Raw genomic sequence first — 57,671 nt, 5'->3', positions numbered from 1 at the left:
ATTGGTTAGGCAAGGACATATTGGCAGTTGCGCATCGCGGTGTTGAAAGTGCAGTTGTGCTATATGAAACTGATGGTGATATAAAACGCACATATAAAACGCCAGACGATATTGTCGTTCGCTCAGCGGATATTGGCGATGACGAGATCCGTTTTATTGCCGATAGTCCGAAGCACCCGCGCGAAGTCTTTAGTCTAACGCGCAGTAAAGTTAAGAAGTTAAGTGATCACAATGCTTGGCTCAAAGATATCAACTTAGCAAAGCAATCAACGTTTAGCTTCAAAGCTCGTGATGGTCGCAATGTCGAAGGTTTATTGATGCAGCCAAGTGGCGATGCACCTGCTGGTGGCTGGCCACTTATCATGGCAGTACATGGCGGCCCAGAAGCACACTATAGCGATGGTTGGTTAACGGGTTATTCGACGGCTGGTCAACATGCGGTGGCCGATGGCTATGCTGTTTTCTATCCAAACTATCGCGGTTCAACCGGACGTGGCGTTGCTTTTGCGAAAGAACATCAGAACGACTACGCAGGCGCAGAGTTTAACGATTTAGTCGATGGCGTTGAAGCATTAGCGCAATCTGGCCTGATCAACAAAGACCGTGTTGGTATTACTGGCGCATCCTACGGTGGTTACGCTTCAATGTGGGGAGCGACAGCCTTAACTGATCACTTTGCTGCAGCTGTTGCCTTTGTAGGTATTTCAAATCAGGTATCTAAATTTGGTACCAGCGATATTCCAAATGAAATGCACCTTGTTCACTCGCTGAAATGGCCATGGGAAGATAACTGGATGAACCTAATAGAACGTTCACCAATTTTCCATGCTGGTAAAGCAAAAACACCTATTTTGATCCTGCATGGTGAAGAAGACACGCGTGTTCACCCAAGCCAGTCTATGGAGCTGTATCGTTCAATCAAAGTTCGCACAGAAACCCCCGTGCGATTGGTTTTCTATCCAGGTGAAGGTCATGGCAATCGCAAAGCAGCTGCTCAATACGACTATGCATTGCGTTTAATGCGCTGGATGGATACATACTTAAGTGTTGATGCTACACGCACCACTGCAATGCCTGAATTTGATTTAGGCATGGCTGAGCGTTTAAAGAAAGATGATGAAAAAAGTGAGGACAAAGCGGAAGATTAATTTTCGCTTTAGCTTTGCTAAATCAAGGCGGTTCAGTTGGTAAAGAGCCGCCGTTTTCCCTCCTTAATATGTATGCATGTCAATGTTCGAAACTTCTTTTATCATCGACAATAACGATGACTTTGCTTGCAACAAAGAAACGTCATTCCCAACTTGATTGGGAACCTCGCAAACCAACTAGAAAGCTTAAAACCAGTACTTTTCAGAATGATATCACTACGAAGCAACGTCATTCCCAACTTGATTGGGAACCTCACAAACCAGCTAGAAAGCTTAAAAAAACAGTACTTTCAGAATAATACCACTACGAAGCAACGTCATTCCCAACTTGATTGGGAACCTCGCAAACCAACTGGAAAGCTTAAAAACAGGACGTTTCTTTGTTGCAAGCTCATAGTCAATTTTTTCGCATATTACACAGTAGTAAACGTTCAAACATTAATCCCCAGTTTCAATCTTTCATATGCCGGTACATTTAATTCCAAGAACATTTTTAAATCTACCTAAATTTCCTGTTGACTAAAATTACTGTGTATCGCATAGTATTAATACTGTGCGATAAACAGTATGTGATGCACAGTATAAAACGAAAGGAAGAAACATGAGTGAGACTCGCACGAACAAATTAAGACTAGAGCTACGCAGAGGTGTGTTGATCCTCAGCGTACTTGCCTCTAGCAAAGAGCCACAATATGGATATTCGCTGCGCAAGCATTTAAGCGAAGCGGGTATTGAGATTGATGAGGGGACTTTATATCCGCTTATTCGTCGTTTGGCCGAACAAGAGCTGCTAGATAGCGAGTGGAAAAATACTGACGGAAGAGAACGCCGTTATTATTTATTAAGTGAAAAAGGCCATCAAGTCCTTGAACAACTCACTGAAGATTGGCAGCAACTAAACCAAAGCATTTCAGCATTACTGGAGAAAGTATAATGGAAATGGTTGATAGATATATTGTAGCGGTAAAACAAGCGCTACCAGAAGATAAACAAGATGAAATAGGGCGCGAACTTAAAGCCAATATCTTGGATGAGATTGATGCGCTTAGTGAGCAGGACAACAACAGCGAAGATGCAGTCAAACAAGTATTGAATAAATATGGCCACCCGGAAACCACCGCGAATCGTTTTTACGATAGACCCGCTTTGGTTGCCGGTGTTGATATGCCTTTGTACAAAAAGGTATTAATGCATGTTGCAGCGTTCTTGTTCACTTATGCGGTCGTTATAACACTTCTCTCTATGCTGGATGATGACTCAATTAATCCTTTTCGCTTGATGTTCCAGCCCTTGTTTATATTCATCGATAATGCGAGTTTGCTATTCCTAGTTGTGACACTTGTTTTCTACTTCGCGGGTAAAACCGGTTCAATATCGGCTTGGCTCTTTGGTAATTGGTCATTAGATAAATTGCCGTCTAACCCTAATTTTAAAATAAGTAACTCAGACACCATTACCGATATCATTACCAATAGCTTTTTGTTGCTAGTATTGTGGACGCATTTATGGATGAGCGAAGAAGCATATCAGCAGCTTGTGGTAGCTTTGGCGCCGTCAGCTGAGCATTGGCGTATAATACTAACAGTGCTTTGTGTGCAGTCTTTAATACAAGCATTGTATCGCTTAACGCAAAGCCATTGGCAGCGTAGCAGCTATATTGCATATATCATTGACCACGCTGTATTTGCTATAGTGGCAATATGGATGGCAGCGACAACGCCACTGCTTGTTGTGACGGATGCAGTTGAAGCTGAGTTGCCAAAAATGGCTTTATCATTCATTGAGTCTTCACAGAGCCATTTCTTATTGTCAGTCGCCGCTATTTTGATTGTGCTTATGTATTTTCAATTTAGAAAATTGCCTAAGTTAAAATAACTGAGGTAATTTGAAATAGGTCTATTTAAATCAATCAAGTGTTGAGATATTGTTGAGTGGCGTTGTCCTATTGTTGCTAAGAAGTCTTTACAATAGGATGCTCTCACAACAAGAAATTATGTAACTTAGAAAGGATTCGTAAATGAAGAAAGAAAATGCAGGGAAGTATCTCGCTATTTTGGGTTTACTGTTTTTGTTAGCTTTGCCTTGGGCAGTGGCAAATACGGTTTTGTCCATGTACTCAACCTTTGATCAAATAACGCTTTTTGGACCGAGTGACCCCAGTTCTGAAGTAACAACTTCATGGGTGCCAACAGTGATTGGGATGATTCTTTTTATACCAGGTTTCTTACTTTTGTTGGTCTCCGTTGTCGGCCTAAACTATCGAAAAAATTGGGTGTTTTGGGCAATCTTAGTATCTTCAATTTTACTGCTGATCATATTTCCAATTGGCACTGTTCTTGGCTTAGTTGGATTCATGGTTCTATTCTCAGAAAGGAAAAATTTTGGATCGGATGTTCAGCCTACTCAAGCAAAAAATTGACGTCGGACGCATTCTGTTCACCAGCATTTTCTAATTGGAATAAGATGCTCACTAAGCTGCTCACTAAAATTCGAGCACTCAAAAGGAAGAAAAGTGGAAGATATAGTAGGTGAAATAGGTAAAGGCTTTTTCAGGGCGATTGGCTATCTTCTAGCTGAGGTTTTCTTCTGGTTTATTTGCTATTGGACTGGTTGGCCTGTTTGCAAAATTATCACTTTGGGCAAATACCCCAAACCAAAAAGAGCTGACCAATGGGGACAGGAGCAAAATTCAGGCCTTTGGTGTTGCTTGCTTGGTCTTGCCGTTTGGATCGTGATAGGGCTTTATTTGCTTGGTGCATTTAGCTAACCCATGCGCAGAAATTATTCAAAAATGTTATTTAGAATATGTTTTCTTAGCTTTGCAGTTTTGCTCTTTTCGGCCTGCTCTGATAACGATGGCCTGCCTCAGCAAGCCGATCCTGATTTCGTTCCCAGAAACACAGTAAAAAGCTTTTCTGAACTTAACAGCCCAATTGTGTTTATCGACGAAGCTCACAATAACTTTCATACTGCCAATGGCCGATATAAGCCTTTCTTCCAAGTTCTCATGAGTGATGGCTATACAGTTATGGCGAACAAGAAAGCGTTAACTTATGCGCACTTAAAACAGGCTGATATATTGGTCATTGCCAATGCGCTGGATGAAGGAAGGAGCGATTGGACTCCTCCGTTTCTAGATGCATTTGGCACACAAGAAATTCAAGCGATTAAAAAGTGGGTAAATGAAGGTGGCTCTCTTCTTTTGGTAGTCGATCACACGCCGTTTCCTAAAGCGTCTGAATCATTGTGGCGAGCTTTTGGCTTTGAATTTAGTCACGGTCATGTGGCTAATGCTAGTTTTAAAGTCGTTGATGGAAGTCTTGCACAGCATGCTATTACAACCTTGGCTCCCAACGTGCTCAATCAAACTTCATATAATACCTCTGATAGCAGTGAAGAGAGCGAGGCTAATTCCTCAGCATATTTTTCACAAATTCGTACTTTTGGTGGATCTGCTTTTCGCACCCCTCAAAATGCCGTGTCTCTATTAAAATTAGGCGCAGGCACTCAGTCACTCGTTCCTGAAATACCTTTTCAAATTAGCTCAAAAACACCTCGAGTATCAATGCAAGGTTGGTCTCAAGGAGCGGTACTTGAGATAGGTGAAGGACGGGTCGCTGTATTTTCGGAAGCTATGATGTTTACTTCGCAAGTTTATGTGCCAACGGGTGAGAAAATGGGTTTAGTGTCTAAAGGTGCTGAACACAACGAGGCGTTTTTACTAAATGTTATGCATTGGCTGAGTAAGGCCATTTAGCTTTGTGCGAAGGCAAGAATCTGCTTCATACATCTCAATTTGCTATTAATTCTTGATGATGTTTTGGGAGATATTTGCCTTCGCAAATATGACTTTAGGGAGCGTGTCGTTTCAACGAACACATTTATGCTTTCCTAATAATGATGCTAGGGTGGCCAGGAGCTTAATTAGTCTAAGTACGTGCCATCCTCTTTTGCAGTGAAAAACGGAATTGAGTACCAATAAAAACGGTCGCTTTGTTTGTTGCTTGGTGCAGTACAGTTTATTCGCGTGCGCCCAGGCTTAAAAGGGGTTTTTATATCGACGCTAAAACCACTATCGGTTTCTTCGATTGGCAATGACTCTCCACGAAAGTAACAGGCGATGCGAGAAAGTTGAATGTCGTCTTGGCGGATATCAATTTGTAATTCGCCTAATACCTCATCAATTTCCATTACATAACGATGCGGTCTTTTTGCTAGCACTGGCATTGCTAGGCTGTTCAGTTTCGTTTTTAGAGTTTCTAGATTAGCGTAATTTCCAGCTGCGGGAAATCGAGGTAAGGATTGTTGATCGCTGAGTTGGCCAACAGCACCGGAATGTTGGCCGAAGCCAAGGTAGCCCTTCCTTTTAAGTAAGTCTTTTACCTTAGTATCAAATTCACCAAATGGATAAACCAGCCACTTTTTGGAATAACCAAGCTGCTCTTGTATTTCATTTTCGGCCATATCAATATTTTTCTCGATACGTTTTAGCCAAGAACTTTTGCTTTCGTTTGCTTGTTTGTCGAGCAGATGTAAGTGGTCGAGTGTGTGATTCGCGAAGGTAACGCCTTCTTTACTCATCTGTTTTACGTCATCCCAATCCAATTGAGAGTCTAGAACGCCTATTTGAGCTGGGTTAATGAATATTGTGTAATCAAAGCCATGTTTTCTAATTAATGAGTGACCATTTTCAAGAATATTTTTATAGCCATCATCAAAGGTGATCACGACTGCCTTCTGTGGAAGCGCTGCTCCACTTTTTATCGCATCCAATGCTGTTTGCAAGGAAACAACATTATGAAACTCAGATAGATAGGCTAGATGTTGCTCAAGTTCTGAAGGCGTCACTGAGGTTGAACGCGGCGTTTCGGTGCTAACATGATGGTATTGTAAGATAACGAAGCTGTTATTGTTATTCGCTGGGGTAGTTAGGGAGAGACCGTTTTCATTAGCTTGAAACGCACTTGCACTAGTAACGCTCATAGAAAGTAAGGCGATGAAATAGATCCGCTTTACTATTATCTTGCGAGTCAATGCAGCGACAAATAGGTACTGACGAAATAAAGCACTTTTAAAAACAATTTTAAGCATTGCTCACTCCGATTAATGAGGTTAGTCTTTTTGGGATATCTTGTTATCTTAACTTTTCCAGGTATCTTTTTAAGTTCTTTTTTGGCTTATTGAGCGTTCAGCTTAGCCTAGTTGCTGTTCGAGTGATATTGTAATCTGAGCTTCTATTAATTTAAACCAAGTAGTCGAATTAATCGGCTTAATTTCCGTAAAGATCGAGATTCATCAAGTGATTAATATTGTGAAGAGTAAAAACTAGCATGCAGCAACGAACGCATTCGGATGCACAAAAACACCATGTTTGGCATTTACTGTTCTTAGCATTCCCTCTTATTTTAGCTAATATCACAACACCCCTTCTAGGCTTAGTTGATACAGCGATTTTGGGCCATATGGACGCGACTCACTATTTGGCTGGGGCATCCATTGGTACTCTAATTTTAACCCAACTATATTGGATATGCGGCTTCCTTAAAATGTCCATCACCGGTCTTAGCGCGCAAGCAGGACGTGGCAATTTGGATGTGAAAGAGCAACAACGGCGAACTAAGGTATTAGTTCAAGGCGTCACTTTTGGTTTGTTTTTAGGCCTCCTGTTTATTTTACTGCAAACACCTATTCTTAACGCGGGTTTATATTTTGCTCAGTCTTCGGAACTCCTAAAAGAAAGCACCGAAGCCTACTTTAGTGTGCGTATTTGGGGGGCACCTGCAGCTTTGGCTAATATGGCCTTAGTTGGTTGGCTAATTGGCCAGCAAAAAACTAAATCTGTGTTGATGCTGCAAGTGGCAGTGAATTTTATCAATATTATCTTTAGCCTGCTTTTTGTTTTCGTTTTTGATTGGGGAGTGAAAGGCGTTGCTGGCGCGACGGTTGTTGCTGAGTTTTCATTGCTCGTTTTTTCATTGGCGCTTTCTAAAAGGCTAATAAACATGAGCTTGTTTGAAAGCGCTTGGTTAAAGTGGATTGCACTGAAACCATTACTCAGCCTCAACTCAGACATCTTACTGCGAAATCTAGCCCTGCAACTGACATTAGCCTTTATCACCTTTAAAGGGGCTAGCATGGGAGCTCAAATCGCTGCTACTAATGCAATATTAATGCAATTCTTCGCACTTATTGCCTTGGGATTGGATGGTGTTGCAAACGCTGTAGAAGCGCTCGTGGGCGAAGAGAAGGGTAGGAAAAATATAAAGGCTTTAAACCATCATGTAAAAGTGGGCTTGCTTTGGTCGAGTTTGTTCTCAGTGTTATATGCTTTCATCTTTTGGCAATTCGGCGTGCAAATTATACAAACGCTAACTGATCAACCTGTACTGCAAAAAGAAGCATCAAACTATCTCGGCCTCATGATTTTACTGCCAATGGTCGCACATTGGTGTTTTCTGTTTGATGGAGTCTTCGTTGGTTTAAGTAAGGGTAAGGCAATGCGTGACTCTATGATCCTAAGCACAGTCTTTGGCTTTTTCATGATCTGGTGGTTTGTGATGGACTTGGGAAATACAGGATTGTGGATAGCATTGCTTAGTTTTCTTGCCTTCAGAGGCGCTATTTTAGGCTCATGGTTTGTGTTTCTAGCAAAGAAACCAAATCTAAGAATTTTTTGAATCTAAGCTCTTTTCCTAGTACTGAAAAAATAAAAATATCAGTTTGTCTTGATAAATATGAACTAAAACTTATTCCGCCAAGTCTTATTTGCAATTATTCTGAAGATCGCGAGCTTAGATTGCGAACTTAAAAAAACAGCTACACGATTAAATTAAATCGCATGCATAAATTACGGCATGAGATTACTGTTACATACATCACTCAATTTATTGATTAGGGTAAGGAAACAAAATGAAATTCAAGTTAATGATGGTTGTACTCTCAGTCTTTGCGATAAGCGCATGTTCGTCCTTACTGATGTCGAATGGTAATAAAGGAGCAATCTCAAGTAGTTTGATGGAGTTTTTATACCCAGATGAGACGAGCAGGGCAGAACATGTTGCAGAAATACCCACTTTAACATTACCCGTTAAAGTAGGTTTAGCTTTTGTTCCATCAACAAATTGGGCAAGAGATGGTATTAACAGTAGTCAACAAATCGCCCTGTTAGAAAATGTCAAAAAGTCCTTTATGCAATATGACTTCATTAACAATATTGAAATAATTCCCAGTGATTATTTGAAAGGTGGTCAAGGCTTCGAAACGCTTGAGCAGGTGTCACGATTGTATGATGTCGATGTGATGGCTTTAGTTTCCTACGATCAAGTCACTCAATCTACTGAGAAAAAAGCGGCCTTATTGTATTGGACTATCGTGGGCATGTACGTTATTCCCGCAAATGAAAACTCCGTTCAAACATTCGTAGACACCGCTGTTTTTGACGTGAAAAGTAGAAAAATGCTGTTTAGAGCACCTGGTATTAGCAAGTTAGAGGAAAGCTCAACAGCTATTAAGATAGATGCTGTGCTTGCAGAAAAGTCTATCGAAGGATTTACTTTAGCTGTCGATGATATGAATAAAAACTTAGATGCTGAGCTGAGTCGTTTTAGAACCAGAGTGAAAGAAGAAAATGTTGCTAAAATTGAGCGCCGTGCAGGTTATAGTGGCGGCTCACTTGCATACTTTGGTTTGCTGGTATTAGGGGCGACAATGGTACTTCGTCGTAAATACTCAGCAGCTTGATTTATTGATGCTGAGCACTTTGAATTAATAAGCTAACAGCTCAGGGCTGCAATTGCGCCAACAACTCTGGCAGTTTGCTACTTGGAACTGCCGGAGACCAATAATAGCCCTGCCCCTTACTGCAACCTAACTCGCTTAAGCAAGTTTCGACATGCTCATTTTCGATACCCTCAGCAACCGTTTGTAAACCAAGGCTTTTCGCCATTTGAATGATGGCTTTAACTAAAGGCTTATTGGTTTTCCACTGTTCTTGAGTAGAAATAAAAGAACGGTCAATCTTTAACGTTGAAGCGTTGAATTTGCGCAGGTAACTTAGGTTGGAATAACCCGTTCCAAAGTCATCGATAGCGATCATAGCACCAAGCTCATTTAAAGCATCTAGCTGCTTCTGAATATGTTCAGATTCTACTATTAGCAAAGACTCAGTAAGCTCTAACTCTAGGGCGTTTCCGCTCAAACCGAATTCATTTAGATTATCTTCAATAGTTTTTGGTAAATGCCCGTCTTTGAACTGAACAACCGATAAGTTAATTGCTACAGACATTGTGGGAAAACCTTGTTGTCGCCACAATGCACAATCTTTGCAGGCTTGATGAATTACCCATCGCCCCAGCTCATTTATCAGTCCACTGCTTTCCGCCAAGGGAATAAATTGATCTGGACCTATCATGCTGCCATCTTCTTGGGGCCAGCGTATTAATGCCTCTACTGCTGAAACACGTTTGCTGCTTAATTCAATGATAGGTTGATAATAGAGTTCAAATTGCTGTTCATTGAGAGCTTGCCTTAAGCGCTGAAGCAACTCAAATTGATCGCTTCTAACTTGATCAAGGCTGTCATCATAGTAATGATAATTGTTGCGACCGTCTTCCTTTGCTCTGTACATAGCAATATCGGCTTTTCTGCAGAGCTGTTTAAAGTCGGTGCCATCGGTAGGTGCACAAGCTATCCCTATTGAGGCTGACACTGACACTTGGTTTGCTAAAATGACAAATTCCGCTGTCACATTTTCTATTATATTGTTAGCTAATGCGCTCAATTGTTGTGAACCATGCTCGCAAGGTGCAAGCACTAAAAACTCATCACCACCAAAACGGATGATTTTGTGACTGTATGGTAATACATTGACTAGTCTATTTGACAATTGCTTCAATAATTCATCGCCAGCCGCATGACCTAATGCATCATTAACGGGTTTGAAATTGTCTAGATCAATAAACATAAGCGCGAGTTTTTGTTCATTTTTCTGACACTTGTCTAGTAAGTCATGAAACAATTCTTCCCCATATAAACGGTTAGGCAAGTTTGTTAACACGTCGTGGTGCGCTAAGTGCTGAATTTCTGCTTTGCTGCTTTTCACTTTCTCATTTTCGGAATGAAAGGACTGAAGTAAGTGTTTAATGTCGCATACCATAATGTAGATGCAGTAGGCGGTAACTAAAAAGATTATCAAAATGAAAACAAGATGAGCCCAAGTGACCCTGGGGGTGTGCGGGATCATGTGTCCATGAAGCGTAAGCCATCCGATTAATATACACTGTAAAACGATAAAAGTTAGCAAGGAGACAAATAGTCGTAGGCTTCCGAGCAGCGCAGCCATAATTAAGATGCAGGGATAGCCAAGAATGGCAAGATCAAATAAACCTGCGCCGGTTATCGAAAGCATGGATAGCATCGCGGTCATCGACCACATTAGAATGTAAGCAGAGGTGACGCGTTTGCCTTTATATGCAAAGGCAAAAGCGACCAGCAAGGATACAATTCCCGCTAAAAGAAGCACTAGAGTAATATTCTTGGCTACTGCGACTGAAAGCAATAGGCCAATTAAAATAACACCACTTATTTGCATAAGTCGTCGACTGCGAATCTGACGAAACTCATCTGTTTCTGAAATAACGTTTAGCTCGTTATTTAATACTTTTAACATCTTAGCGTCTTGGTTCCTTAAAACCGAAAAAACCGAGTTTTATGATTTCTTCAGCCACGTCTTTGGGCACAAGTTCCTCCCAGTCGCCACGGCCTGATTTGAGTTTTTTCAAAACATCTCGTGAATAGATTTCAAACAGTGCCTTATCGCTGGTATCGATACCATATAAAAAGCCGTTCTCAACTAAATGCTGATATAAGAAACGCAAATTCTCTTGTACTCTTATGTCGGTGAATGCACGCAGTTCGCCATCTGAATCCAACTCAGGGTATACGTATAATCGAGTATGGTCGGGGAATAATTTTCCAAAGCCTTCTAAAATGCCACCTTCTACGCCACGATATAAATTCTCATCAAAAATCTGTCTAATGTTGATCATACCGACAACAATACCGATTTCCTTGTGCGTGTATTGCCTAAAGTAAGCACGCAGTGAAAAGTAGCGAGTGTAGTCTGAAACCATCACGTCATAGCCGAGCAAATTAAGCAATTGGATTCGTTGTACTAAGTCCTCTTCAGGTACTTTATTGTCATGACCGGTAGTGTCTTTCAATGATATTTCAGCGATGGTGAGAGTATTCTCATCATTTACATCTTCATTATTGAAGAAAGCTTTTTTGCCTTGTTCAATCATGTCGACGTTTAAATTAGTAACAGGTTTGAAAGAGCCTCGGATGGTCAATACATTTTTTTTGTAGAGCATCTCGGCCGGCACACCTATAGAGCCATCTGCTTTGAACATAATCGCCCGGGTTTTCCAGCTGCGAATTAAATGTAGGTTAATAGCTCGGTTATCTAAGTCATCGAAATAAGGCCCAATAAATTCTATGGAATCTATTTCGATTCGGCCTTTTTTAATATTATCGGTAAGCGAGTCAATTATCATTTTGGGATTTTCAAAATAATAGTAAGCGGCATAAATTAAATTAACACCCAATACGCCTAGTGCGTGCTGTTGAGCTTCGGCATTATCGTCACGCATTCTAACGTGAACTTTGATATTTGAAGGTTCTGCGCCAGGATACATTTGAATCCGGATGCCACACCAAGCATGACATTCATTGTCCCGGTTGAAGCTTTTCGCGGCGACCGTCGCTGCATATGCAAAATACCGAGAGGTTTTTGATCTCGCTTCACTCACGCGTTCAAGTACTAGATCAAACTCCTGCATCATCATCGATTTCAGTCTTGATTTACTCACATAACGACCGTCATCCTGAACGCCATAAATCGCATCAGAAAACTTCATATCATAAGCAGACATTGTTTTCGCGATAGTGCCCGCTGCTGCGCCCGCCATAAAAAACTGCCTTGCCACCTCTTGTCCGGCGCCAATTTCAACGATAGTGCCGTATTTTTTATCATCAAGGTTTAAACGTAATGCTTTATCAGATGTAGATCGTGAACTAACGTTCTTGTGTTCCATGGTATTAACTCCAAACAGGGTGTGTTGATTCGAGAATCATCTGTTTCTGCAAGAATATCTTTAGCAGATAGACCATTTTAGGGATTATGTTGTAATTTAGTTCGACTGGGTAAAAGCCGACATATGAGAATTTGCACATAGCCTACGACAGAAATTATCGTGCCGCAGAATAGAAATACCAGAGCAATTATTTTTGAAGGGTCGCTGTAGGAATACACAACGCTATCGGAAATGCCTAAATATACTAGGCCTAAATCGGAGTACCAAATCGCCACGCCGACCATAAATACAGCAAACCCTTTGAGAAACCGATGCCAGTGACGCAATGGTTCATGGGTGATATGGTCTATCAAACTTTTCATCTTTAACTTGCCTCATCAGCCGCTAAAAGCTTCATTTGTCACCTTAGACTAATGAAGCTTAAGAATTAAGGCAACTTAAATCTACATAACTTAGTAGTAAGAGTGCTCACCAGCCTGATGTTCGGTCTCATCTTTTACGGCATTGATTTCGCCAGCAAACTGCGACAACATTTGCTTTTCAATACCGTCTTTTAAAGTCACGTCAACCATCGAGCAACCATTACAGCCGCCGCCGAATTGCAGTACAGCCGTTTTATCTTCGGTGACTTCAACTAACATGACCTTCCCACCGTGACTTGCTAAGCCGGGGTTAATATCTGTTTCAATCATATAATTGATTCGTTCAACTAAGCTTGCATCATCGCTTAATTTTTTGGCTTTTGCGTTAGGTGCTTTAAGCGTTAGCTGAGAACCCATTTGATCAGTCACAAAATCAATTTCAGCTTCTTCAAGATACGGTGCGCTTTCTTGGTCTACAACAGCGTTAAAACCATTGAAGGGTAAAGTGATATCTGTTGCTTCGACCGCTTCAGGTGGGCAATAAGAAACACCGCACTCGGCTGTTGAGGTACCTGGGTTGACCACAAATACTCGAATATTAGTGCCTTCGCCTTGTTGTGATAAAAGCTTCCCGAAGTGAGTTTGTGCGCTTTCCGAAATATTTATCATGATGACCTCTGATAATGAAAATTCTATAATGTGTGTATAATAGCAAAATTACTTGAGTAAAACAGTCGGGTATTCGAATATTTACAACTATTTTATGAAAAATTGGTTTATCAATTAGGATTAAAGTACTTATACGTATTAGGATATAGTGCGAGATCTTCGAACCAGAACAAGTAAGCTCAATTTCTTTCATAAAAAGAGAAAGACTGAACTAAAGGAATCTATATGTTTAACCCGCAACAATTTTTAAGTCGTCGCTTGTTTACTATCATTTGCGTGGCGATCTGCACTGTGTTTGCATCACATAGCTATGCAAAAAGCAGTGACCTCGATTATCTTCCAAAAGACCAAAACTACAATAGTGCTATACCACTTCCGGCGGATGTGCTGGGTTATCCGGTAGGTACTTGGCATACTCGCCATGATCAGCTCGTAAATTATATGTATGCACTAGCAGAGGCATCAGATCGAGTCACTATTAAAGAAATTGGTCGTACTCACGAACATCGTCCACTTATTCATTTAACGATAACAAGTGCTGCCAACCAATCTAACATTGAACAAATTCGCCAAAACCACATCGCTCGAATTGAAGCTGGGGAATCGGCACCGTCCGACGCACCACTTATTATTAACATGGGTTACAGTGTGCATGGTAATGAGCCATCAGGTGCAAACGCCTCAATGCTAGTGGCGTATCACTTAGCCGCATCTAATAGTGAAGAAGTATTGCAGCTCCTGAATGAGAACGTGGTTTTGCTCGATCCTTCTTTGAACCCGGATGGTTTATCTCGTTTTGCACAGTGGGCAAACTCCCACAAAGGCAAAACCTTAGTGAGCGATAAGCTTCATAGAGAGCACAGAGAACATTGGCCTTCAGGCAGAACCAACCACTATTGGTTCGATTTGAACCGCGATTGGTTGCTACTTACTCACCCAGAAAGTCGTGCTCGCATTGCCCAGTTCCACAGCTGGCGTCCACATGTGCTAACTGATTTCCACGAAATGGGCACCGACAGTACATATTTTTTCCAGCCGGGTATTTCATCGCGTAAGAATCCTTGGACGCCGGATACAAACGTTACTTTGACGGCTGCTTTAGGTGACTACCATGCCAAAGCCTTAGATGCTCAAAAACAGCTTTACTTCACGCAAGAAAGCTTTGACGACTTCTATTATGGCAAAGGTTCTACTTATCCCGACGCACATGGCAGTATTGGTATTTTGTTTGAGCAAGCGAGTAGCCGTGGGCACTTGCAGGATTCGATTAATGGTGTGTTGAGTTTTCCAGATACCATCCAGAATCAAGTGACGACGTCACTTTCAACTTTTGCTGGTTCATTGGCAAACAAGAACGCGATATTGGCGTTCCAAAAGCAATTTCATTCCGATACGCAAAAGCTTATCAAGGATGACAAAACCAAAGCTTTCGTTATTCAGGGGAACCTTGACCAGAGTCGCTTTGAACGCGTTCAGGCTATTCTTAGCTCGCACCAAATTGACTTTAAAATTGTGAGCAAAGACGCAAAAATAGATGGTTTGGAGCTTCAAGCAAATAATGCTTTGATCGTACCTGTTGATCAGTCTCAGTACCGTTTAATTCAATCATTGTTTTCTGAGCGCCAACGTTTTACTGACAATACATTCTATGATGTTTCAAACTGGAACTTGCCTTTGGCGTTCAATCTAAAATATGCCGCTATTGGCAAATCAGATTTGCGTAAGGTGAAGACTGCTGATTCATACGAGCAGATGCAAGCAAACACAGCGCTAAACGCAGATGCTTATGCCTTTGCATTTGAATGGCATGACTATGAGGCACCGCGTTTATTGCAGCACTTACTTACCCATGATGTGCAAGTTAGAGTGGCGGGTGCAGACTTTAGTGCGCAAGTACTGAGTGGTAGTTCGCGTCAATCGAGAGACTTTTCAAAAGGTTCGATTGTTGTACCGATGGCACTTAAGCAGCCGAAAAATCTGACCGATATTTTGTCAATGAAGGCGAAAGAGCTCAATATTGATATATACAACGTCGCCTCTGGCTTAACTGCGAAAGGTATTGATCTAGGTAGCAGAAAGTTTGCTCCTGTCACATTGCCTAAAGTTTTATTGATTGGCGGCAAAGGTACGTCGCAGTATGAAGTCGGAGAAATTTGGCATTACCTCGACACTCGCTTGGGCTTGCCAGCGACTCTGTTGGATCTGTCTGATCTAAATGGTCGCGATATTTCCGACTATACTCATATCGTTTTTGCCTCAGGTTCTTATTCTTCTGTAAATGATGATACAGCTGCTGCAATGAAAGAATGGGTGAAAAAAGGTGGTGTGCTGATAGGTCAAAAGTCGGCCTTACGTTGGTTTAGTAAGAAGAAGTGGATTGATAACGAAGTGCTTTCTAAAAGCAAAGTGGATGAAGCTTTTGACTCTGAAGGACTCGGCTTTGGTGATAAAGATGCGTTGGCCGCTAAGAAGCTCATTGCCGGTTCAGTTTATCGCGCAAATGTCGATCTGACCCATCCTTTAATGTTTGGTTATGAAGACAAAGAGCTCCCGCTTTTCAAAACTACAAACATGGTTGTAACGAGATCAGCTGATACATTTAATGAAGTCGCTACTTACCAAGAGAAACCGTTAGTAGCAGGTTACACAGCAGATGAACTGCAAAAACTAATTGGTAACACTACAGCGATTGTGGTGAAACCGATTGGTCAAGGCCTTGTGATTGGTTTTGTTGACAACATCCATTTCCGTGGATATTGGGATGGCACAAGCAAATTAATGGCTAACGGTTTGTATATGTCACCTCTAATGAACTAGTGACTGACAAAAACAACTAGCTTAAATCAACATTTAGCACCTGAACTACCCGCTTATATCGCTGACTAGTTTAGGTGCTTTTTTGATCGAGCAAAGGGTCTTTAATCGAGTGACGCCTGTTTGAGCGAACAGTACCTCTTTAATGCCTCTTTAATCGAGCAAAGTTACCGCCATCGTCCACACAGAAATTTTTAAGTTTGGGTTGTGTTTCTTTACCGCGCGGCAAACAGCATTGATAGTCACGCCGGTGGTAATGACATCGTCGACAATTGCGATATGTTCGAAAGGAAGCTGAGCGCTACACTCAAAAGCATTCATCACGTTTTCAATGCGTTGCTGCTTATCTAATTCAGTTTGTGCGAGTGTATGCTTCACTCGCTTCACCAAGGCTTGGTTCGGTATATTGGTAGCCGTGCTCAAACAATCACAAAGCAGCTGAGCTTGATTATATTGCCGTTGCCAGTATCGCTTCCTTGACAGTGGGACGGGGATTAATAGCTGAGGAATGTTTTTAGAGCTGGCCTCTAGATGTTCGTTTATGCATGGCTTGAAAACAAACTGCAGAAATAAGCGTGATAATGCTTTAGCGGCAACAGATTTGCTCGCAAACTTCATATCCAAAACCAGTTTATCAATAGGCCATATATAATTATCTATTGCATATAGATGGTCATACTCTGGTTCATCTAAGTTTTTTAATACCATCGGGTTACGCAGTAAATCGGAAAACCCTGAATGAGCTTGCCCAAAATCTCTTTCAACCAGGCTTTTCACGCAGTAACAACAAATTATTTCCTGACTATATTGGTGACACAGGTAGCAGTTTTGATGTGTTATTATGGCGTTTAATTTTGATGAAAGCTGAGGGACGAAACTACCCGCGCAGTTCAGCATATCAAGCCGTGCCTGTGACAGCCTTCCCAAAATGCCGAGACGTAATTGAAGACTCATTATCTACTCTCGTAAAACTTCGTCCGATTGATAAAAGGTTAACATGTCGAATAACTCTAATAAGCTGAACAAAAGTACAGAAATCAACATTGGCTTGATCCATGGCTGGGGAATGAATGAAGGCGCATTTACTCAGCTGATCAAGGTAATAAAAGAAGAATTAAAAGAGCGTCATCCAGAGATGTTTCAGCGTTTTAGGCTCTATACCATTAGCTTGCCGGGTCATGGAGAAAAGCATGACTTAGTGCCGAGTCCCTATGACTTGCCTGGCATCGCTAATGCTATTTCAGATGAGATCAAAGAAAACACAATCCTTGTCGGATGGTCCTTAGGGGGCTTGCTTGCGCAATATTTAGCCTGTCAGCAACATCCAAACATGATTGGATTGATGACCATAGCTTCAACTCCTAAATTTCAAATGGCGGAAGATTGGCCAGGTATTAAGCCTGAAGTGTTGCAAATGTTCATGACTCAATTAGAGCAGAACCATCATAAAACCTTGTCTCGTTTTATAGGCATACAAATGATGGGTGTGGAAAACGCGAAGCAACTGATAAAGGAAATTACGAACGCGATTGAAGTTCACCCAGCCCCAAATATCCGTGCACTTTCTGAAGGCTTAAAGATTCTGCAGAATGCAGATATTCGCAGTAAGCTAAAGGATATAACAATACCGTCGCTGCGCACTTATGGACGACTAGACAGCTTAGTGCCCTATGCGGCGGTTAACAAAATTCAGCACTTACACCCAAATAGCCAACATTTGATTTTCAAACACGCTTCTCATGCTCCATTCCTCACCGATGCAAAGCAGTTTTCAAAGCATGTGGTGGACTTTATTGAGCAAATCGCTAAATCAAGTTGTTGAATTAATTGATATAAAAATTAATTTATAAAAAAATTAAAATAAAGACTAAAGAAATTTAATGTGCGGCCGATAAAACGGATACGGCATGTTGTATTGGGATTTCTGCGTTTGTAGGGCCTACCAATTTAGCCACAATGATTAAAAAGCAGAAAAGGAAAACTGCCGAACAATTGCATAGAGGTTGTATTAATGACAAATAGTGTTGAAACAGGCAATTTATCAAGCGCTTTTTACGCTGGTGTTCAAGGCTACAATCGTGGAGCGGATCAAGTACGTGAAGCCGCTGTAGATTTATCTTCGGCGAATAATCCTAATCGAGATAAGCCATTAAATATCAATCAAAGTGCTGTTGAATTGATCTCAGGTAATTTACAGGCAGAGGCATCAGCGCGAGTTATCAGAAGTGCTGATGAAACTTTGGGTACCATCATTGACACTTTTGCTTAATTTACGAAAGCAGAACTTATAAGCTCAGCAAACCGAGGATTAAATGAATATTGTCACGCCCGTTCCGAATAGCTTTGGCTTTCCTACCAATAGTGTAGGAACGGATAGTGTGCGTCGCGATAATATCGTTCGTGAAGCGATACCATCTGTTACTCAAGGTGAAAAAAGTGGAGCAGAGAAAGGACTCGCAAAGGAGGGTGAGCGCAACAACTCTGCAGCACTTTTAGCTAATTTATTTCAGAATCCAACCTATGACCGCCCTAGCGTCGACCAAGCTTTAGCGAACAACCCAAGCGCGACTGACAAAGATAATGCTAATGATGAAAGTGCAGGCAAAGAAAACGCTGAATCAAAACAAGAGCAGCAACAACAACAGAACGAAGATAAAAAGGTTGATGAATTAAAGGAACGCGATAGAGAAGTTCGATTGCATGAACAAGCTCATGCTGCGACGGGCGGCCAATATGCCGGTGCGCCTGTCTACGAATATGAAACTGGCCCCGACGGCAAGCGTTATGCTGTAGGTGGTGAAGTCTCTATTGATATTGCAAATGAAAAAACACCCACCGAAACAATCCGCAAAATGCAACAAGTGAAAGCCGCTGCGCTTGCACCTGCAGAACCCTCTCCACAAGACTATAAAGTTGCCAGCGAAGCGACTCAAAAAGAGCAAAAAGCGCGTGGCGAGTTAGCGAAAGAACAGGGCGCTGAGATAAACAATACAAGTAAACAACAAAGCTTTGAGCCAAGTAGCACTAGCAATACACAGAGGACTAGTGAAACCAAAACACTAGAGTTTGATTCTGTCTTGAGTGAACAAACAAAACGGACTGCAGCGATAGTTAGCGATTTTTATACGGATGTATCAACACTCTCTCGAAATAGCATAAATTTTACTGTATAAACGAGCTTGATGATAATTCCAGTTTTATTCTATTATTGAAAACCTCAACGATCATCATTTAGAAAATTTCGCGTTATTTTATGACGTATTCTATACTCCACCGCTGATAAACATATTTACATTTTTAGTTTGGGAGGACCTATTAACGATCTAAAACTAAGCTTAAATTGGCCTAAACGGGTCAAAACACTGCTGTGTATACTCGCACTCGCAGTGGGTTTTGTTGCGCCTTCATTTTCACAAAGTGGTGAATCGTTGGTCGTCGTCGTTAATATCAAGAGTACAACGGAGTCACTTTCTAAAAAACAACTCATTGATATTTACATGGGACGTTTTAATAAATTTCCAAATGGCGAGGTTGTGAAGCCGGTCGACTTGGATTCTCCCAGCAATCATCGCGAGAAATTTTACGAATTATTAGTGGGCCAAAGCGAACGCAAAATTAACGCTTATTGGTCAAGGCTCCTCTTTTCCGGTCGAGCAACACCTCCACATAAAGCAGAATCGCTCAATGAGCTTATTTCTATAATTGAAAATGATACTAGCGCACTCGCATATATTGATGCGACTAATGTGCAAAAGGGGATGAAAATTGTCTATGAATTTTAATAGAACCCAATTATGCCTTCTCCTACTACTTGCAACTGGCACTCTCGTTGCCAATAAAGAGATTGTAGCGCAAGAAGTTGAGTTTAGTGGCTTCACTACCTTGGGCTTAACGCATTCAAGTGGTGATACTTATAAATTTCGAAGCTCCCTTATTAATAAAGGCAGGGACGGATTCTCATTTGCTCCCGATTCTATTTTAGGCTTACAGGCAAACGTAAGATTAACTGATAATCTTGATGCGGTCGGCCAAGTCATTTTGCAAGATCGCGGCGATCATTCTTTCGATAACGATTTGGAGCTTGCATTTTTACGGTACCAAATGAATCGAAATTGGTCTGCTAAAATTGGTCGCTTCAGTACTAATAGTTTTCTTTTTACGGATTATCGTTACGTCGGACACTTGCTAACTTGGATGCGACCGCCTATCGAAATGTACTCTTCGGCAGGCTCTATTGGAAATATGGATGGCGTGCAAGCAAGTTATATTCAAGATGTCGATTTCGGCGCGGTTAAAGTAGCATTGTCATATGGCCAATCTGAACTTCGTAACGGAGTGGTCGATATCGATTATACCGATATCACTGTATTCAACGTGGAGCTGCAATCAACGGATTGGCGAGTTCACGCCGCTTTGATTAGCGCAACGCTAGATAATACCGAATTTGAGGGTATTGGTGAGCTAAAGGTATTGGATCAAGTTTTACCCCCAATATTCGCTCCGTTTGTGCGAGAAGTTCAATATAATCTGATTCCAGATGGTCGCAAAGTTACCTATGCCTCGTTGGGTGGGCAATATACTCTAGGTGATGTAGAACTCATTGCAGAACTGTCTAATTATGACAGTGACTGGAAACTATCTTTAGGTGGTCGTTCTGGATATGTCAGTGCAAGCTACCGCATTGATGAGTTCACGCCTTATATCACCTTTGCCTTTTTTAATCGTACCGACGAGCCTGAAATACTTGATTATGACTTCGCGCAGTCGGTTCTACCCGCTCCACTGTTTCAAGAATTAGCTTTCTTTACGGCGGAGGGAAATGAAAATGTGCGCTCCCTAGCTATTAAGCAAAAATCCGTATCTGTTGGTATGAAGTGGGATTTTGCTGATGCGTGGTCGTTTAAGATGCAATTAGACCATTTTCAGATTGACGGTTTAGGCGGTGGATTATTTTCTGAAATGACGCCACTGACACCTACCGAGAAAGAAAACTATAATGTAGCCAGTATTGCATTGACGACTACTTTTTAAATAGTTGGAATATTGTCTATGAAGCTATCGCTGCAAATGAGTCTTGTAATTGGGGGATTGTCACTGGCAATCTCTCTTGTTTTTGCTGCGTTCAATTATAACTATCAGCTTCAAAAAGTAACATCTCAGAATCAACAATTAGTACAACAACTGTCAGACAATGCTCAAACTACTAGCGCTATTGCAGTGTACTTGGACGACATTGAGCTAGGCAGAGAAGTGGTTGATGGTCTCGCCAATAACGACCTGATCATGTCGGCCACGATTCGTATGAGCTCTGATGGTTCTGTAATTTCATCTGGCACACCCAGCAGTGAAATGTCGTCAATTAATACCACTTTGTTTAATCCTTTTATACCTGATGAAATCATTGGTCGACTTGAAGTTGTGCCTAACGTCGATTTTATAAAGTCCGCGGCTTCCAGCGCTAGCAGGCAGAATGCGTATTTGTTGATAGGGCTAAGCTTTTTTATTGCTGCGGTTGTTGGCTTTTACGTACGAGTCAAGCTGACGAAGCCAATAAGGCAGTTATCTATCGCCGTGCAGGAAATCGATACAAGTGCTCCGGAGCACATTAAACCGATTGATATAGGCTATAAAAATAGAAATGAGATTTCCTCTCTTTCAAGTAAAACTAATATGTTGATTGAAGCCCTGAAAGAGCAGTTTTTGTCCGAACGGGAACTTCGAGAGAGCACTGAAGAGCTGCAAAAAAGATTCAGGCTCCTTTTTGAGCAAGCAACAGCGGGTATCGGTTTGTTGTCACCTCAAGGCCACATTACAATAGCTAACCCCGCATTCCATCAGTTATTTGAAGTGGATGTGAGTGGTAAAGACTTTGCGCAATTGTTTGCTACCCCAGGGATAGTGAAAGACCAAATAAAATTATTACTGGCCGACAATGGCGTATCACAAACTGACATTGATATAGACATCAATATTGGAAACGAAAAGCGCTTTTTACACTGCCTATTCTCTCGCATTGAGGATTCCCGAGCAGAAGCGAGAGAGGAATCTGAAAATCTCGTTGAAGTCATCATTTATGACATAACCCACCGTAAAAAACGTGAAGAAAAAGCGCGTTATGAAGCGGACCACGATTCACTCACAGGATTGTTAAGTCGCCGAGCGGGTCTTGAGCACTTAAATCATAAACTTGCCTTACAGTTGGAAGAGCAGAATCTTCCTGGTGACACAAAACAAGTATTCGCATTGATGATGGTGGATTTAGATAAGTTCAAGCCGGTCAATGACACTTATGGACATGATGTGGGAGATGTGGTCTTGACGCAAGTTAGCCAACGGATCATGACCTCAGCCAGCGATCCAAATGCGGTTAATATTCGATGGGGAGGCGATGAGTTTTTGTTGGGTGTTAGCTTTAAGCTTTCCGAGATTTCAGATCACGAAGCGCTTGAAGATTCAATGAAGATCAAAAATCAAGTAGAACAATTAATAGAAGCTATTTCTACAGAAGTAGTCATTGATAGCTCTCTATCAGTGCAGGTTGGTGCAAGCGTTGGTGTGGTTCTGTTGGCTTCCGACAAACAAGCCGATATTGAGCATCTGATCACGCGAGCTGATGAGCTTATGTACATCACCAAAAAACAAAAAGCGAAACGCTATTCTATAGTGAGTTACTAGTACAAGATTTTCTTCGCTACTGCTCTTCATCAGACCATTGAATATCTTTGTAGTTGAAACCAGCCGTTACGGTTGGCTTAATAACCTCAAAGTAGGGTGATAAGTCGAAATCTCTTGGTGTGAAGTGACTAAAGTGGCGTCTAGCGAGCATGAGTTCGTCTTGATTAACAGGGTGCTTTCGACGCTTTACAGTAACGCCCTGTTCTTCCAATTCGTCACTTTCATATTCATCTATCGTCAATGGCAATATCGGGTAACGAATAGAGTGAAAGGCCTGTGCAACTAAGGTGGAACAAATAGCTTTGGTCGGGTCGCCACTACCAAATGCCAACATCCTGCGTCTAAAACGCTGTGGTATCGGCGGTGTAGGCAGCATATATCGCATTAAATCAAATATGTTTTTAGTATCGTATTGATGCCCAAGCCTCTCAATCACATAACTCAATAATTTTTCTTTATCTTCGTTACTCAGATTAACTGCGCGACAAATGCGTAAGTTGAATCCGTCATATTTGTCGAGTGGAACAGTGATGACGCCTTCTACTAAATCGGCTTCTAATATGGGTTGCAAACCGTCTCTTTCACCAATGAAAATGCACACATGTGACCATGTAGATTGAGTTAGGTATTTTATAGCGGAACTTATACGGCTGTTGCCTTCCACTAGCAATAAATCACCGGGCTGAAGATTTGCTTGTAACTCTTCTTTGCTTAAGGCTGAAAACGTTTTGTAGTCCGCGGTGGGCTTAGATAGAAATCTAGCTAAACTATCGCCTATGTAAGACATCACCGCGCCCATAATTACTTCTTCGCTTTGTTAAACGCATCTGCGAAGGCATTACCCATCGCCGCGTTACCAAAACTTTGTTTTGCAGCAGGCTTTTGATTTCTCGCTGCGTTGTTTTGGCCTTTTGCTTTATGAGAGTGCTCAGGTTTCCCTTTTTGTGCACTTTTGGCTGGTGCTGGCGTGTCATCCATGCGCATGGTTAGCGAAATACGTTTGCGTGCCACGTCCACTTCCATCACTTTCACTTTAACTACGTCGCCAGTTTTCACTACCTCGCGAGGATCGCTAATGAAAGTGTTTGTCATCGAAGAAATGTGCACTAATCCATCTTGGTGAACGCCTATATCGACGAACGCACCGAAGTTGGCAACATTACTTACGACGCCTTCCAAAATCATACCTTCTTTCAGGTCTTTCATGGTTTCGACACCTTCTTTAAAACTAGCTGTTTTAAATTCAGGGCGAGGATCGCGTCCGGGCTTATCTAATTCTTTTAGAATGTCTTTTAGCGTTGGCAAGCCGAATTCTTCAGTGACGAACTCTTCTGGATTCAATTGTTTTAATAGCTCTGTATTACCCAACATATCGTTAACAGCGACATTGGCCTTTGAAGCAATAATATCAACTACCGGATAAGCTTCTGGGTGAACAGCTGAAGCATCGAGGGCATTCTTGCCATTCATCACTCTTAAGAAACCTGCCGCCTGCTCGTATGCTTTTGGCCCTAAGCGTTCGACCTTTTTCAGGGCTTTGCGATCTTCAAAAGCACCGTGCGCATCGCGGAACATAACGATGTTATTGGCTAGTGTTTTGTTCAAACCTGATACATGTGATAACAAAGCCGGGCTCGCAGTATTTAAATCAACACCGACGGCATTTACACAATCTTCAATGACCGTTTCCAAGGACTTACCTAACTGACTCTGACTAACGTCATGTTGATATTGACCAACACCAATCGCTTTGGGTTCAATTTTGACTAGTTCAGCAAGCGGGTCTTGCAAACGTCGTGCAATCGACACCGCGCCGCGCAAAGATACGTCCATACCCGGTAATTCGTTTGAAGCCAGTTCTGACGCGGAATAAACAGATGCTCCAGCTTCACTGATAACAATGCGTTGGACCTTTAATTCTGGCTCGTCTTTCATCATTTCACCAACGAGCTTGTCGGTTTCACGCGAGCCCGTACCATTGCCGATGCTGATCAAATCCACTTTATGCTGTTTACATAACATGGCTAAAGTACGTTTTGACTTATCCCATTGGTTTTGAGGCGCATGTGGGAAGAAGGTGGTGGTGTGAATGACTTTACCTGTTGCATCAACAATCGCTAATTTAACGCCAGTTCTAATACCGGGATCTAAGCCCATAGTCACTTTCGGACCAGCAGGCGCAGCCATTAGAAGGTCATTCAAATTTTTCGCGAATACTTTGATGGCCTCTGCTTCCGCTTGCTCACGCAAAGTACCAAATAGCTCGGTTTCCATATGCAGTAATATTTTGACTTTCCAAGTCCATTGCACCACTGAGCGTAGCCATTGATCGCGCGGTGAGTCACTTAAACGGATATTCAGAAACTGTTCGATAATCTCTTCGCCATGCGAGCGTCGAGCACCTTCTTCCTGTTGTGGGTCGGCATCGATATTAATTTGCAGTATGCCCTCATTACGACCTCTGAACATTGCTAAAGCACGGTGTGAGGGGATCTTTGAATACTTTTCAGTGTAATCAAAATAGTCTTTATATTTTTGGCCTTCGGTTTCTTTTCCTGGGCTGACAACACTTTTCACATGGGCGTTGCGCGTAAGGTATTGGCGAATACTCTGCAATAAATCTGCGTTCTCAGCGAAGCGTTCCATCAGAATAAACTTCGCACCATCTAAAGCTGCTTTTGCATCTGTAATTTTATGCTCAACATTAATATACTGTTCGGCTAAGGCCTCTGGTTGGGCATTGGCATTGTTATAGAGTTCATTAGCAAGAGGTTCTAAACCGGCTTCAATGGCTATCTGACCTTTAGTGCGTCGACGCGGTTTGAATGGTAAGTACAGATCTTCAAGCGTTGTTTTGTTGTCGGCAGCTAGCAATTTTGCTTTTAAGCCATCTTCTAACTTGCCTTGTTCTTCTATTGATTTCAGAATAACGTTTCGACGTGCTTCTAATTCACGTAAATAACCTAAACGTTGTTCTAGGTTTCGTAGTTGCGTATCGTCTAAGCCTTGAGTGGCTTCTTTACGGTAACGAGCAATAAAAGGTACGGTTGAACCTTCGTCTAATAAAGCCACCGCGGCTTGAATTTGTTTTGGTGATGCGTTTAACTCGGAAGCAATTTTCTCGATGATCATTAACAACTCAATAATTGAAATAGAAGATTTGATTGAATAGGGCGCTTTGCATAAGTGCTCTCTAAATAAGGGCTTTCTTTATAAAGGCTCTGCACAGTATTATTTATATTTCATAAGATACAAAAATAATAACTTGGCGCAATGTTTATAACATCGATTATAGCATTCAGTGATAGCGGTTAAAGTACTTTATGCATTAATATGTCGGAATAGATGTTGAACGTCACTTACTTCGGATAACTATTTGAAAACTAAACTTATCACACGTGAAGGTTACACTAAGCTTAAAAACGAGCATGATTATTTATGGTATGAGAAACGGCCAGAAATAACGAAAATAGTCACTTGGGCGGCTAGTTTAGGCGATCGCTCAGAAAATGCTGATTACACTTTTAACAAGCGTGTTTTACGCCAGATTGATAGGAGAGTCAGATTTTTACGTAAACTGCTTCCGGAACTCACGATTGTTGACTTCCGTCCTGAACAAGCGGGTAAGGTATTTTTTGGGGCTTGGGTTGAAATTGAAAACGATGCCGGTGAAAAGAAGCGCTTCAGAATAGTAGGCCCTGAAGAAATTTATGGTGACGTAAAAGACTATATTTCTATTGATTCACCTATGGCGAGAGCCTTGTTGAAAAAAGAAGTCGATGACGTATTTACGGTAAAAACACCAAAAGGCACCGCGGAATGGTACGTGAATTCAATTGAGTATCAGCAAAGTTGAGATTCGCTTCACAGCCAACGACGCACACGTTTTAGATATGCTAAATATTCCTCTCCAAAACACTCTTTGAGCGCCCGCTCCTCTGGCTTTATTTGAAACTGGGTTAGATAGAAATAGAATAGCACTGCGCCTAGCAGGGCAAAAGCGTTTGCCAGTATCACCGCAAATGCAATTAAGCAGATCAATAGGGCCAAGTAAATTGGATTGCGAGTAAAGGCAAAAACACCAGATTGAAGCAAAGCACTCGCGCGTTTAGGCTCTAATGGTGTGAGCGTTGTTTTAGCCTTACTGAATTCCCTAATACTCAACAATAATATCGATATTGAGACAACTAGCATTAGCACTGCCACCGCTATTCGTATCGGCCACGAAATAGCGATGCTAGGGGTGACTTGATTGATTCCCCACATTGCCAATACAAGCAAAACAGCAACAGCAGCTGGTGGTATTCGGAGTTCAAGGCCCTTCATTCTTTGTTCCTTTAAAAGATTAATTTTTATCTAGAACACGATGTTAATGCTTAAAGTTAGGTCTAAGGTCAAGCTCCTTATTGCAGTATAGAGAAAAAAATACAATGTAAGCTGTATATTTTTCATAGCCACAATAAGCAGCTTATAATTTTTGCATAATAATCAATATTTTAATAGTTGGCATGTGATTAGCATCAGTGGAGGTGAACTTTAAACAAAGGAGAAAGTTATGAAACGCACATTGATTTCATTGGCATTAGTAACAGGTTTAAGTCTACCGGCAATGGCAGCTACAAATAGCTGGGAAAAAGAAGCGATGGATGCTTGGATTGACGGTAAAGCAGAAGCAACACTACTTTTTAATGGCAATCTGAATTCGTTTGATATCAATACCGATGTAAAAATGGGTACTATTACCTTAACGGGTAAAGTAGATAACGAAATTGAGAAAGAGCTAGCTGAAGAATTGGTCGTGAGCATAGAAGGTGTAAAAGACGTACAGAACAACCTGACGGTGTTTAACCCTGATATGAAACAAGAGTCAGAACAGGCGTCCAACTTCACTGATGCTAAAATCAACACTGTCATCACTAGTCGTTTGATTTTCGAGTCTGAAGTATCTGGTTTAGATATTGACGTAGATGTAGATGACCGTAAAGTGACATTGAACGGTAAAGTCGACTCTGATGCTGAGCGTGACCTAATTGTCGCGATTGCGGAAAATACCAACGACGTGGCATCAGTAACCGATAACTTGGAAATTGAAGCCGATAGTGAATAGTTTCACTGCATCCCTCGGGTGAGCTTTCCCTGTCACCCACTAATCTCAACACTCGTTGAGTAAAATTTCGCTGAAGCTCGAAAGGGCTTCAGCTTTTTTTTGTTCATTCGTCACAAAAAAACACCCTTAAAATAACACCTTCTATTACTTCTCAGTATATAATTGCGCCCGTTAAAGAATTTAAATTGTCACAGCTCATTTAGTGAGCGCAATTAGGGAAAAATCAAGATGTCTAAAAACCATATCCAGAAAAAACCTTTCAAGAGCATAAAGCTTAGTTTGCTGAGTTCTGCGATCGCTTTGGCAGTATCGGGTCAAGTTGTTGCACAGGAACAAACGGAAGAAGAAAGCTACATAGAGAGTATTACTGTTACCGCAACTAAACGTGCACAAGTCATTTATGAAGTACCGATTGCTATGAGTGCATTCAACGGTGATGCTTTAGCTGCGCAAGGGATCACAGACCTGACTGACGTAGGTAAATTTGTACCAAATTTAAACGTGACAGGCTTTTCTGCAGGCCATACATCATCAGCTAACCCTTTCATTCGTGGTATTGGTTTACAAGACCACTTGATTACGACCGATCCAGGCGTCAGCGTATATGTGGATGGTGTTTATTTGGGACGTCAAGTTGGTCAAAACTGGAACCTGAATAACATTGAGCGAATCGAAGTGTTGCGAGGCCCACAAGGTACTCTTTATGGGCGTAACTCAATTGGTGGTGCTATTAACATCATCACTAAGCAACCTGATGAAGTAGCTGTTACTACAATTGGCGTTGAATTGGGTACGCGCGGTCGCAAGAAGGCGGATTTGTTCCTAAATAGAGAGCTTAGTCCAGCCCTTTCGTTTAATTTGAACGCAGGCTTTAACGCTCGTGATGGCTTAGGTGAGTTTATTAATGTCCCTGATGCCGAATACGATGTGGGTGAAACTCAAGAGTTTTATGGTCGTTTGTCAGTAAGATATGCAACAAATGATGATTTTAGTTTGGTGCTAACGGCTGATCACAATGATGGTGAAGGCGGTTTACGTCCATATCAAACGCTAATCGATGAAGTACCTACAGGTGCTTATTACACGGGTATGCGATTTGGTGCGCCGCTTCCTTCGGGCCCTTTGCGTAACTCTGATACTACACAAGACCCGTATGATAGTGCTTCAGGTGCTAAAGAAGTAACAACAGTAAGCAATCAAGCGTCTGGGATTTCTTTAACGGCTGATTGGAATTGGTCTGATACGCTTTCATCAAGAGCGATTGTGAGCAAAAGAAGCTCTGAGTACAAAGCCGGACTTGATGACGATGGTACTAATTTCTTTTTGGACCAATTCCCAGAACGTGGCGATGCCGATCAAACATCTATTGAGTTTCAACTGAACGGTTACGTTGGTGAGGTTGATTTTGTTTCCGGCGTTTACTGGTTTAGCGAAGAAGGTAGTAATTTACAATCTGAGGGCTCTGCATTTAATGCCGGTCCAAATCTACTAGACCTAGATCAAAAAACGACTAGCCAAGCAATTTTTGCAAACCTTGGCTATGAAGTGAATGACGACTTGCGCGTTTCAGGTGGTTTACGTTATTCAAAAGATAAGAAAGAAGCATCAGCTGATGTGGGCATCGGCCCTGTTTTTGCGGAGGATAGCTGGAGTGAAGTCTCTTTCGATTTATCTGCCAACTACACGCTTGAAAATGGTCTTAACGTTTACGGAAGCATTCAAAATGGCTATCAATCAGGCCAGTTCCCTGCTCGTCCATACTGCCTATTCGGTGACATCACTTGCTTTGTAGCGTCTGAAAATATCACTGCTATAAACTATGAAGTTGGTTTGAAAGGTATGGTGACAAACAATTTCAGCATGAGCATTGCCTTGTTCAATACTGAATTTGATGATTTGCCGTACCAAGTAAGCACCACTGCTGAAGGCGGATTCAATACGACTAACTTAGTTGTTGCACAAACTTCGCGCGGCGTTGAGTGGGAAAGTACTTGGAACGCAACAGACAACTTCAAGTTACACACTAGCTTTGGGTACATTGATGTTGATGTAGATGAGCAAGATGGGGTTAAACCAGTTGCACCATTAACACCTGAAGTAACTGCTTCGATTAGTCCAAGTTATGAATTTGAATTGGAAAACGGCGCAAATGTTGTCACTAGAGTGGATTATTCTTATCGTGGTGAAATGTACGGTGAGCCTACTTCAGATCCAGGTCGATTAACGGAAATCGATAGTCGTGAATTGGTAAACTTCACGGTTTCTTACTCACCAGCGAGTGAGGATTGGACGCTTTCCTTATATGGTCGTAACATTTTTGACGAGCGCTATGATAATGCTCGATTGAACACGGGTGATTATATCTTACAAGTTCTGAGCAATGATGCGAGTGAATTTGGTTTGCGTTATAGAATGACCTTCTAGGTAAATGAGCTTTAAAATTTACTAACTTACTTCAACTCTTAGCTTGCGTTCTGCTTCCTAAGAGTTGAAATTCGTTATCTTCTTGTTTGATGCTTTCAGACCAAGACTCTTTCAGTCAATAATTTACAAATTGTCTGTCAATTTTGTAATCATTCAGCAACACTTTCAGAATTAACCTTATAAAAACAGAGTGAATTATCAGACTTTTGTCTGAATTCGCAATTTTTATACCTTTTATGCAGTTAAATAGTAGAGGATAGGTTTCAAAAACAGTAAACTACTGCGCCAAATACTTCCTAAATAAAGAGATCCTCTGGTGAACTTGATCGACTCATTGAAAGATTACAACATTAATACAAATTCTGAAATTCTACATAACCCCGACTACGATACTCTTTTTAACGAAACCACAAAACCTGAGCTAGAAGGTTTTGAAAAGGGTTTTGTAACTGAGTCTGGAGCCGTTTGTGTTAAAACGGGTAAATTCACGGGGCGTTCACCAAAAGATAAATACATTGTTAAAGACAGTGTAACGGAAGACACCTTGTGGTGGTCTGATCAAGGCAAGAACGATAATAAACCGATCACGCAAAATACTTGGGATCAGCTCAAAAAGCTGGTGACTGACCAACTTAGCGGCAAACGTCTGTTTGTCGTCGACGCTTTTTGCGGAGCTAACAAAGACACTAGAATGTCAGTCCGCTTTATTACAGAAGTTGCGTGGCAAGCCCATTTTGTTACCAATATGTTCATTACGCCAAGTGAGGAAGAGTTAGCTGAATTTAAACCTGATTTTATCGTGATGAATGGCGCAAAAACCACAAATCCAGATTGGCAAGAACAAGGCCTCAATTCTGAAAACTTCGTTGCATTCAATTTAACCGAGCGTATTCAATTAATTGGCGGCACTTGGTACGGCGGAGAAATGAAGAAAGGCATGTTCGCTATCATGAATTACTACTTGCCACTACAGGGCATTGCTTCTATGCATTGCAGCGCAAACGTAGGTAAAGAGGGCGATGTAGCAATATTCTTCGGTTTATCGGGCACAGGTAAAACAACGCTTTCAACAGACCCCAAAAGACAGCTTATTGGTGATGATGAACATGGTTGGGATGACAATGGTGTATTTAACTTGGAAGGCGGTTGTTATGCAAAAACCATTAGCCTAAGTAAAGAGAACGAACCTGATATTTATGCGGCTATTAGACGCAATGCCTTGTTGGAAAACGTAACCCACGATGAAGCGGGTAAGATTGATTATTACGATAATTCGATTACAGAAAACACACGTGTTTCCTACCCAATAAATCATATCGCTAATATCGTAAAACCGATATCAAAAGCGGGCCATGCGAGTAAAGTAATATTTTTGACCGCGGATGCTTTTGGTGTGCTTCCTGCGGTTGCTAAGTTAACGCCAGAGCAAGCACAGTATTACTTGCTATCAGGCTTTACTGCGAAACTTGCAGGCACAGAACGTGGGATCACTGAGCCGACACCTACATTCTCTAGTTGTTTTGGCGCAGCATTTTTAACATTGCACCCGACACAATACGCGAACGTATTAGAGCGACGAATGAAAGCATCAAATGCTCAAGCTTACTTAGTTAATACTGGTTGGAATGGAAGTGGTGAACGTATTTCTATTAAGGCCACACGCGCCATCATCGATGCAATCTTAGATGGCAGTATGGATGAAGAAGAGTCCCAAATTCTACCAATATTCAACTTAAGCATTCCTACACAGTTAGCTGGTGTCGACGCCAATATTTTGGACCCACGAGGTACTTATGCTGAAGCTCAACAATGGTATGAGAAAGCAGAAAGCCTTGCCGGACTGTTTGTTGAAAATTTCGAGAAATTCACTGATACAGCCCATGGGCGCAGTCTAATCAGTGCTGGGCCTACTCTTGGCGTCTCTTAGTTAATTCGAAACATCACAAAAATGATTAAGCACTGCGTTACATTGCGCAGTTGCTTAAAATTCAAAGTGAGTAAGTTATGAACAATGAATTGTGTTAGTTGAATCTAAAGACTTTGTGGTTTATTCTCGAATGATTAAACAAACACACTACTTTTCAATTCAGCCTACCAATTTACATGTCTAATTAGTAAATGTCTGATAAAAAAGGTAGAGAGCACATATACATTCCCACCTCAAAGCGTCAGTTGTCTTGAGGTTTAAATATGCTCCTGAGAGCAATTGGCGTATCTGTGTTGAGGATTTTTGCTTATTTTCAAGCTCATTTTAAAATCATTTCTAGTGATGTTGCTGTGTTCGGCTCAAGAACTATCAGCAGGAAATCCTAATGTTGAGATAGGTGTATCGGCACAAGGCAGCGTGCCAGCTCTTGAATTAGCGACACACTCACCAAATATGCTCCCAGAAACCATTTTAATTGCTTCATTTGTTAATGGTGGCACTTATATTTTTATTATCCTACTTTCTTTCGCTATCACTCTTCTATGCTGGTACAAGCGCAAGATATACCTAGCTCTTATCAGTATTGTCGTCTCAGCTCTTTTAATTCAGAGTTCATTTGTTTTTAACTTACACAAAGATTATGAAACCAGCATAAGACTTGATGTCATCCAAACCCTAAGTGCCGTTTCAGCCCGATTAGACGGAAACTTAAGAACTAATTTGTCGATGATCACTGGGTTTTCAGCATATATTTCGGCCGTACCAGACTTGGGTGAGAAAGAGTTTAGCAACTATGCAAAAGAGTTGTTTAAAAAGGATCCATTGCTGATTAACTTCGCAGCAGCTAAAGATTTAGTGGTTAACTTCGTATATCCATACGCCGGAAATGAAAGCGTTATAGGCCTTGATTACCGTCAAAATGAAGAGCAACGATCCATGGTTTTGCAGGTAGTTGAAACGGGTGACGTGCTGGTGGCTGGTCCTATAAATCTAGTGCAAGGTGGCACTGCTTTTATCGGAAGGGCTCCCGTGTTTGTGGGTGAGGGGGATTCTAAAGAACTTTGGGGTATTATTTCCGCACCCTTAAACGAATATGCCCTTTATAGAAACTCTGGGCTACTTGAACTTGGAAACAATGTGCAAATCGCTATTCGTAAAATAGACGCATTGGGCAAGTTACAAGAAACATTTTATGGCGACCCAGCAGTTTTCAACATAAATGATAGAGCAAGCTATTTTATTGAAGTGGGTGGTGGTACTTGGGAAGTTGCAGGAATTGCTAACCATTCAGCGTATCCCTTGCCTGCAAGTATCACTATGGTGAGGTTCATCTCATTAATAGTCACTTTGTTTGTTTGTGGCTTTGTTGTTTTTCGTTACAGTCAACAAGTGCAGGGCAACAGGATGCAGGCTTCCCTAAATGAGTACCGTCAACTCTTAGAAAAAGTGGGGATTGTTGCGAATATCGGCGGCTGGAAAATGGATAACTCTAGAACGTTTACGCAATGGACAGAATTGACCTCCAAAACCTTACAGCAGCCTGCAGATTTTCACCCAGATGATTTATCCTCGCTTGAACCACTAATCGAACCGAGCGACTTTAGCTCATTACAGAAGGCAGTAAAGAAGGCCTTTGATGAGTCAATTCAGGTTGAGCTAGAACTCCAATTGAATGCAGACAAATACGATGATATTTGGATAAAAGTAATCGCTACAATGTCGCGGGAGTCGGACGAATCCGTGCATCTGACAGGTACTTTTCAGGACGTTACAAGCAAGGTTAGAAGCGCTCGAATTATAGAGCATCAAGCCACTTATGATGCTTTAACCGATTTGCCTAATCGTGTTTTGTTTAATGACCGACTGACATTGGCGATTGAAGACGCGAAGCACAATCAGCGTAAGCTAGGCGTGTTGTTTATTGATCTTGATCGATTCAAACCCGTCAACGATAACCACGGCCATGCGGTGGGTGATAAGTTGCTGATTGAATCTGCAAAACGAATCACTCAATCTATTAGGAGCTCAGATACCGTATCTCGACTCAGTGGTGATGAATTTGCCGTTATCATTTGCGACATCGAAGAATGCAAGCATATTGACGCGGTGACAGATAAAATACTGAAAGCCCTTCAACAGTCTTATGAGATAGATAATATCTTAATACACGGCAGTGCGAGCATGGGGGTTTCTCTGTATCCAGAGGATGGCGACGATGCACACCTTTTAGTTCGTAAAGCCGATCAGGCAATGTATGAAGTGAAATCAGCAGGTCGAAACGGGAAGCAGTTTTATACGCGTGAGATGCAAGTTAATTCAGAGTATAAGCACCACCTGCTGAACGATTTAATCGATGCCATCAATAATAAGGTGTTGTTGCCTTACTTCCAGCCAATTGTAAATCTCAAGAACAATAACATAGCTAAGTGTGAAGCCTTAGCCAGATGGCAGAAAGAGGATGGTCAGTTTGTACCGCCTTTCGAATTTATCGAACTTGCCGAAGAGTCAGGATTAATCAATCAGATTGATTTGTATATGCTCGAAAATTCGGCTCAGGCTTTAATTGCACACGGAGCAAATAAGCATCCTGTAGAGCTTTCCGTGAATGTTTCACCGCGTCTATTCCAAACCAAAGATCATGCACTTAAAAATTGGATTGAATGTATCGAAAAGTATGCAGTTGATTTACCCATCACTGTTGAAATTACAGAAAGGCTGCTTACTGATGATTCAACAAAAGCACTCCAGGTACTTACTCGCCTGAAAAAAGTGGGTGTAAAAATTGCGATTGATGATTTCGGAACGGGATACTCATCGCTAAGCTATCTGATTAAGTTTCCAGTAGATTGCATTAAAATTGATAGGGCTTTCGTGGATAAGATAGGTGTTGATGAAACAAGCAATGCCTTAATTGAAACCATTTTGTTAATGGCGAAACGCTTGGAAATTGAAGTGGTTGCTGAAGGCATCGAAACTGAGCTTCAGCAACGCTTTTTAAACAAGTTTGAATGTGATTATGGCCAGGGTTACTTTTTAGGTCGACCAATGCCATTAAGCGATTTTATCGCTCGATTGAATGCAGATTAGCGCAAATTAAATACTGAGCCTTGCTATTGTTAGGTCTTCATTTGAGCTAAGTATTCGTCGGCTAGATCAATCTTTTCTTTTTCGCTAAAAGCCTTGCCTGCTTGTTGAAAGAATACACGTTCTTCTTCCGCCAAGTGATGCTCAATTTTATCTGCGAGCTTTTTAAAAGTGCTTAACCAATTAGCCGAACTCATGTCAGTTTTCTCCAGTTCAGCTACTAATTTATCTATTTGATGGTGCTCTGCAACTCCGTGACGAGACATATCAACTGTTTGGTCCGTGTGCATAAGAGGGGCGTAAAAAAAGCGTTCCTCTGCCACGGCATGCGTAGCAAGTTCGCACTTAAGTTGCCTAAAGAAGTCCTTGCGCGTTGATGAGTCTCCTTGAGTATCTAAAATCATCTTCACGAGGGCTCTTTGTTTATCATGATCCTTTCGTAAGGCTTCAAAAATTTTCATTTTTACTCCTGTTCAAAAACATTAAATTGAGCAACTTAATTCGACAACAGAGACATCGCTGGAATAGTTACTTTTTCCATAAAGACTACTTCTATCTAACAAGAAATATGCCGCTTTCGATGAAGTTATAAGTGCATGAAAATAATAGGATTATATTATTTTATAAATAGATAAATGAAAGTTAAGAGCAAGATTTACATCTAAAAATTGAAAAAGTTACAAAATAAGCATGCCACATAACTGAAAATAGTTAAGCGTGTTTATGCAGCCATGCTTTAAGTGAGGTTTTACTAACAGGCTTCACCAGTTGGTCAAAAATAGGGTATTGCTCACTTAACACTGGATCAGGTTGGTTGCCGCTTAGCACTGACACTTGGCCTGTGATCGTAGTTGCAAAAAACGCGTCTAAGAATGTTTTGCCACTGAGGTCAGGCAAGCCTAAGTCGAGCAAATGCAAGCTGATGTCGGGATTTTCTTTTGCAGTTGTAATGGCTTGTTGAGCATCGCAGGAATGCAGAACCTGATAATCCAACTGCTCAAGGATCATCGTCATCACCGCGGCGCTGTCAATATCATCTTCAACCAAATGAATGATAGAACCTTGCTTCATTTCGTCACTCGTTTTTTGATTCTTACCTTTCTCTGCGAATGTATCTTCTAAGATTTGCCATAATTCTAGTTTGTCGATTGGCTTGGCAATTAATTGATTAAATCCGATCTGCATCAGTTCTTCATACAGTCCTTTACTTACTGCTGCCGTCATCGCAATAATACTTGCAGTATTTCCGTCCGTTCGCAGCTTTTGAGTGACTTCCTCTCCACTGAGAATGGGCATATGTAAATCCATCAAGATAGCATCAAAGGGTTGACCTGCTTTTTCCGCTTCCTCCACTTTTAACAATGCTTGCTCGCCATTGCTTGCGAACTCAAGATTTAGGCCGGTATTTTTAACATAGTAGCCTGCTAACTCGCGTATCTCAAAGACATCATCAACTACTAGAACATGACCGCAAAGTTGTGGAGGTTTATCGGTCGTAACACTCTCGTACTCTACGTTGAATGAGTAATTAATCAGTGATTGATTAAGTGCCTTGCATGGGATTTTTAAGCTGAATCGAGAGCCTTTTCCTAGCTCGGATTTAACGTTTAAAGTTCCTCCCATTTGCTTAATGATTTCAGCCGTTATAGCTAAACCCAAGCCTGCTCCGCCAGCTTTGCGGTTCGTCACATCTTCTAGTTGTTTGAACGGGGAAAAGATAGAGCTTATTTGATGCTCGGCCATTCCAATACCCGTATCGATAATTTCAAACTGAAGCTCTGCTGAGCTACTTGCGTGACAAAGTGCAATATTTATCTCAACGCCACCAACATCGGTAAACTTGATTGCATTGCCTATTAGATTAACTAAAACTTGCTTGAAACGAATGTCATCTAACAGTACGAGCTCTGGTAGTTTGTTTTCACTGTGAAAAGCTAGGGTCAAACCTTTGTCTAAAGCACTTAAGGTTAACAGACTGTTTACCTCAACTAGAAGTTGTTGAAGATTAGTTGTTCTCTCTTTTAGCTCGAACTTTTCAGCGGCAATTTTTGATAAATCGAGCACATCGTTGAGTAAATTAAGCAGGTGTTTGCCATTATTAGAAATGACTTTAAGTTCTTTTTGAAATGCTAAGGCTTGTTCGTTTTCTAACAATAATGAGGTGTAGCCTAATATTGAAGTTAGGGGGGTTCGCAGCTCGTGACTCAAATGCGCAATAAACTTATCTTTCGCGGTGTTTTCGGCTTTATTTCTTTGGCTGAGTACGCGCGCAAATTCTAGCTCCTTACGGGCGATAGCATATTGAATCGACTTTTCAAAAATAACATCATCAATGGACGCCTTCATAACAAAATCTTGCGCACCCGCCTTTATCGCATCTTTGGCGACTTTGTCGTCATTTTGACCCGTAAGCATGATGATTGGAGTTGCTAATTCTGCGGTTGCGACGGCATTTAATATTTCCAAGCCTTCATAACCAGCTAATCGATAGTCCAATATACATAAATCGAAGGTGCGCTCTTTCAGAAAGTCGATGGCGACTTGCCTTTCGAAGCAGTTCACAAAGTGGCAATCGTGGGCAACCAAATCGCGAAGGCGATCTTCTATTAATAATACGTCGTCTTCGTCGTCATCGATAATTAAGACGGATTTTACACTGTCCAAATGTCACTTCCTGAAAGTCAAAGTTTAAGGCTATTTATGTTCGTCGTTAGCGGCGGTATGAGGAATTGAAACGCAATCAAACCAATAATTATTAAAACATTTCATCATATCTACTAATGAGTCAAAGTCGTTCGGCTTAACCATGTAGGATGATGCACCCAAGGCATAACCTTCATTGATATCTTCTTCGGCAGCACTCGTGGATAAAATAATCACAGGTATATTCGCCAGATAGGGATCCAGTTTCAATAAACGAAGCGTTTCCCTCCCATCAAGAATAGGCATGTTCAGATCGAGAAGAATAACGCTAGGAAGCTCACTGATTGTGTTGTTATTGTAGTTGCCTTCACATCTCAGATAATCGAGCAATTCCTGTCCGTCACTAACGGTATGGCACTGATAAGAAGAGCCCGCAGCTTCCATTGCATCTTGCGCAAGCAACCTATCGTCTTCGTCATCATCTGCAAGGATGATTGTAAATGGAGCTTGAATGTTGTGACGGATACTCATCTTTCGTCCTTTTATCTATTGCTTAGCACTAATTAAGTGGTTTACAGCGGGCAAAGTCAATTCGAAAATAGCGCCCTTATCCGTTTTACCTTTCGCTTCTATTATGCCATTGTGACGTTCTACGATGCGTCTACAAATGGCAAGGCCGATACCTGTGCCTTTAAATGTTTCGCGGCTGTGTAAACGTTGAAAAGGTGCGAATATCTTATCAGCGTGTTCTTGTTCAAATCCAATGCCGTTATCTTCTATACTAATGCATATCCAGTCATTTAGGCCTTCAATATCGATTGCCTCGGGTTGTTCTACAGACCTTACAGTAATGTTTACACAGGGTTCGCTTTCGTTCTGTGAGAACTTAATTGCATTAGCAACTAGATTAAATAGCAATTGTCGCATTTGCGTTGGATCGGCCGTTACCTGAGGTAAGCTTTCAACATTGATGCTGACATTTGTTTCTTCAATTAATACATTCAAATCTTCAATACAATTTTGAACAACTAAATTTAAGTCCACTGATTGGAATGATTTGCCTCTGGTTGAGATTCTCGAGAACTCCAATAGATCACTTATCAATACGCTCATTCTGCTTGCGGCTGAGCACATTCGTTGCAGAAAGTCTCGTTGCTTGTCGCTTAAATTGTCTGCTTGAGATTCTAGTCGGCCGCCAAAAGCCATTATCTTGCGCAGTGGCTCTTGTAGATCGTGGGAAGCAACAAAAGCGAAATCTTCAAGCTCTCGGTTGCTACGGCTCAATTCATCTGAAAATATGGATAGCTCTTTGGTTCTTTCTTCTACCGCTAATTTGAGTCGATCATTTTGTGCTTCCATTTCCTCTTGTCGTTGTTCTTGATTTTTAATATTGACGCGAGCGAGTAGAAAGACCACCACGACGAGCACCAAGCTAGTGAAAAAGGAAATATTCAGGTTTTTACTCGATTCGAATGTGGCTTTTTGCAGCTTGCTAACCTGTTTCTTGCCGATGATACTTTCCGTCAAAGTGATTTGTTCAAATAAACGCAGTATTTGGTCATATAGCACCCGACCTTCATCCGTTTCAGCTATTCGGAATGCTTGAGACAAATGATTCTCTTGAGCGTGAGCAACAGTAATATCGAGTTCTTTGACTTTCCTTTCTATAAGTTCTGCGAGTTCTGCAATTGCTAATTTTTGAGCAGGATCTTTTGGCTCTAGCTCGCTTGTTTGAGCTAATAAAATGCGTACTCGATTGACAGCTTCCTTGTAGTGAGCCAAATATCTTTCATCGTCGGTGAGTAAGAAACCGCGTTGACCCGACTCGGCTGTAAGAAGATTAACGTGTGTTTCATCCAAGACAGTGACCACTTGTGAGGTCTGGCTAATATCTTGTTGCAGCTCTGTCAGCTCATTGATAGTGACACGGCTTACGTAGGTGTTACTTGCGATGAGTATTAGCAATAAAACCGAGATTAAGACCCAAGTACCAGTAGAGTAAGGGGATAAAAACTTTGACACTTTACTCATTTGAGAGGCTTTCGAAAAGGTCTTGTAATAACTGACTACACAGCTGAGCATTTTCTATTATTTTGTCTGCCGACTCTCCCACTTTAGCTTGATTGTCGGCTGATTTGTTAATCATTTTGATCAGTTCAGCTTGCATCGTAATGCTATTTAATGGTTTTCGGATGTCATGAATTTTTTGATTCAAATCACTCATATAGTTTCCCCATAAGCATGCAAACGGTTATATAAGGTTTTCGTGGAAATACCTAGCATTTCGGCAGCGGTAGTTTTGTTGCCATCAACTTCATCAAGTGTAGCGTAAATAAGTGCCTTCTCGACTTCTTCAATGGTTTTGCCTGCGCTCATGGTATCTGATGCCGGTCCTTTCAGAGAAAAAGGAGAGTCGAAACTGCTTGGTAAGTCCAATGAGTTTGAACCGGGTTCGCTCATGATGAAAGCTCGATGAAGCGTATGTCTTAGTTCGCGGACATTGCCGGGCCAATCATGAGCTTCTAATTGTTTGAGCTGAGCCGGCGTGAAGGCATAAGATTCATTATGTTCTTTATTTAAAGCGCTTAGAAAAGTTTGCGCTAACAAGGCAATATCTTCCCGCCTTTCTCTCAACGGCGGAATTTCGATTGGGAATACAGCTAGGCGAAAATAAATATCTTCCCGCAATATGTTTTCGTGGGCGATATGTTCCAATGTGCGATTGGTCGCACTGATAACGCGGCAGTTAACGTCGAACTCTTGGGTTCCACCAACCCTATTTACCCGTTTTGTTTCTAGTACGCGTAATAAATTAGGTTGCATATCAATGGGCATTTCAGTGACTTCATCTAAGAATAGACTGCCATTGTTAGCTCGTTCAAACACCCCTTTCTTCTGCCCAACGGCACCTGTAAAGGCTCCTTTTTCATGGCCAAATAGCTCACTACCAATCAATTCTTTCGATAAACCACCACAATTGGTAGCGATCAAATCACCCGCAGAATCACTTGCATTGTGAATAGCTTGAGCGACCAATTCTTTTCCTACTCCGCTTTCTCCCATGAGCATCACGTTGGCATCGCTTGCAGCCACTCGTTCGATCCTTTTATAAAGCTTCAGCATTGGCGCCGATTCACCGATTAAGCAGTTAAAGTGTGTCTTAGCTTGGTTTTCCGTGGTTTTACTTTGCTGTGTTCTAGTGCCTTTGCTCTTCTTTGAATTAAGGACTACTTCGAGATCCTCACGTTCAATAGGTTTCATCAAATAATCAACAGAAGGACCGGTTATGTGCGCAATTGCTGATTTGATTTTTGGGTTGCCAGTAATAAAAGTAACACGAGGTTGCCGTACTTTATTTTGCAGGTGCTCATATACATGCAAACCGCTGCCATCGGGTAGCATGAAGTCAATTAGAAGATGATCATAGTCATTGTGCTGCAGCCATTCTTTTGCTTCAGCAACACTATCTGCAACTGACACCATATGGCCTAAGTACTCAATGATATGAGTGGCAACTTGGGTAAATTCAAGATCATCATCAATTAAAAGAATAGACTTCACTGTTGTTCCTTTTTTAAGTGAAAAAGTAATTACAAATAAAAATTAAGCTTTAATAGTAGCTCAAAGATAGCACCAAACCCTGTAATTATTACATAGCAACGCTCTGGCTAACATCCCATTATTGATAAAACGCTGAAATTTCATTGCCTTACTGTCTTGGCATTTATGGCGCGAATAATGCTTTCTTAGATTACCGATGCATATAAAAAATTATTTTTATCTTGGAGTTAGCATGAAATTTAGTCTACTGATATTACTTTTATTAATTGCCATCATAGTTTTAGTTAAAATGTTAGGAGTGATAAATACATCACCCGTGTTTTTATTCCTTATCGCTTTTGGCATCGTGATGATTGTTCTTTTTGTCGCTTTTACTGTATTTGCGAAAAAGGAGCAGAAAGACAAACCTTGAACATAAAAGGAGTAGCAAGCGAAGGCACTAGTGCTACTAGGCTTTAATGTAGCTAGGCTTAAATACACAGGCGCTAAAACAACAGGCGCTAACACAACAGACCTTAGCATAACCGGCAATGCTTAATTAGCTCCTAACAAACCTTCTAGTACTTCCAAGCGCTCGTTAAACCGATGGCGATCAACGTCGTTCATGAAAATATCTGTAGATTGATGGTACTGATTGATTGCTTCAAACTGGTTTTTTATCGCCTCACACATGTGTATTTCGCTGTTGCAGGCCTTTACCAATGTGATGAAGGTGTCGAGTAAGTGGAGCACCACAAAAGCATGAGACGCGCTCGCCTGCCTAATTTGAGTAAAGGCCCCTTGAAATAAGTCATTGAATGTTGGATCTGCAGTGGTAATGCGGATTTCATTATCTTCATCCACCACTGACGTTATTGGAATGTTTTCCTCAGAAAATGAGCCCATAGCAGACGCTAATCCATCAATGCAGTTAGTCGCAGTGAATGGATCATCAAGGCTTGGTGATAAAGCTCGAATTGCCATTTCTACTAACTGATTGATTGCAAACAAAGGGTCTTGCAATGCTGTTCGCTCTTTTCCAATGACTATTGACCCGTCCAAGGAGCAATTCGGCGCTACTTCATTATCACTATACAAAGTCGCAATAGGTGTACCTGGCACGATATATTGACCAGAACGATAGTGTATAATCATTAGCCCCTCATGCTGCTTAGCAATATCAACTATGTGTTGATATTCAATCGCTTGTATGTAGCCATCGCATTTTGAAGTGATTTTTAAGGAATGTTTATACTTGCTCACATCAACAAAATCCTTAAGTTGATGCTCTCGTTGACTCCCACACTGCAGTTTCTTCATATCTTTCATCAAATATGAGGCGATTTGTTGGACGACAGTATCTGCACGAATAGAGGTAGCGACGTGGTGAATGAAAAATATTAAAACGAGTATGTTAACAATGGCAAGAGTCAGAGCCATCGTTAAAGACAGTTCACCATAATAGGAAGAGACACTTGCGGTATTGATTTTGCTAAGTACCAGAACGCAAAAAATAAACGTTGAGGTGAATGTTCCCAATACCAACTGGGTCATCGTATTCTGCATAAAGTTTTTGATTAATCGTGGCCCAAACTGATTTGAAGCCATTACTAATGCAACGATCGTCATTGAAAAAGCAATACTGGTGACCGTGATAACAGAAGAGGCAATGAGACTAATGACACTAGAAGAAGTCTCATCGCTTATATCTACGAAGTAACTAGTGAGCATACCTTCGATAAAAGCTGGAAGTGGTAATATAGGTAGCAGTAAGCTAGAAATTATGGCCAGTATGATCATCACTGAAGGAATAAACCAAAAGCTGCTGCCAATAAGGCGAGCAGCTTTTTTTAGGTTTATTAACCAAAATCTATATTGCCAGAACGAATATCGTTGAGTGAGGTTTTTCAATTTTAGCCATCCACAATGTTCACTTTCGTTTTCTAAGATTACTAGTTATCGATTATTCGCTGATGCTTTGCTTATTGTTGCTCGAATCGCTTTTTGACGCTACCTCTTTTGATGACAACATGGTGTTTAGCTTCTCACCTCCTTTCGCTCCAAAGTCTAAGGTTCGAATTGGGAAAGGAATAAGTATGTCGTTTTTCGTTAATGTTTGGTGAATCAAGTGCACTGCTTCATGACGCGCCTGCATGAAACCAACATGACCAGGGTAGTCAATCCAAAACCATACCAGTAGGTTGACGCTACTGTCGCCAAAACCTTCAGCGAACACTTCTACTTCGTCTTCCTTGGACACGAACTTTTTCGTTTTCAAGGCATCTTTGATTACCTCGGTAGCGTGCTCAACATCGTCAGCATAAGAGATACCAACGGGCACTTCAATCCGGCGCTCACCAGTGGTTGTGTAGTTCGTTACAATATTTCTAAAGAGTATTTTGTTTGGGACAATTTCGAGTTGACCAAAAAATGTCTCAATGACGGTGTTTCTAAGGTTGATCGCTTTTACCGTACCAAAAACGCCCTCTGCCTCTATTACATCACCAATTTGAAAGGGTTTGCGAACACCCATTGCAATACCAGCAATCAAATTTTCGGTCATATCTTGAAAAGCAAAACCAATCGCTAAACCGATAATACCAGCACCCGCTAACAATGAAGTGACTGTGCCTGTTAAACCTAAGAATTCGAGCGCTATGAATACGCCTGCAATAAATACGATAACTTTGAAAATCGCACTCAAGAGATCGGCTATTTGCTTTGATTCAAAGGCGCGGTGCAATATGTTTGACATGACTTTTGAAGCAATACGGGCCAAAATCGCAAACACGACAACGATAATCAAAGCCACCACCATATTAGGTAAGTGTTTTACACCGGCTTCCATCCACGAATTTACTTTGTCGTGAATGAGTGTCCAAAAATTATTTATTGCTTCGAATTCCATCATCATATTCCTTTTGCGTTTTGACCGTTTTGCTAAAATCGTTGAGGGATAAAACGGTCAGCCTACTGTTCGGCAGCGTCCTGAATTGCCTCTCCCGCACTTTCTATATCTTTTCCTGCGCCTTCGATCGTTGCACAGCCAGACGTTAGTAAGAGCAGAATAGGTATTGCAAAAGCCACGGTTTTTCTAATGTTTTTAAACATAAACGTATCTCCTAAATTAAAAAAAAGCCCCGAATCCAAGCTATGTGGATTCGGGTTTTTTTGTCTAACAGTCTTTATCTTTCGCGTCTGTCGCTTCTTTTGCGTCTTCACACGCATCTTCAATCGCGTTGCCAGCATCTGTTGCTATTTCGTCAAGCTCTTCACCAGCTTCTTCAGCAGGACCTTGCGGTTCAGAACACGCTGCGATAGTGAAAGCGAAAATACCGGTTAATAGTAGTGTACTTAATTTTTTTAATGAAAATTTCATGATTCTTCCTTAATTTAATTTCAATATATAGTTGTAAAAAAATCTATTTTTATGACATTCACACTGACGGTGGTTTACCCTTGAGTGCATTGACCAGTAATGAAATGACCAATAATGCTAAGAATATAAAAAATAGAAGCTGTGCGATGCCTGATGCTGCGCCGGCGATGCCGCCGAAACCAAGTACACCGGCAATAATCGCAATGATAAAAAATAAAATTGCCCAACTTAACATGGTCTTTCTCCTCAATGTTTTGTTAAAACTTTTCATCCTTCACTCTCCTTAATGCGAATTCAATGCCAACTGTTAACTTACTGAAAAACTTAGTAAATAATTAATATTAAGTGAGGTTTCTTGTTTGCATGGGTAGTATTTACAGAGTACACCAGCAATTTTTACTGGCCTTGAGTGCACTTTTTGGTAGTGAAGTTGCACTACACTTTTACTTTGCCTCTATCTTGACGCCTTCTTATCATTATATCTCTCGGCTTTTTAAGCTAATCGCGCTAGCATACGCCGGTATCTAATCACTAGGCTTAACTCAATCTATGTTCAACAGACTCTTTATTTTAGTTATCAAAGGGCTTTTAACGATTCTCCCTTTCGTGATCACCATCTATTTACTTACTTGGCTTACGAATACAACCGAGAGCTTGCTCTCACCACTGATACCTGACGAATACTACTTCCCCGGTCTTGGCATTGCCTTAGCCTTAGTCTTGCTTGCGACTATTGGTGTTTTCGTTAATTTATATGTTGTTAGGTTGCTTATAGAGCAGGCCAACTCTCTATTCGACCGAGTGCCACTTATTAAAACGCTTTACGGAGCAATTAAAGATGCGGTTGATTTATTTCAAATAAAGAAAGATCAGAATAGTAAAAAAGCGGTGTCTGTAGAAGTGACGGAAGGTATCCATTTAATCGGTTTTATCACCGGTGATTCAGTTGCGGAAGTACTTTATCCGGGGCAAAAGAAAACAGCCGTTTACATTCCATTTAGTTATCAAATTGGCGGTTATACCTTGTATCTGGATGCTGACAAAATTACCGAACTATCGGTTGATGTGGAAACAGCGATGCGTATTGCTGTCACCGGCGGTAATTCCATAAAACCCGAAAGTAAAGAATAGAAGATAAAAGATAGATAACTAAAGAACTAATGGTGAATAGAGCGGTGCGGGATGCTTATTCACCGCACTGCTTGTAACAACTTGGTTTTCTTGGGCAAACAGCTCCCCTTGCACAAATGAGGCGAGCATCAGTTTCAATGCCTCTCTCCACCCAATTTATATTTAGTATGCGCGCCACACTTGATAACTGTGATTTTATGCTGCTTGGTATGGCAGATGAACCACCTCCTTTTACGCAAGCTTGTTTGAGATCCTCAGCAATCGATGCGGAATCTCCACCTTGTGCGTCAATGGCGGGGTTCAAATCAATCCCAGTACATAAAACATGATTGTTGCTTGCCATATCTTTCACATTAGTCGATTCGCAACAGTAAATTCTAGGCTCATCTCCCACGTTTAGTATTGATATTTGTGCGCTGCTACCTTGCACCGGCGTATTGATCATACGGAACACAGCCCAATGCTGACAGGGATCTTCAACTTCGCGCATATTCCCCCAAGGTAAGGGAATGCCATTGCCTCGATATACTGCTTTGAGCTTACCGGGTGCATAAGCATCAAAATAGTGCCAATGACGATAGGAAGACACGGCCGTCATACGTCGCATAGCAACAGATGCAGATACGCCAACTTGTTCATGGGTTTTGATTTCGTAGCCTTGACGATCAAGTAATTGACGGAACGGGACTTTCGGGCAAAGTAGTGCCCCAGCAAAAAAACTAGACTCAAAATCACGCCAGGCGTGCAAAATATCTTGCGCGTCTAATGTGGATGATTGGCGATGTTGACTGCCTCCCACCGAGAGTGTGTTATTTGGGTTCAGGCCTGTTAACAAAACGCTTTTTAAACCATCTCTATTGTGCAGGACACTGTGACCAATATGCACCGCAATATCGTACTTCAAGCGGTTAGTAAATGACTTTAGTACTTGGTTGATATATATCGTGCCGGGTGAATCAAAAAAGCTAGTCACCATACTATTGTTTGCGTTAGCCGATTTCAGACCAATCTCTTTGGCAATGGCCGTTGGCAGTTTCTTAAACCATTTGATCATCAAGCCTTGTTGCTTTGCAATTTCAAGCAAATCATCGACACTCAAAGGCATACGCTTCAAGCCGATTTCTTCAGCTGCTCGTTCTAAATCAGGGAAGTGGTTTTGATGGTGTTCTTGATGCGCTCGAATCAATAAGTGAGCAAATTGCCGACCGCTGGTACCCGTTTGTGACAGCATTTCCGGTATCGCAATTTGCAAAATTTCGTTTGAAAATAGAAAGCTAGGCTCGAGTGCTATTCCATTAATACCACCGCGACTACCTTTTACCGGGGTTACAGACTTTTCTTCTGGCGCATCATCAAGAAACCAATCCATAGGCTTTTGAAAAACAGAAGCGATAACACCTAACATGTCTTCGCTTGGCACACGTTTACCACGTTCGATCATGGATAGGTAGGAAACTGAAGGGGCGATTTCAGCATTAAGCCTAATACACCGAGCCGACAAATCCTCCATCGTAAGGTTGTTTCGCTTTCTTAAGTTGCGAATTTTTGTGCCCATCAGGTGGGATTTACGACTGAGAGATTTAGTATTTTTCATTAATTTTTACACTTCCCGTTTTTGTAAAATTTACAGTGTGTAATTTTAATTGTGAAATTACTTGAAAAATTACTCTATGCTTGAACACAAGTCAAGCAAATGAGCCTTTAGCCATTACTTGATTGCAGCATCAAAAATAGCTCAGCGTTACTTGTCAAAATTAGAGGAATTACATATGAATATGCCAGCTTTGAAATATAGTCAAATCCATCAGGGCTTTTACACCTTCATTAACGAAGATGTATTGCCAACGTGCGGCATCGAGGTGAATGTCTTTTGGCAAGCTATTGAAAGAATGATTGCGGACTACTCCAATCAAACCAGCGAATTTATTAATCAAGAACAAAATAGCCAGTTGGCGGCCAACACTAAAATTGCGCCAGTCATTGATCGTCAACAACTAATTCAAGCGGCGAACAGCAAGTGGACGAGTTTCTTTGAGGCGCCTTGCACCGGCAATGGAGAAACAGAAACTACTTCCAAAGCTTACTTAGATAAACACTTTCCTCTAGCCACAGGTTCTCATGCTGATGTTAAGAATTATGTTGTTTATTACCATCATTTACTTGCGTTTTTCGATGATGGAAGCCAATCAGGTTTGGCTAACCCGAGCGAGTTTGTTGCGCTTTGTGGTCACAAATGTTCACCAGATTCGATTGTGCTTCAACAAACTCAAACAGGCTTACATTTAGAAATGGTGTTTGATCGTAAAGGCGCTCGCGGTGCAAGAGACTGCGCAGGTATCGAAGATATCTTAGTTGAGTCAAATGATTGTATTGTTGTCGATTTTAACGCTGTTCAAATTGATGGTGAGAGTAAGATTCAGGCCTACAGGAACTTGCAGTCATTTTTACGCGGCGATTTGAAAACGGTGACGATTGTAAATGGGCAACAAACCATTTGCAGAATGAACAATGACGTTACTTTCACCGATGTTGATGGCGATGACTATTGCATTGAGAACAAATCACCAATTCGCATTCGTTGTGCAAATCAGTCTTTGGCTACTGAGTTCATGCGCGACAGCAAAGGTGCATTAGCACCACAGGTTATTATTGATGCAGTTGTGACTAGCTTGATGCTCCGCAAAGCACAGGGCACGAATAAACAAACATCATTGTTGTTAGAACGCGGTGGATTTACTGCTAAAATGATGGAAAGTATTAATGAAATGTTTGAGGCTTAATTTTCATTAAGTCAATCTTAACTTAGCCGTTTTATTCAAGCGCTTTTAAGTAAAAGAATCTGCGGATTCTTCGCTTGAAAGAATATAGGCAGCTCCATTAATTTGGTGCTGCTTTTTATGGTTTACGGTAAATTGGCAATGTTGCTAGCCTCTTATATTTCCTTGCCGCCATACTGACTCGCAAGATCATCTAATTCAGAACACGTGTAGTCAAACTTTCCTGCTTCATATTCATAAGAAACGGCAACAGAATGACTCGCTTTAAATAATTTGGCCTTTACATCAGCCTTTGACCAGTGCTTCAACTCGTTCAAAAAACGGTTGGCAACAGGGGCTGAAGAAAATTGGAAGCGAATTTCGTTAGTCATCAAATTAAGTTTTCTGTGGCGAGTTAAGGGCGACTATCTTCGCTAATTTTCACAATGAGTCAAGGAAAGTTGTGATACAAAATGGATGCAACAAAAAAGCCGGTAAAATTACCGGCTTTGCTTGTCTACTTTACAACTAGTTGTTTATTCGTAGCTGTAGCTCATGGTTACACCACTATATCTTGAGTATCCACGAATACCAACATGCCATGTTCCACCACTGGTATTGGTGAAAGTACAAGTTTCATTGTTACCGTTTTTATATGGGCGACAATCGTAGCTGTTAGTTTCAGGTTGTGAACCTAACTTCATATATAAGTCGGCATCACCGCTTCCACCAGAAATGCTAACGGTCACTCTTGATACACCTTGTGGAACACTCCAAGTATAGCGTTTCCAAGTATTTCTGTTACCAGAAAGATTAGTTAGTTGGCCAGAGAATGGGTCTACACCACCGCCGCCACCTGTGCCGCCGCCGCTTCCATCACAGCCATTCGCATTCAAGTAATCATAAGCGTCACGCGCTTGAACGATACCATGGCCATAGAAGTTATCTTTACCTGATGAGCCTTTATCTTTAGCGGTAGCATTCATTGCCGCACGAATTTGCTCATTTGAACAGCTAGGGAAGAAACTCCAAACTAACGCAGCAACGCCGGCAACGTGTGGTGTTGCCATCGACGTACCACTGATTGAGTTATAAGTATTCGTTGGCCAAGTTGATTGTACTGCAGTACCTGGGCCTGCAATCTCTACCTGACTGTTGTACTGAGAGTATGAAGCTCTATTCTCTGATGAATCTACAGCGGCAACAGAGATAACTGCGTCATAAGATGCTGGGTAAGACAATGAACTATTACCTGAGTTACCAGCAGCCGCTACTAGCATAATCCCGTCATCGACAAAACCTTGCATTGCATTGCTTTCAGCAGTAGATGAACCACCACCACCTAAACTCATATTAACGACATTAGCACCGGCATTCGCACATTGCTGAATACCTGTGATGATATCGGAAGAGTATGTCCAAGCACCGCTGTCATTAAAGATTTTAACAATGTGTAAATCAACACCTGGGTAGACACCCACAACACCTTCGTTGTTTGATAAAGCTGAAATTGTACCGGCAACGTGCGTACCATGACCATTGCCATCATTGTACCAATTTCCTACTTGGCTATTGTTTCCTTGACCTGTTACACCGTTATTTTGGTCACCCAAGTCCGGATGTCCTAAATTAAAGCCAGTATCGATGACACAAACTTTGCGAGCTGATTGATTGTTTTGAGCGAGCTGGTTCGCTTGAACCATAGGAATACCGTATGGCGTAGTTTGTGCCATTAGTGTTCTGCGGTGATCTATTGATACGTCGGCAACATTTGGGTTGCTGCGAAGTTGGTTTAACACTTTCTTCGACATCATTGCGGCAACCATGCCTTTTTCTTCAATTGCTTTAATTGGTTTCGCGCCTGAATTCCTTAACAAGCCATACGCATTGCCTTTCACTAATTTGCCATTAGCCATCATAGAGGCACTAGACCCTTTTGACTTTTTACCGAGACCTTTTTTATCTTCTTTAAAAGTAACGATATAACGCTCTTCACTTGCTTCGGCTTGAATTACTTGGCCGAAGTTTTCAAATGCATTTCCATTTGAGCGTTTTGCTGCTTGCTTACTGTATAGTCCTTTAGATTTTCCTGCAGATTTTACTTCAACCATTTCGTTGCTTGTTGCTGCGGATACACTTAAAGCGACAACTGATAAGGCCATCGCACTTAAACCAACGGTTACATTTTGACGTAGTTTAGACATTTATTGTTCCTACTTTTTGTATTTGTTGTTAAGGATATTTCTTATTGTTTTTACTCGACTATTGATGTCGAGGTCGTCTACCCTAGACTTAAAATTAACAAGGATCAAAAGTTTTTTTTACAAATTTATAACAAGTTGTGGGTTATTTCTGTCTCTGACTCGCGCCACATTCATGAAATTCATATTTTTGTATAAATAAAACATATACTTAAGCAGGAACTTGAATGTAAAGAAAATGATACAAATAAAAATTGACTGAAATTTAAACGTTAATATTTAATTTCCTCGATTTTATGTGCTAAATGAAGAAATATTTGAAATAAAAAAATATAGATGCTAAACATGTATTTACAGTCTTTTTCTTTGAAAAAAATTGTTTAAATTTTCAACAGTGTGAAATGTTCGTTCACCGATTATTTCACTGTCTTTCGTTGGTAGTTTAAAAAGAAAATGAACTATCAGGCCAATTTGTGAACTAAATCACATTGACAATCGTTTCAATAATGGTCAATTAGAGATCTTATGTTTTATTCAAACACAGCTTTCTATCGGTAGTAGTCAGCAATAGATGGCAACGACTAAAACAAATAGACTCGTTTATTACTTACATCAAGTATAAATAAAAAGGTTAGGCAATTATGCAAGTACAAGATCACACAAGAGAGCAAGCTCAGCCAGTTACGACAGGCCAGCAGTTGTATCTATTGGTTGGCTTTGTCATTTTCATTACTGGCTTTTTCTGTTTGGCTTATGCCTTATTGGCATCCTATCTTCTGCCATATTCTAGCAGCATGATAATTGTTGCTTTGAGTGGCTTATTTCTAGCCTATATGGGTAGGAAAATTTTAAGACGTAATAGGAAAGAAATTACCCTTTAAATGTACCAAGAATGGCCTTTGCTGAGGGTTAATTCATAATGTTGTAAGGAATTCAAACTCGTCGCGACGAACAACTGATGTTGTTGCCGCGACGTGCCTATTCTTATTTTCTAAGACTTACTCAGGCTCAATCACGTCAAGCAATTCAACATCAAATATCAATGTTGAGTTTGGTGTTATTTTACCTGAGTTGCGGTCACGATAAGCTAATTCAGAAGGAATGGTAAAACGATACGTTGCGCCTTCTTTCATTAGTTGTAAGCCTTCAGTCCAGCCTGGAATCACTCTGTTAAGTGGGAACGTTGCTGGTTCACCGCGGCTATACGATGAGTCAAACTCAGTGCCATCTAGCAGCGTTCCTTTGTAATGTACTTTTACCGTTGAAGCAGCAGAAGATGGACTATCACCAGTGCCTTCTTTTAATACTTCGTACTGCAGACCAGACTCTGTTACTTTTACACCTTCTTTCTTTGCATTCTCAGCTAAGTAAGCTGCACCTTCTTCAATATTTTTGGCTGAAGCGGCGTTGGCTATTTCATCTTGCTTTGCTTTTAAAATCATGTCGCCCGCGCGAGCAAAACCTTGTAACTCTTGAACCGTATACTTAGTTTCATTCTTTAGACCATCATGAAAGCCAGCCATTAAAGCAGCTTCATCGTATTCAATGTTAAGCGATTTTTGTTGCTCTATACGATCATGTGCAAATAATCCCATGCTAGCGCCCAAAGCATATGAATGCTTTTCGCTTTCTGAGGCAAATTCGCCATCATGTGCGTGCGCATCGGATTTCGTTTTATCTGCGTCAGAATTTACAGTTGTCGTTGTTTCTGTCGCAGCTTTCGTAGTTGTTGTGTCGTTTGCTTCTTCTTTTTGACACGCAGTTAAAGCCAGTGCTGACAGTACTGCTAGGGCTAATGTAGCCTTTTTCATTCCATTTTCTCCGTAATCAGCATTATGCTGTTAGTTGCTATTCAATATATACTCTACTAATAGTAAACGTGTGAAACTAAAAGCGAAACCCATTTTTAGATGAATAAGACAGTCTTTTTACCAATTAGTTGCCTATTTGTGCTTTTTTGCACAGCTTGCTCTATTCCTGAGACCGAGCCAGAGGCTAAATCACCCATTTCAGAAAGTGGCGTATATGCTGCTGACATAAGTAACTCAGGTGATTTTGCTGTTATTTCTCGCGTTAACTCAGATATTTCGGTTTGGTCGATTGGCGAAAACAAGACTTTGTTTAGTTGGCGTCATCAAGAAGAAGGCCGAAACATTGTTGATAATATTCACATTTCAGCCGACGAAACGCATGTTGTTACCGCCGACAGCGATAACTTTGCGCTATGGGATAGTGCCACTGGTGATCCCGTTGGTTTTTGGCGGATAGATGAATCCTTAATTCGTGATATTGCCGTCAGTAACAATGGCCGTGGTATTTTAGTGGGTAAAGCGAATGGTAAAGTCATGTTTTTTGAACCTGGAACAGGCAGAAGTTTAGAGTTCTTGGGGCATGAAGAAAAAGTAAATACCGTCGATATTTCACCTAATGGGAAGTTTGCCTTAACTGGAAGCAATGACTACAAGGCCTACTTGTGGAGTACTGAAACAGGACAGATTATCCATGTTTTCAATCACGCAAATAGAGTAACAAAGGTGGCGATTGATGATCAGGCGCGTTATTTATTCACGTCGGATAGCCAAGCGGATAGTCAGATATGGGATGCACAAACGGGCAAGGCAATAAGCCAACTGCATTTCATAGAACGCCAATGGGTTTTCACTAGTGCTAAGTTTTCTGATGATGGCAAGTACTTACTAACAGGGTCGCCTGCAAAGCGTTTGGCACTGTGGGATGTCACCACAGGTAAGGTATTGCAGCAGTGGCGTGTTGCACCGTCCAATGGTCCAGCACCTCGTTCTGCGGTTGTGTATGCAGTCGGATTTGTAGATGATGATTACGTATCGATTTCTAGCAGCGGAAATTTAGAGAAATGGGCTTTCTAACTTGCCTATAGGCACAAAAGCCTAAACCTTAAAGTAGTTTTAGATAATAACTGAATAAGAAAATGAGAGCGGAAAGTGACAGATAAAAAAGACGAAACAATTGAGCAAATGAAATTGGCTATTGAGCAATTAGAATTCAAAGTGGCATACCAAGAAGACAACTTCGAACAGCTGAACGAGATCGTGACCAATCAACAATTCACTATCGATCGCCAGTCGCAAATGCTTAAGGCGCTAGTAGATAAAGTGAAAACCTTACAAGAGCCTAACTCAGATAACGACCCTGGTGACGATGTACCGCCACATTATTGATAATTAACTCGTCGTTGTTTAGCAGGCACCATACTGTTCGTTCAAGATTAAAAAGCCTACCGTCTTTACTGCGAAGGCAGTAATCTCCGTCTATCTACTACGATGCTAAGATTGATAAACTCAGTAAAAGGCTTAAACGAACAGTATTATGCGCAGGTATGGACCCCCAAAAAACACCAATCACCTAATGCTGCTCCTTATTAGTCTCTTTCTCCGTCTGCCACTCATCCCCAATAATGGGATCCTCAGCTTCAGGTTGATTTTCCCATTCATAAGTTTTTACTTTCGGTTTAGGGTCGAGCTTGTGCCAAAGCAACGCACTGAATGTGCCAGCTAAGGCACCGAAGAAATGATATTCAAAGGATATGCTCTCTTCGCGCGGAAATATTGTCATTGTCATGCCACCATACATAAAAAATGCCGCCATCATGATGGCTACCGAGCGCTTATCCCTTCGCAAAATGCTCACTACTAGCAAATAAAAGAAAATACCATGGCTTAAACCACTAGCGCCGATATGATAACTTTGACGGGCAAATAGCCAAACACACAGGCCAGAGAGTATCCAAACTGTCGAGAGGACTAGCCAACGGCTCTTCGGATAACCATAGAGTAATAAGGTGCCCAAAATTAGCATGGGTAAGGTGTTATTGAAAATGTGCTCTAGGGAGCCATGAATGAGTGGCGCTGTTAGAATTCCAATTAAGCCAGATAGAGTTTGCGGGTAAACACCTAACCAAGAAAGGTCGATATGAAAAATAAATTCAGACGATTTGATGCACCACAGAATTCCCACGCTAAAAGCGCTAATTAAGATGCTGTTTTTAAGTGAAGGTCTGTTCATAGATTATATTTGAGGGCGGAATGTGAAATAGCAAGAACTAAAATTAATTCCATGAGCTTGCGAGTGAACTTAACTTTAGTGGTTTTATTGAGTTAGCTATGTGGGTTGTGGGAGGTCCCCTTCTTCAAGGGGATGACGGTTTCTTCGAGGAAAGCGTCATTCTTGCGGAGGCAAGGAGGTCCAAACTTGCGTGTGAACTTAACTATAGTGGTTTTATTGAGTTAGCTATGGATTGTGGGAGGTCCCCTTCTTCAAGGGGATGACGGTTTCTTCGAAGGGATGACGTTTTCTTCGAGGGGATGACGGAAGTTGTTTTTACTTACGTCGCTTTTTTAGCTAGGAAAATAGTATGTTTACTGCCTTTTCCTTTGCGTGCTCTCGCGATGCGTGTGCTTACCTCGTAGCCTGCTTTTTTGAGACGGACTGTAAATAAATAGTCAGGTCCAGCGGACCATATCGCTAGCATACCTTTTGGGCGCAATACCTTATAGATATCCTGCAAGCCCTCCAGTGAATAAATCCAGTTGTTATTTGAGTGTGTTAGTCCCTCTGGGCCGTTATCGACGTCTAGCAAAATAGCATCATAAGTCGGTTTATTCGTTGTTAATAGTTCTTTGACGTCTCCAACGTGAACAATAGCACGTGGATCTTGAAGAGGATTTTTAGCACAATTTCCTAAGGGGCCTTTATTCCATTCCACTACTTCAGGAATCAGTTCAGCCACTGTCACTTTTGAATTCTCGTTGACGGACTTAAGAGCTGAAGCCAAGGTATATCCCATGCCTAAACCACCCACTAAGACATGAGCGTTATCTTTCGTTGTAATATGCGCACACCCCATGGTGGAAAGCTCTTTCTCTGAGTTGTAAACACGGCTATTCATGAGTTCGCCGCGAATTCCGGACAAACGAATCGAGAATTCATCACCACGTTGTGAAAATTTTAATTCTCCGCCATTGTTTGGAATTTGTGCCGTACCTAACTGAACCCATGGGATCATAATCTGCCCTATACCTATTTACTTGTCGTGAAAGACCAAAGGCGGGCAGATTATCATATTTGTGCTAGTTTTCCTCTTCTACTTTTGAGCAAAAGTATAAGGGCGGCTACTTAACATCCCTATAGCTTTATTATCTGAGCTTGATAGGGGCGTAATGCGCCTAGTTGCTGAGTTTGCTCAGAATTTGCATAGTTATCAAGTAGTACCGATGCGTTGTTAAAATTGGCATCAATGAGCTCAGGCAATGCTAAGGTTCTTTCATTGCTTGAAAAATTCAACAAAACCAAAATGACATCATCATCTAAAGTACGTGTGTAGGCATAGATATCAGGATCATCTGCTAACAATAAGCTGTATTGTCCGTAAATCAAGGTTAGATTATTTTTGCGTAAGCGTACTAATGCACGAAAATAATTGAGCTCAGAATCAGGATCGCTTTGCTGAGAATCTACGTTTATTTCTGGATAATTACCATTGACCTTTAACCAAGGCTTCCCGCTTGTAAAGCCTGCATTCGCAGTGTCATCCCATTGAATAGGCGTCCTTGCATTATCTCGTGCGCATAACTTGTGGGAGGCCATGAATTCCTCTAAATCGCCCCCTTCTTGCTTGGTTAAGTTGTACCAATTGATGGTCATGAGATCTTGATAGTCTTCAATCTTATCGAACTTAATATTACTCATACCGATTTCGTCGCCCATATAATAGTAGGGCGTACCGCGCATAGATAGTAAGTAAGTACTTAATAGTTTCGATGAAAATCGTCGGTATTGAGGGGAATCATTCCCCCAACGAGTGACCATACGTGGGAAGTCATGATTGCCAAAATAAACAGTTCCCCAACCTTTATCTTCAAAAACAGCATCCCATTCTGACATCACTTTCTTAAATTTAACGAGGTTTTGAAAGTCGTCGTTAATGATAAAACGATCGCCAACACCAATGCTTTGATGATCAAAATGATAGTTCATATTGAGCTCTTTGCGATCCTCAGCGACTAGTTCCAATACATTATCGATGTGCGTCCCAGGGCCCTCTGCAACCGTCATACAGTCATAATGCTGCATCACATTTTCGTGCATCTCATGTAAGTATTCATGTAAGCGAGGTCCTTTTGCGTACATATCGATCATCGCCTGACCTTGGTATTCCTCAGGGAATTCAGGATAACCGTCATGTTTGGAAATGAAAGTGATGACGTCCATGCGGAAGCCATCGATACCTTTCATAAACCAGAAATTCATCATGTCGTAAATTTCAGCTCTTAGCTTTGGATTTTCCCAATTTAAATCAGGTTGCTTCGCTGAAAAATAGTGCAAGTAATAAGCATCCGTCTGCTCATCATATTTCCAAGCATTAGCTTCTGGATCGAAATAACTCCAGCGTCGTGGCGGTGTACCTTTCTCAGCAGGCCACCAATGATAGTATTCACGGTAAGGATTATCTCGAGAACTACGCGATTGTTGAAACCACTCATGCTCGTCAGAAGAGTGGTTTACGACTAAATCCATCACCACTTTTATGCCGCGCTGATGCATACCGGCTAATAATTCTTCAAAATCCTGCATAGTACCGAATTCAGCCATGATGTTTCGATAATCCGAAATATCATAGCCGTTGTCGTCATTGGGCGAACTATAGATTGGGTTAAGCCAAACAATATCGACACCCAAGCTT

General features: G+C 41.3%; 52 protein-coding genes (2 of these 52 cut by a window edge). 26 read left to right on the top strand and 26 right to left on the bottom strand.

The genetic code is table 11. The features are described from left to right. From ACKLNX_RS05975 to ACKLNX_RS05950, 6 genes are all read left to right on the top strand, one after another. Positions 1 to 1,148 carry the 3' portion of a prolyl oligopeptidase family serine peptidase gene (locus ACKLNX_RS05975; protein ID WP_412971630.1) on the top strand. 919 nt of this gene lie to the left of the window's left edge, so only the last 1,148 of its 2,067 coding nucleotides appear in the window; its start codon lies beyond the left edge, outside the window; it ends in the stop codon at positions 1,146 to 1,148. A gap of 601 nt (positions 1,149 to 1,749) precedes the next feature. Next, positions 1,750 to 2,082 (top strand): PadR family transcriptional regulator, encoded by a 333-nt coding sequence (locus ACKLNX_RS05970; RefSeq protein ID WP_411695324.1) that lies wholly within the window; start codon positions 1,750 to 1,752, stop codon positions 2,080 to 2,082. After that, positions 2,082 to 3,023 (top strand): hypothetical protein, encoded by a 942-nt coding sequence (locus ACKLNX_RS05965; protein WP_412971629.1) that lies wholly within the window; start codon positions 2,082 to 2,084, stop codon positions 3,021 to 3,023. Before ACKLNX_RS05970 ends, ACKLNX_RS05965 begins: the two co-directional genes overlap by 1 nt. A gap of 142 nt (positions 3,024 to 3,165) precedes the next feature. Further along, complete coding sequence (locus ACKLNX_RS05960; protein WP_412971628.1) at positions 3,166 to 3,567, top strand: hypothetical protein; 402 nt, start codon at positions 3,166 to 3,168, stop codon at positions 3,565 to 3,567. Positions 3,568 to 3,660: 93 nt separating this feature from the next. Beyond that, entirely contained in the window at positions 3,661 to 3,915 is a 255-nt protein-coding gene (locus tag ACKLNX_RS05955) for a hypothetical protein (RefSeq protein WP_411695321.1), read from the top strand. 24 nt (positions 3,916 to 3,939) lie between these two features. Then, positions 3,940 to 4,905 (top strand): DUF4350 domain-containing protein, encoded by a 966-nt coding sequence (locus tag ACKLNX_RS05950; RefSeq protein ID WP_412971627.1) that lies wholly within the window; start codon positions 3,940 to 3,942, stop codon positions 4,903 to 4,905. Between the two features lie 167 nt (positions 4,906 to 5,072). Here ACKLNX_RS05950 and ACKLNX_RS05945 read toward each other — a convergent pair whose 3' ends face one another. Further along, on the bottom strand, positions 5,073 to 6,239 hold the full coding sequence (locus ACKLNX_RS05945; RefSeq protein WP_412971626.1) for a polysaccharide deacetylase family protein: 1,167 nt from the start codon (positions 6,237 to 6,239) through the stop codon (positions 5,073 to 5,075). A 239-nt stretch (positions 6,240 to 6,478) separates the two neighbouring features. On the opposite strand from ACKLNX_RS05945, the gene ACKLNX_RS05940 reads away from it, so the two are divergent. Together ACKLNX_RS05940 and rhlP are read left to right on the top strand one after the other, a co-directional pair. Beyond that, entirely contained in the window at positions 6,479 to 7,825 is a 1,347-nt protein-coding gene (locus ACKLNX_RS05940) for an MATE family efflux transporter (RefSeq protein ID WP_412971625.1), read from the top strand. A gap of 232 nt (positions 7,826 to 8,057) precedes the next feature. Next, positions 8,058 to 8,888 carry a rhombotarget lipoprotein gene (gene rhlP, locus ACKLNX_RS05935; RefSeq protein ID WP_412971624.1) on the top strand — a complete coding sequence of 277 codons (831 nt, stop codon included), beginning with the start codon at positions 8,058 to 8,060 and terminating at the stop codon, positions 8,886 to 8,888. 40 nt (positions 8,889 to 8,928) lie between these two features. Here the strand turns inward: rhlP and ACKLNX_RS05930 are convergent, their stop codons facing one another. The 3 genes from ACKLNX_RS05930 to nfuA form a co-directional block, all read right to left on the bottom strand. Continuing rightward, positions 8,929 to 10,815, bottom strand: a complete 1,887-nt coding sequence (locus ACKLNX_RS05930) for a putative bifunctional diguanylate cyclase/phosphodiesterase (protein WP_411695316.1) — start codon at positions 10,813 to 10,815, stop codon at positions 8,929 to 8,931. Between the two features lies 1 nt (position 10,816). Beyond that, positions 10,817 to 12,241 (bottom strand): TonB-dependent receptor, encoded by a 1,425-nt coding sequence (locus ACKLNX_RS05925; RefSeq protein WP_411695315.1) that lies wholly within the window; start codon positions 12,239 to 12,241, stop codon positions 10,817 to 10,819. A gap of 452 nt (positions 12,242 to 12,693) precedes the next feature. After that, complete coding sequence (nfuA, locus tag ACKLNX_RS05920) at positions 12,694 to 13,272, bottom strand: Fe-S biogenesis protein NfuA (RefSeq protein WP_411695314.1); 579 nt, start codon at positions 13,270 to 13,272, stop codon at positions 12,694 to 12,696. 225 nt (positions 13,273 to 13,497) lie between these two features. On the opposite strand from nfuA, the gene ACKLNX_RS05915 reads away from it, so the two are divergent. Then, positions 13,498 to 16,089 carry a M14 metallopeptidase family protein gene (locus tag ACKLNX_RS05915; RefSeq protein ID WP_412971623.1) on the top strand — a complete coding sequence of 864 codons (2,592 nt, stop codon included), beginning with the start codon at positions 13,498 to 13,500 and terminating at the stop codon, positions 16,087 to 16,089. A 150-nt stretch (positions 16,090 to 16,239) separates the two neighbouring features. Here ACKLNX_RS05915 and ACKLNX_RS05910 read toward each other — a convergent pair whose 3' ends face one another. After that, entirely contained in the window at positions 16,240 to 16,863 is a 624-nt protein-coding gene (locus tag ACKLNX_RS05910; protein WP_412971622.1) for a ComF family protein, read from the bottom strand. A 220-nt stretch (positions 16,864 to 17,083) separates the two neighbouring features. Between ACKLNX_RS05910 and bioH the strand changes: the two genes are divergently transcribed. The 6 genes from bioH (at position 17,084) to ACKLNX_RS05880 (ending at position 22,761) form a co-directional block, all read left to right on the top strand. Beyond that, a complete protein-coding gene (gene bioH / locus ACKLNX_RS05905) occupies positions 17,084 to 17,908 on the top strand; it encodes a pimeloyl-ACP methyl ester esterase BioH (RefSeq protein WP_411695311.1) in 825 nt (274 codons plus the stop codon). A 189-nt stretch (positions 17,909 to 18,097) separates the two neighbouring features. Then, positions 18,098 to 18,355, top strand: coding sequence for a hypothetical protein (locus tag ACKLNX_RS05900; RefSeq protein WP_412971621.1), 258 nt, complete (start codon positions 18,098 to 18,100; stop codon positions 18,353 to 18,355). 43 nt (positions 18,356 to 18,398) lie between these two features. Further along, a complete protein-coding gene (locus ACKLNX_RS05895; RefSeq protein WP_411695309.1) occupies positions 18,399 to 19,259 on the top strand; it encodes a putative metalloprotease CJM1_0395 family protein in 861 nt (286 codons plus the stop codon). A gap of 213 nt (positions 19,260 to 19,472) precedes the next feature. Next, on the top strand, positions 19,473 to 19,868 hold the full coding sequence (locus tag ACKLNX_RS05890; RefSeq protein ID WP_412971620.1) for a hypothetical protein: 396 nt from the start codon (positions 19,473 to 19,475) through the stop codon (positions 19,866 to 19,868). Then, entirely contained in the window at positions 19,858 to 21,117 is a 1,260-nt protein-coding gene (locus ACKLNX_RS05885; protein ID WP_412971619.1) for a porin, read from the top strand. The genes ACKLNX_RS05890 and ACKLNX_RS05885 overlap by 11 nt, the downstream gene beginning before the upstream one ends. A gap of 18 nt (positions 21,118 to 21,135) precedes the next feature. Next, the gene (locus ACKLNX_RS05880) at positions 21,136 to 22,761 is read left to right on the top strand and encodes a diguanylate cyclase domain-containing protein (protein WP_412971618.1); all 1,626 of its coding nucleotides are present in this window, start codon (positions 21,136 to 21,138) and stop codon (positions 22,759 to 22,761) included. A 16-nt stretch (positions 22,762 to 22,777) separates the two neighbouring features. Here the strand turns inward: ACKLNX_RS05880 and ACKLNX_RS05875 are convergent, their stop codons facing one another. Both ACKLNX_RS05875 and ACKLNX_RS05870 read right to left on the bottom strand, forming a co-directional pair. Continuing rightward, positions 22,778 to 23,548 (bottom strand): YiiX/YebB-like N1pC/P60 family cysteine hydrolase, encoded by a 771-nt coding sequence (locus tag ACKLNX_RS05875; protein ID WP_412971617.1) that lies wholly within the window; start codon positions 23,546 to 23,548, stop codon positions 22,778 to 22,780. 14 nt (positions 23,549 to 23,562) lie between these two features. Then, on the bottom strand, positions 23,563 to 25,893 hold the full coding sequence (locus ACKLNX_RS05870; RefSeq protein WP_412971616.1) for a Tex family protein: 2,331 nt from the start codon (positions 25,891 to 25,893) through the stop codon (positions 23,563 to 23,565). A 244-nt stretch (positions 25,894 to 26,137) separates the two neighbouring features. Between ACKLNX_RS05870 and greB the strand changes: the two genes are divergently transcribed. Then, the gene (gene greB / locus ACKLNX_RS05865; protein WP_412971615.1) at positions 26,138 to 26,617 is read left to right on the top strand and encodes a transcription elongation factor GreB; all 480 of its coding nucleotides are present in this window, start codon (positions 26,138 to 26,140) and stop codon (positions 26,615 to 26,617) included. 8 nt (positions 26,618 to 26,625) lie between these two features. On the opposite strand, the gene ACKLNX_RS05860 is transcribed toward greB, so the two are convergent. Beyond that, positions 26,626 to 27,087, bottom strand: a complete 462-nt coding sequence (locus tag ACKLNX_RS05860; protein WP_412971614.1) for a methyltransferase family protein — start codon at positions 27,085 to 27,087, stop codon at positions 26,626 to 26,628. 229 nt (positions 27,088 to 27,316) lie between these two features. Between ACKLNX_RS05860 and ACKLNX_RS05855 the strand changes: the two genes are divergently transcribed. From ACKLNX_RS05855 to ACKLNX_RS05840, 4 genes are all read left to right on the top strand, one after another. Next, the gene (locus ACKLNX_RS05855) at positions 27,317 to 27,868 is read left to right on the top strand and encodes a BON domain-containing protein (RefSeq protein WP_412971613.1); all 552 of its coding nucleotides are present in this window, start codon (positions 27,317 to 27,319) and stop codon (positions 27,866 to 27,868) included. 228 nt (positions 27,869 to 28,096) lie between these two features. Beyond that, complete coding sequence (locus ACKLNX_RS05850; protein ID WP_412971612.1) at positions 28,097 to 30,292, top strand: TonB-dependent receptor; 2,196 nt, start codon at positions 28,097 to 28,099, stop codon at positions 30,290 to 30,292. Between the two features lie 316 nt (positions 30,293 to 30,608). After that, positions 30,609 to 32,219, top strand: coding sequence for a phosphoenolpyruvate carboxykinase (ATP) (gene pckA, locus ACKLNX_RS05845; RefSeq protein ID WP_412971611.1), 1,611 nt, complete (start codon positions 30,609 to 30,611; stop codon positions 32,217 to 32,219). 303 nt (positions 32,220 to 32,522) lie between these two features. After that, on the top strand, positions 32,523 to 35,306 hold the full coding sequence (locus tag ACKLNX_RS05840) for an EAL domain-containing protein (RefSeq protein ID WP_412971610.1): 2,784 nt from the start codon (positions 32,523 to 32,525) through the stop codon (positions 35,304 to 35,306). A 29-nt stretch (positions 35,307 to 35,335) separates the two neighbouring features. Here ACKLNX_RS05840 and ACKLNX_RS05835 read toward each other — a convergent pair whose 3' ends face one another. The 6 genes from ACKLNX_RS05835 to ACKLNX_RS05810 all read right to left on the bottom strand — a co-directional run bounded on the left by ACKLNX_RS05835 (position 35,336) and on the right by ACKLNX_RS05810 (position 41,507). Continuing rightward, positions 35,336 to 35,764, bottom strand: coding sequence for a hemerythrin domain-containing protein (locus ACKLNX_RS05835; protein WP_412971609.1), 429 nt, complete (start codon positions 35,762 to 35,764; stop codon positions 35,336 to 35,338). 250 nt (positions 35,765 to 36,014) lie between these two features. Then, the gene (locus ACKLNX_RS05830; protein WP_412971608.1) at positions 36,015 to 37,967 is read right to left on the bottom strand and encodes a response regulator; all 1,953 of its coding nucleotides are present in this window, start codon (positions 37,965 to 37,967) and stop codon (positions 36,015 to 36,017) included. Positions 37,968 to 37,997: 30 nt separating this feature from the next. After that, positions 37,998 to 38,477, bottom strand: a complete 480-nt coding sequence (locus ACKLNX_RS05825; RefSeq protein WP_411695295.1) for a response regulator — start codon at positions 38,475 to 38,477, stop codon at positions 37,998 to 38,000. A gap of 15 nt (positions 38,478 to 38,492) precedes the next feature. Beyond that, complete coding sequence (locus ACKLNX_RS05820; RefSeq protein ID WP_412971607.1) at positions 38,493 to 39,977, bottom strand: sensor histidine kinase; 1,485 nt, start codon at positions 39,975 to 39,977, stop codon at positions 38,493 to 38,495. Next, positions 39,970 to 40,170 carry a histidine kinase dimerization/phospho-acceptor domain-containing protein gene (locus ACKLNX_RS05815; protein WP_412971606.1) on the bottom strand — a complete coding sequence of 67 codons (201 nt, stop codon included), beginning with the start codon at positions 40,168 to 40,170 and terminating at the stop codon, positions 39,970 to 39,972. The genes ACKLNX_RS05820 and ACKLNX_RS05815 overlap by 8 nt, the downstream gene beginning before the upstream one ends. Continuing rightward, positions 40,167 to 41,507, bottom strand: a complete 1,341-nt coding sequence (locus ACKLNX_RS05810; RefSeq protein ID WP_412971605.1) for a sigma-54-dependent transcriptional regulator — start codon at positions 41,505 to 41,507, stop codon at positions 40,167 to 40,169. The genes ACKLNX_RS05815 and ACKLNX_RS05810 overlap by 4 nt, the downstream gene beginning before the upstream one ends. A 232-nt stretch (positions 41,508 to 41,739) precedes the next feature. On the opposite strand from ACKLNX_RS05810, the gene ACKLNX_RS05805 reads away from it, so the two are divergent. Further along, complete coding sequence (locus ACKLNX_RS05805; protein ID WP_412971604.1) at positions 41,740 to 41,919, top strand: hypothetical protein; 180 nt, start codon at positions 41,740 to 41,742, stop codon at positions 41,917 to 41,919. Between the two features lie 122 nt (positions 41,920 to 42,041). Here the strand turns inward: ACKLNX_RS05805 and ACKLNX_RS05800 are convergent, their stop codons facing one another. The 5 genes from ACKLNX_RS05800 to ACKLNX_RS05780 all read right to left on the bottom strand — a co-directional run bounded on the left by ACKLNX_RS05800 (position 42,042) and on the right by ACKLNX_RS05780 (position 45,100). Next, complete coding sequence (locus ACKLNX_RS05800; RefSeq protein ID WP_412971603.1) at positions 42,042 to 43,397, bottom strand: DUF2254 domain-containing protein; 1,356 nt, start codon at positions 43,395 to 43,397, stop codon at positions 42,042 to 42,044. 52 nt (positions 43,398 to 43,449) lie between these two features. Beyond that, a complete protein-coding gene (locus tag ACKLNX_RS05795) occupies positions 43,450 to 44,394 on the bottom strand; it encodes a mechanosensitive ion channel family protein (RefSeq protein WP_412971640.1) in 945 nt (314 codons plus the stop codon). Positions 44,395 to 44,456: 62 nt separating this feature from the next. After that, positions 44,457 to 44,597 carry an entericidin A/B family lipoprotein gene (locus ACKLNX_RS05790; RefSeq protein WP_411695289.1) on the bottom strand — a complete coding sequence of 47 codons (141 nt, stop codon included), beginning with the start codon at positions 44,595 to 44,597 and terminating at the stop codon, positions 44,457 to 44,459. 64 nt (positions 44,598 to 44,661) lie between these two features. Then, positions 44,662 to 44,865, bottom strand: coding sequence for a hypothetical protein (locus ACKLNX_RS05785; RefSeq protein WP_411695288.1), 204 nt, complete (start codon positions 44,863 to 44,865; stop codon positions 44,662 to 44,664). 58 nt (positions 44,866 to 44,923) lie between these two features. Further along, complete coding sequence (locus ACKLNX_RS05780) at positions 44,924 to 45,100, bottom strand: DUF1328 domain-containing protein (RefSeq protein ID WP_412971602.1); 177 nt, start codon at positions 45,098 to 45,100, stop codon at positions 44,924 to 44,926. A 314-nt stretch (positions 45,101 to 45,414) separates the two neighbouring features. Here ACKLNX_RS05780 and ACKLNX_RS05775 point away from each other — a divergent pair, with 314 nt between their 5' ends. Then, complete coding sequence (locus ACKLNX_RS05775) at positions 45,415 to 45,996, top strand: DUF502 domain-containing protein (protein ID WP_411695287.1); 582 nt, start codon at positions 45,415 to 45,417, stop codon at positions 45,994 to 45,996. Positions 45,997 to 46,051: 55 nt separating this feature from the next. Here the strand turns inward: ACKLNX_RS05775 and ACKLNX_RS05770 are convergent, their stop codons facing one another. Continuing rightward, the gene (locus ACKLNX_RS05770; protein ID WP_412971601.1) at positions 46,052 to 47,590 is read right to left on the bottom strand and encodes a DUF3612 domain-containing protein; all 1,539 of its coding nucleotides are present in this window, start codon (positions 47,588 to 47,590) and stop codon (positions 46,052 to 46,054) included. Positions 47,591 to 47,765: 175 nt separating this feature from the next. Between ACKLNX_RS05770 and ACKLNX_RS05765 the strand changes: the two genes are divergently transcribed. Continuing rightward, positions 47,766 to 48,776, top strand: coding sequence for a malate synthase (locus ACKLNX_RS05765; RefSeq protein ID WP_412971600.1), 1,011 nt, complete (start codon positions 47,766 to 47,768; stop codon positions 48,774 to 48,776). Positions 48,777 to 48,928: 152 nt separating this feature from the next. Here ACKLNX_RS05765 and ACKLNX_RS05760 read toward each other — a convergent pair whose 3' ends face one another. Both ACKLNX_RS05760 and ACKLNX_RS05755 read right to left on the bottom strand, forming a co-directional pair. Next, positions 48,929 to 49,144 (bottom strand): hypothetical protein, encoded by a 216-nt coding sequence (locus tag ACKLNX_RS05760; RefSeq protein WP_411695284.1) that lies wholly within the window; start codon positions 49,142 to 49,144, stop codon positions 48,929 to 48,931. 144 nt (positions 49,145 to 49,288) lie between these two features. Then, entirely contained in the window at positions 49,289 to 50,956 is a 1,668-nt protein-coding gene (locus tag ACKLNX_RS05755; RefSeq protein WP_412971599.1) for a S8 family serine peptidase, read from the bottom strand. Between the two features lie 638 nt (positions 50,957 to 51,594). On the opposite strand from ACKLNX_RS05755, the gene ACKLNX_RS05750 reads away from it, so the two are divergent. After that, positions 51,595 to 51,834, top strand: a complete 240-nt coding sequence (locus tag ACKLNX_RS05750; RefSeq protein WP_412971598.1) for a hypothetical protein — start codon at positions 51,595 to 51,597, stop codon at positions 51,832 to 51,834. A 117-nt stretch (positions 51,835 to 51,951) separates the two neighbouring features. On the opposite strand, the gene fkpA is transcribed toward ACKLNX_RS05750, so the two are convergent. Further along, on the bottom strand, positions 51,952 to 52,764 hold the full coding sequence (fkpA, locus tag ACKLNX_RS05745) for an FKBP-type peptidyl-prolyl cis-trans isomerase (protein WP_412971597.1): 813 nt from the start codon (positions 52,762 to 52,764) through the stop codon (positions 51,952 to 51,954). A 99-nt stretch (positions 52,765 to 52,863) separates the two neighbouring features. Between fkpA and ACKLNX_RS05740 the strand changes: the two genes are divergently transcribed. Beyond that, positions 52,864 to 53,838 (top strand): WD40 repeat domain-containing protein, encoded by a 975-nt coding sequence (locus tag ACKLNX_RS05740; RefSeq protein ID WP_411695280.1) that lies wholly within the window; start codon positions 52,864 to 52,866, stop codon positions 53,836 to 53,838. A gap of 75 nt (positions 53,839 to 53,913) precedes the next feature. Continuing rightward, positions 53,914 to 54,150, top strand: coding sequence for a SlyX family protein (locus ACKLNX_RS05735; protein ID WP_412971596.1), 237 nt, complete (start codon positions 53,914 to 53,916; stop codon positions 54,148 to 54,150). A 184-nt stretch (positions 54,151 to 54,334) separates the two neighbouring features. Here ACKLNX_RS05735 and ACKLNX_RS05730 read toward each other — a convergent pair whose 3' ends face one another. The 3 genes from ACKLNX_RS05730 to ACKLNX_RS05720 all read right to left on the bottom strand — a co-directional run. Further along, positions 54,335 to 54,994, bottom strand: a complete 660-nt coding sequence (locus ACKLNX_RS05730; RefSeq protein WP_412971595.1) for a rhomboid family intramembrane serine protease — start codon at positions 54,992 to 54,994, stop codon at positions 54,335 to 54,337. A gap of 319 nt (positions 54,995 to 55,313) precedes the next feature. Further along, a complete protein-coding gene (locus tag ACKLNX_RS05725) occupies positions 55,314 to 55,994 on the bottom strand; it encodes a spermidine synthase (protein WP_411695277.1) in 681 nt (226 codons plus the stop codon). A 119-nt stretch (positions 55,995 to 56,113) separates the two neighbouring features. Then, positions 56,114 to 57,671: the 3' portion of a glycoside hydrolase family 13 protein gene (locus ACKLNX_RS05720; RefSeq protein ID WP_411695276.1), read on the bottom strand. Its footprint extends 137 nt past the window's final position; 1,558 of the gene's 1,695 nt are visible here — the last part of the coding sequence; the start codon falls outside the window, past its right edge — the gene reads right to left on this strand; it ends in the stop codon at positions 56,114 to 56,116.

Origin of the sequence: Glaciecola sp. MF2-115, from assembly GCF_047250385.1 — a bacterium.
In the GTDB taxonomy this organism is placed as follows: domain Bacteria; phylum Pseudomonadota; class Gammaproteobacteria; order Enterobacterales; family Alteromonadaceae; genus Glaciecola.
This window is presented reverse-complemented; position numbering and strand designations above follow the sequence as displayed.

Excerpts from the sequence above, each read along its gene's own strand:
- ACKLNX_RS05960 (WP_412971628.1), top strand. The coding sequence starts at position 3,166 with ATGAAGAAAGAAAATGCAGGGAAGTATCTCGCTATTTTGGGTTTACTG.
- ACKLNX_RS05795 (WP_412971640.1), bottom strand. The coding sequence starts at position 44,394 with ATGGAATTCGAAGCAATAAATAATTTTTGGACACTCATTCACGACAAA.
- ACKLNX_RS05945 (WP_412971626.1), bottom strand. The coding sequence starts at position 6,239 with ATGCTTAAAATTGTTTTTAAAAGTGCTTTATTTCGTCAGTACCTATTT.
- ACKLNX_RS05870 (WP_412971616.1), bottom strand. The coding sequence starts at position 25,893 with ATGATCATCGAGAAAATTGCTTCCGAGTTAAACGCATCACCAAAACAA.
- ACKLNX_RS05750 (WP_412971598.1), top strand. The coding sequence starts at position 51,595 with ATGCAAGTACAAGATCACACAAGAGAGCAAGCTCAGCCAGTTACGACA.
- ACKLNX_RS05850 (WP_412971612.1), top strand. The coding sequence starts at position 28,097 with ATGTCTAAAAACCATATCCAGAAAAAACCTTTCAAGAGCATAAAGCTT.
- bioH (WP_411695311.1), top strand. The coding sequence starts at position 17,084 with ATGTCGAATAACTCTAATAAGCTGAACAAAAGTACAGAAATCAACATT.
- ACKLNX_RS05895 (WP_411695309.1), top strand. The coding sequence starts at position 18,399 with ATGAATATTGTCACGCCCGTTCCGAATAGCTTTGGCTTTCCTACCAAT.
- ACKLNX_RS05765 (WP_412971600.1), top strand. The coding sequence starts at position 47,766 with ATGAATATGCCAGCTTTGAAATATAGTCAAATCCATCAGGGCTTTTAC.
- nfuA (WP_411695314.1), bottom strand. The coding sequence starts at position 13,272 with ATGATAAATATTTCGGAAAGCGCACAAACTCACTTCGGGAAGCTTTTA.
- ACKLNX_RS05875 (WP_412971617.1), bottom strand. The coding sequence starts at position 23,548 with ATGTCTTACATAGGCGATAGTTTAGCTAGATTTCTATCTAAGCCCACC.
- ACKLNX_RS05790 (WP_411695289.1), bottom strand. The coding sequence starts at position 44,597 with ATGTTTAAAAACATTAGAAAAACCGTGGCTTTTGCAATACCTATTCTG.
- ACKLNX_RS05815 (WP_412971606.1), bottom strand. The coding sequence starts at position 40,170 with ATGAGTGATTTGAATCAAAAAATTCATGACATCCGAAAACCATTAAAT.
- ACKLNX_RS05730 (WP_412971595.1), bottom strand. The coding sequence starts at position 54,994 with ATGAACAGACCTTCACTTAAAAACAGCATCTTAATTAGCGCTTTTAGC.
- ACKLNX_RS05880 (WP_412971618.1), top strand. The coding sequence starts at position 21,136 with ATGAAGCTATCGCTGCAAATGAGTCTTGTAATTGGGGGATTGTCACTG.
- ACKLNX_RS05785 (WP_411695288.1), bottom strand. The coding sequence starts at position 44,865 with ATGAAATTTTCATTAAAAAAATTAAGTACACTACTATTAACCGGTATT.
- ACKLNX_RS05835 (WP_412971609.1), bottom strand. The coding sequence starts at position 35,764 with ATGAAAATTTTTGAAGCCTTACGAAAGGATCATGATAAACAAAGAGCC.
- ACKLNX_RS05965 (WP_412971629.1), top strand. The coding sequence starts at position 2,082 with ATGGAAATGGTTGATAGATATATTGTAGCGGTAAAACAAGCGCTACCA.
- ACKLNX_RS05760 (WP_411695284.1), bottom strand. The coding sequence starts at position 49,144 with ATGACTAACGAAATTCGCTTCCAATTTTCTTCAGCCCCTGTTGCCAAC.
- ACKLNX_RS05805 (WP_412971604.1), top strand. The coding sequence starts at position 41,740 with ATGAAATTTAGTCTACTGATATTACTTTTATTAATTGCCATCATAGTT.
- ACKLNX_RS05970 (WP_411695324.1), top strand. The coding sequence starts at position 1,750 with ATGAGTGAGACTCGCACGAACAAATTAAGACTAGAGCTACGCAGAGGT.
- ACKLNX_RS05820 (WP_412971607.1), bottom strand. The coding sequence starts at position 39,977 with ATGAGTAAAGTGTCAAAGTTTTTATCCCCTTACTCTACTGGTACTTGG.
- ACKLNX_RS05780 (WP_412971602.1), bottom strand. The coding sequence starts at position 45,100 with ATGTTAAGTTGGGCAATTTTATTTTTTATCATTGCGATTATTGCCGGT.
- ACKLNX_RS05740 (WP_411695280.1), top strand. The coding sequence starts at position 52,864 with ATGAATAAGACAGTCTTTTTACCAATTAGTTGCCTATTTGTGCTTTTT.
- ACKLNX_RS05925 (WP_411695315.1), bottom strand. The coding sequence starts at position 12,241 with ATGGAACACAAGAACGTTAGTTCACGATCTACATCTGATAAAGCATTA.
- ACKLNX_RS05855 (WP_412971613.1), top strand. The coding sequence starts at position 27,317 with ATGAAACGCACATTGATTTCATTGGCATTAGTAACAGGTTTAAGTCTA.
- ACKLNX_RS05930 (WP_411695316.1), bottom strand. The coding sequence starts at position 10,815 with ATGTTAAAAGTATTAAATAACGAGCTAAACGTTATTTCAGAAACAGAT.
- ACKLNX_RS05725 (WP_411695277.1), bottom strand. The coding sequence starts at position 55,994 with ATGATCCCATGGGTTCAGTTAGGTACGGCACAAATTCCAAACAATGGC.
- ACKLNX_RS05885 (WP_412971619.1), top strand. The coding sequence starts at position 19,858 with ATGAATTTTAATAGAACCCAATTATGCCTTCTCCTACTACTTGCAACT.
- ACKLNX_RS05770 (WP_412971601.1), bottom strand. The coding sequence starts at position 47,590 with ATGAAAAATACTAAATCTCTCAGTCGTAAATCCCACCTGATGGGCACA.
- ACKLNX_RS05775 (WP_411695287.1), top strand. The coding sequence starts at position 45,415 with ATGTTCAACAGACTCTTTATTTTAGTTATCAAAGGGCTTTTAACGATT.
- ACKLNX_RS05915 (WP_412971623.1), top strand. The coding sequence starts at position 13,498 with ATGTTTAACCCGCAACAATTTTTAAGTCGTCGCTTGTTTACTATCATT.
- ACKLNX_RS05950 (WP_412971627.1), top strand. The coding sequence starts at position 3,940 with ATGTTATTTAGAATATGTTTTCTTAGCTTTGCAGTTTTGCTCTTTTCG.
- rhlP (WP_412971624.1), top strand. The coding sequence starts at position 8,058 with ATGAAATTCAAGTTAATGATGGTTGTACTCTCAGTCTTTGCGATAAGC.
- ACKLNX_RS05755 (WP_412971599.1), bottom strand. The coding sequence starts at position 50,956 with ATGTCTAAACTACGTCAAAATGTAACCGTTGGTTTAAGTGCGATGGCC.
- ACKLNX_RS05940 (WP_412971625.1), top strand. The coding sequence starts at position 6,479 with ATGCAGCAACGAACGCATTCGGATGCACAAAAACACCATGTTTGGCAT.
- ACKLNX_RS05900 (WP_412971621.1), top strand. The coding sequence starts at position 18,098 with ATGACAAATAGTGTTGAAACAGGCAATTTATCAAGCGCTTTTTACGCT.
- fkpA (WP_412971597.1), bottom strand. The coding sequence starts at position 52,764 with ATGAAAAAGGCTACATTAGCCCTAGCAGTACTGTCAGCACTGGCTTTA.
- ACKLNX_RS05860 (WP_412971614.1), bottom strand. The coding sequence starts at position 27,087 with ATGAAGGGCCTTGAACTCCGAATACCACCAGCTGCTGTTGCTGTTTTG.
- ACKLNX_RS05825 (WP_411695295.1), bottom strand. The coding sequence starts at position 38,477 with ATGAGTATCCGTCACAACATTCAAGCTCCATTTACAATCATCCTTGCA.